Source organism: Mycobacterium sp. NGS68 (genome assembly GCF_059812195.1).
In genome coordinates this window covers 1-48,250 of the sequence record NZ_JCALCE010000040.1, presented here as the reverse complement: position 1 = coordinate 48,250, position 48,250 = coordinate 1, and the positions used below count along the sequence as shown (strand labels likewise).

The window sequence follows — 48,250 nt, the reverse complement described above, 5'->3', positions numbered from 1 at the left end:
GCTCGCCACAATTAGTCGGCCCTCATGTCGATGCCGACCAGCATCGCCGCGCTCATCTTTCGCGGTAGCTCGGTCAGGATCGCGGACGCCGCGATGCGGCGCGGCAGCGTGACGTACTTGCGTTCGCGCTCGATCGCGTCGGCGATCGCGGCGGCGACGACTTCAGGTTCCAGGTCCTCGCGGGGCAGCATGTGCAACCGCTGAGAGCGCTCGATCGCCCGCCGAGCCGGACCGAATTTCCTTATGCCGTCGATCATGTCGGTCTTGACCGCGCCGATCTGCACCAGCGTCGTCCCGACGGGTGTGCCGCGCAGCTCGGCGCGGATGCCCGCGGTGAAATGGCTCAGCCCGGCCTTCGACGTGGCGTAGACGGTGACCCCGGGGCTGACGCTCACCGCACCCATGGACGATACGTTCACGATGTGTCCGCGGCCCCGTCCGACCATCCGGGGCATGAGCTGCCGGCACAGCTCCATCGGCGCTAAGAGGTTGACCTGCAACAGGTCACGCATCTCCTGAGCGGAGACGTCCGGCAGCAGGCGAACGCAGTCCAGACCCGCATTGTTGATGAGCACGTCGACCGGCCCGTCGGCCTCGACCCGGTCGACGAGTGCGCCGACGGCGTCTGGATCGGTGAGGTCGGTCGGGTAAGCCTTGCCGCCGAGTTCCTTGGCCAGCTGTGCCAGGGCCTCGCCGTTGCGGGCGACGAGCGCCACCTCGGCGCCACGCTGGCTGAGGACTTCCGCGATGCTGCGGCCCAGCCCGCGGCTGGCGCCGGTGACCAGTGCGCGGGTGTTGTTCAGCTGCATGGCAATTCCTTCGGGCTCGGGTTGTTCAGTGCTTGTCCAAGGCCTCGCGCAGCACCGCGCACACGTCCGCGTTGGCCTGCTCGGCGGTGGCGACATCGTCGGGTAGGTTGAAGAATCCGTGAAACATGCCGTCGTAACGGCGGACCGTGGTGGCCACACCCGCGTCCCGCAGCAGGCGCGCGTACTCCTCGTTCTCGTCGCACAGCGGATCGACCTCGCCGCTGACGATGTGCGCCGGCGGCAGTCCGGCCAGGTCCGCAAGTATCGGTGAGGCAAGCACATTGAGCCGGTCGCCGTCGGGCCCAAGATACTGCTCGGTGAACCACCGCATGTGGTCGATCGTCAGCACGCCGGGCGCGGACCGGGCGTGTGACGCGGAAGGTTTGCGGCGCTGGTCCACCACGGGATAGATCAGCACCTGGAACGCGATAGGCGGCCCGCCGCGGTCACGCGCGAGCAGGCACACGCCCGCCGCCAGATTTCCGCCGGCGCTGTCCCCGGCCAGCACGAGACGGTCTGCGTCCCCGCCGAGTTCGGCCGCGTGTGCCGATGCCCACTGGGTCGCCGTCCATGCGTCGTCGAGCGCCGCGGGGAAACGGTGCTCCGGGGCCAAGCGATAGGCGACCGAAACCACAATCGCGCCAACACCGTTCGCCAGCCGACGGCAGCACGCGTCGTGCGAATCGAGATCACACAACACGAAGCCGCCACCGTGTAGGTACACGAGCAGCGGAGCCCCCGCCGCCGAGGCGTCCGGTTCCAGCGGGTGATAGATGCGCACCGGTAGCTCGCTGCGGCCGTCGGGACCGGGGATGGTGCGGTTGTGCACCTTGGCGACCGGAACGTGCCTGCTCGGCTTGCGGCTCGCGCGCAGGCTTTCCCGCACCGTCGCGGCGTCGGCCTTGCCGTCGCGCATCGACGCGAACGCCGCCGCCATCCGCCGCGCGACCGCATGCTTGGTGTTCTCGACGGCGGTATCGGTCATGTGAAGGCACCTTGCTCCAGCCGACCGCGGACCAGTTTGCCGGTGGCGTTGCGGGGCAGTTCGACACGGAATTCGACGTCGCGGGGCACCTTGTAGCGAGCGAGATTGGCGCGCACGTATTCCTTGATCTCCTCGGCGCTCGTCGAAGCGCCTTCGCGCAGCACGACATAGCCCTTGAGCCGTTGCCCGAAGTCCGCATCCGGCACCCCGACCACGGCCGCCTCGACCACGTCGGGATGACCGCCGATCACGTTCTCCACCTCCAGCGGATAGACGTTCTCGCCGCCGCTGATGATCATGTCATCGTCGCGGCCGTCGACGTAGAGCCGGCCGGTGGTGTCGAAGTGGCCGACGTCTCCGCTGCTGAGCAGCCCGTCGATGACTTCTTTGGTCCGGCCGTCGGTATAGGCTGTGAACGTCAGCACGTTGCCGGCGAAGATGCGGCCGACCGTCCCTGGCGTGGTGACGGGCTGCCCTACGTCGTCGTAGAGCGCCACGTGGCACCCGACCGGCGGCCGCCCGGCCGTCGCGGGATCGTGTGCGAGGTCTGTTGGCGTCGCGACGGTCATCACCGCCAGCTCGGTCGAGCCGTAGAGGTTGTACAGGACTGGGCCGAACCGGTCCAGCGCGCGTATCACCAGATCCGGCGCCATTGCGGACCCGGACGCGAAAATGATTCGCAGCGAGAAGGTGTCGTAGCGGGCCAGCACGTCATCCGGCAGCGCCATGATGCGCTGCAGCATCGTGGGAACAACCACGAGCACCTGGCAGCGGCAATCCTGCACGGCCCGAAGCGTCTCCTCGGGATCGAACTTGCGGCGCAACACCAACCGATTGCCCAGCGCCAAGGACAACACCGCCTGGCCGAGCCCGGTGCCGTGGAAGACCGGTGCCGCCACGTAACACGTCTCGCCACGCCGCCGCGGCACGCGGTCGAGCAGCTGCGCGGAGAACAGTGGGGACGCCTTCTCGCGCGGCGCGCCCTTGGGGGTGCCGGAGGTCCCGCTGGTCAGCAGGGTGAGCCCGCCGGGCCGTGCGGGTGCCGGCACCGCAGCGCCTGAAGTCGAGGCGATCAGCCGTTCCAGGGTGTCGGTGTTTTTGTCGGTGGCCTCGTCCGGGATCCGGCACGGATCGGCCAGCAATCTGTCGACGGACGGGTCGACGGCGTCCAGCAGCGCCGCGAATTCGTGGTCGTGCACCAGCAGCGAAATACCCTCGCGCCGAACGAGATCGGCCAGTTGCGGCCTGGCGAACCCGGTGTTCATCAGCACCAGGCGCGCGCCCGCCTTGTTCGCCGCGGCAATGACCGCGATGAGGTTGCGGTGGTCGCGGCACAACGCCGCAACCGTGGTCCCCGTGCCTACGCCGGTGGCGGACCACGCCCGGGCCAGGGCGTTCACCCGATGATTGAGCTGCGCGAAGGTCACGTCGCCGGCGTCGTCGGAAATCGCCACCGCGGTGGGGCTGCGGCGGGCGGCGCTTTCGACGACCCCGGCGAACGCCCCGTACCGCTTTGCGGACAGGAAGGATCGCAGCCCTTCGCGCGGACCGCCCGACAGGCCGGACTCGCGCAGGACCCGAAGGCTTCGCACCGTCACCGCGAGGGTTCGGGGCGGTCGCCTGGTCGATCTGTTCACGTCAGCGACGGTATGGGCGCAGCCGCGTCGCGTGAGTAGGCTTTCCCATTCATCGGGACTGTATACCGCCGCGGCCCGCCTGAACTGGTTGTCTGTCACTGAGCGAATTGGAGGTGATCGGATGCGCCGTCTCACCGGTGTCGACAACATGTTTCTCAAGCAGGAGAGCAGCACCCAACCCCAGCACACCATCAAGGCCGTCGTGCTGGACCCGGCCGCGGCCCACCAGTCGCTCACCTTCGACGCCGTCCGCGCGGCGGTTCCCGCGCTGGTCGAGCGGATCGAGCCGCTGCGCTGGCAGCTGTTGAAGACGCAACTGGGCCGGCCGTGGTGGATCGAGCGTCCACGAATCGACCTCGACCACCACGTCAAGCGGGCGTCGGTGGCGGCGCCCGGCGGCGATCGGGAACTGTCAGCGCAGATCAACGACATCAACATGGGTGCCCTCGATCGCGGGCGTCCGCCGTGGCAATTCTGGTACGTCGACGGGCTCGTCGGCGGGCGAATTGCGCTGGTGCTCAAGGTGCATCACGCGCTCGCCGACGGCATGGCGTCGCTGCGGCTGCTGGAAACCATCTTCAGCTCCGATCCCGCCGAAGCGCTGCCGACGGCGGCGGGTTCGCTGGCGGACGAGAAACGCCCCGGCACCGCGGCGTGGTACCGCACGGTGTTGCGGCATCAGGGCACGGCGGCGGGCCGGTTTCCCGGGGTGCTGGCGCGTTCGGCGCGGACGATCCAGACGGTTCAGGCCCGCCGTCGGGCAGGGCAACCGGGTTTCGCCGCCGCCTTCGGCGCACCGTCCGCTCGATTCAACGCGCCCTTTACCGCACGACGCGAGTTCGCCTACCTCACTTGCGATCTCAACACGATCAAGGAGATCAAGGCCACCTTCGGGGTAACGGTCAACGACGTGTATCTCGCGGCCTGCGCCGGCGCCGTCCGGTCCTATCTCGACCGGCACGGTGAGTTGTCCGCCGAGCCGCTGTCCGCCGTCGTCCCGGTCGCGATTCGGCCGCCCGGCGCCGAGGTGGACTGGGGTAACCAGGTGACCACCTGGTACACGTCGCTGGCCACCGATGTCGCCGATCCCGTCGAACGGCTACAACGCATTTCGGCCAATACCAAGGCCGCCAGGGCGGTGCACGACGAGCGCGACCTGTGGCTCTTCGGCGACTGGATGGAGTACTGGCCGCTGTTCTGGTTCTACGGCCGTGCCCTACCGATCGTCGGGGCCGCGACCAAGAAGCGTCCCACCTACAGCCTGATCGCGTCCAATGTCCCGGGACCTAAGACGCGGCTGTACTTTGCCGGAGCGCCGGTCGAGAAGCTGATCTCCGTGGGTCCGATCGTCTATCCGTATGGCCTGAACTTCACCGGCTGGAGCTACGGCGACGACATGACAATCGGCATGCAGGCATGCAGCGACCACGTGCCCGACATCTGGGAACTCGCCGACGGGGTAGGGCGCGCGCTGGACGAGCTGGCGGCGCGGGCGCAGCAACCTCGGCGAGCAGACACAAAAGCACCCGTTTCGGGCTGAATTTGGGGGCTTTTGCGTCTGCTCGGCGTTACTTCCCCGCCATGTCTTTTGCCGCCAGGTGGCTGAACAACATGCTGGTTCCGATCGGGGTACCGCCGGCCGGGTAGGCGGTCCCACTCGGTGCGGCCATCGTGTTACCCGCCGCGTACAGGCCCGGGATGCGATCACCGGAGGTGTCCAGGACGCGGCCGGTGGCATCGGTGCGCAGCCCGCCCTTGGTGCCGAGGTCGGAAATGCCGAAGGCGGCCGCGTGGAACGGCCCCATGTCGATGGCGACGAGCGGCGGTGCCCCACCGGAGAACGCGCGATCGTACGCCTCGTCGCCGCGGTGGAAATCTTCGTCGACACCGCCGGCGACGAACTCGTTGAAGCGGGCCACCGTCGCGGCCAGGTTCTGCGGCGGAACCCCGATTTTGCGGGCGAGCTCGTCCAGGGTGTCCGCCGTGTGCCACAGTCCGGCGGCGACGTACTTCTCCGGTTCGACCATCGACACGTTCGGCGCCTTGACGGGCGGCACCGGCCCCTCCTTGTCGTCGTAGATCATCCAGTACGGCAAGGTGATTGACCCGTTCTCCAACTGCGATACGACGGCACGGCCGATCCTGTCGTAGGCGGCGGATTCGTTGACGAAACGTCTGCCGTCCTGGTTGACGAAAATCCCCCCGGTGAACCACAACGCGAACGCAGAGCGACCGTCGGGATGCGTCAGACCCGGCGACCACCAGGCCTGGTCCAGAAGATCGGTGTCCGCACCGATCGCGATCGCCGCTTGAAGCGCTCGGCCACGGTTTCCCGACGGTCCCATCGTGTCCCGCGCCTGACCGGGCACACCGTACTTGCGGCGCAGCTCGTCGTTGCCTTCGAAGCCACCCGCAGCAAGCAGCACCCCCCGCCGGGTGCGTATCGCGCGGCGCTGCCCGGCGGTCTCGACGATCGCGCCGACCACCGAGTCGCTCTCCGCACCGACCAATAGCCCGACCAGCTCGGTGTTCAATCGCCTTGCCGCGTTCGGGTATTGGTCCGTCGCCTTGAGGAACCGGGCGATCAGCGCGCGGCCGCCGATGAAGTATTCCTCGGGTACCGGCGCCCCGAGCCGATCCGTGTCCAGCGGGCCACGCACCACGTCGCGCAGTTCGGGAGCCTTCGAGACCCGCAGCGGCCGCACCGCGATGTGTCGCCGGCCGTCCAACCGGGCCTTCGGCACCTTACCGAAATAGTCCGGCCAGGGCAGCATGTCGAACTTGAGCAGGTCGTCGGCTTCGAGGTACTCGATCAGGGGCGCGCCGCCGCGCACGTAGGTTTCCTGCAACGCGTAGGGCGTACGGTCCCCGACCACCGCGTGGTAGTACTCCAGCGCGTCGTCGATCGTGTCGTCGACACCGGCGCGCACGAGCACCGGGTTGCACGGGAACCACACCCCGCCGCCGCCGGAATAGGCGGTGGTGCCGCCGAATTTGTCCGTCGCCTCCGCCAAAAGCACGTTAAGGCCCTCGCGGGCCGCGGTGTATGCGCCGGTGACTCCGCCGGCGCCGGAGCCCGCCACCAGCACGTCGCACTCTTCTTCGAAGCGGATCATCTCGATACTCCTACGTGTAGCGCTGCTGCCCGTGTCGCGCGAATTCGGCGTCGAGTGACAGCTTTTCGTCCGGGCTCATCGCGTGGTAGACCGGCGCCGCCTCCCGCCCGGCCCAGCGGTACACCGGTTCGTCGGTGTGCCAGCGCTGCTGTTGCAGTTCGCGCTTGAGCACCTTGTTCGACCCGGTGACCGGCAGGCTCGCGGAGACCCGCAGGAAACGTGGAAATCCCTTGCGGCCCAGATCTTGCTGCCGAGCGAGGTAGGCCGCCAGCTCGCCGCTGTCGAACTCGTCGGGGTCGGCGACCTCGATGGCGGCCATCACCTGGTCCCCCGAACGCGGGTCCGGCACGGCGTAAACCCCGGCGGTGACCACGCGCGGGTGGCGGCGCAGGACGTGTTCGATGGTCAGCGCGGAGATGTTTTCACCGTCCACCCGGATCCAATCGCCGCGCCGCCCGGCGAAGTACATGAAGCCCGCCTCATCGAGGTAGCCGAGGTCCCCGGTCCAGTACCAGCCGTTGCGGATTCGTTCGGCGTCGGCGGCGTCGTTGCGCCAGTAGCCCTCGAAGCTGCGGGTGCCGAATTTGTCGACGATCTCGCCGACGGCCTCGTCGGGGTTGAGGACCCGCCCGTGATCGTCGAGAACCGCTGGCACACAGTCGGCTAACGTGACGGGGTCGACGACGGCCACGCCGGCGTGTGCGGGCCGGCCGAGCGCGCCCGCAGGTGCGGCCGGATCGCGGGCCACGACCGCCCCGCCCTCGCTGGACCCATAGCCCTCGAACAGCTCGGCGGCGAAGCGCCGACGGAATTCGTTCTGATCGTCCGGCGAGGCCTCGGTGCCGAAGCCGCGCGTCAAGGGGTTGTCGGAGTCGTCGGCCTGTTCCGGAGTGGCCATCAGGTAGGCCAGCGCCTTGCCGACGTAGGTGAAGAACGTCGCGCCGAAGTACCGGACATCGGGCAGGAACTGCGACGCCGAGAACGTCGGCGTCAGGCAGACGGTGGCACCGTTCGCCAGCGCGGGTGCCCACAGCGCCATGATCGCGTTGCCGTGAAACAGCGGCATGCAACAGTATTCGACGTCCTGGCGATGGTGGCCGAACTTGTCGGTGGCGGCGTAGGCGATCCGGGCCAGCCGGCCCTGGCTGCACTTGACCGCCTTCGACGCGCCCGTCGTCCCCGAGGTGAACAACAGCAGGAACAACGAACCCTGCTCTACGGCAGCGGAAATGACGGGTTCGACGCGGTGCGCGTCGAGAAGCCGGGCATAGTCGGGGTCGTCGATCACCAGGAACCGATCGGGGTCGAGATCGAGATCCAGGCGGCGCAGCCGTTGCATCCCCGCCGCGTCGGTGACGATCAGCTGACAGTCCGCGTGGCGAATCTCCGCGGCCAGGCCTTCGGCACCCCGGGTGGGGTTGATGCCGACGATCGTTGCGCCGGCCAACGCCGCACCACCGAGCCAGAACACGAAGTCGGGGACATTCTCCAGCAGCACCCCGACGTGGAACGGCCCGGGACGTCGCATCGACTGTGCCAGGGCGCCGCGGGCGGCCGATTCGCGCAGCACCGCATCCCACGTCCAGTCGCGGTCCCGGGTGCGGAGCCCAAGGTGCTCATCGCCGAGACGGTCCAGCAGCATGGTCGCGATGTCGTCGCGCATGTCAGGTCGCCGGGTACACGAGCTCGAGGTATTCCCTGGGTAGATCGTCGCGGGACAATTTCGTCATGCTGACCACACCCGGATTGTAAGAGTCTTCCCCTTCGATCAATCCGTTGTCGTCGACCGGCCAGAGCAGCAGCTGGCGGAACACGATCAGGTAGTCGCCGTCGACGTCGTCGACGGGAATGCCGATACGCGCCGCCTCGGCGCCCGGATAGATCTGCTTGAGCAGTCCCTCGGTCACCACACAATGGTCATCGACAACGAGCCGTTGAATCTCGAATTCGAGGACGTTGGTCCGCGTGGCCAGGAAGTCGGTGTAGTACGTCCGCACGCCATCGGTGGTTTTAGGGCCGACATCGCCGGCGGCGCGCCAGAAGTGGTAGTCGGGGTTACCGCACAGCGTGGCCATGAGGCGCTGCAGGTCCGGCGCGGCTTCGGCCTTCATATGTTCGATGACGGCCGCGAGCACCACGCGGTGGCGTTCGTTGGTGGAGTCGGCCAGCCGCTTCTCCAGCGGTTCCCAGGTCCGGGTGGGGTCGATTACGGCCATGGGCTGCTCCTTCTGCCGTGCTTCATCCATCTGCCGACGCGAACGTACTTGCCGCGGTGACGCGGCGGCCGGCGCTTTCCCGATGGATGAGACGCTGTTCAGCGGCTCAGGAATTTGAGCAACAGGTTGTTGACGGTGTCCGGCTGCTCGATCTGCGGGCAGTGCCCGGCTCCGTCGACCACGGTCGAGAGCGCACCGTCGATCTGCCCCGCGAGCTGGGCGGCCCAACCCGCGGGCAGGAGCTTGTCGTTCTTTCCTTCGACGACGAGTGTCGGCACTTTGATGCGCTCATAGGGCCTGGCCGCCGACGGCGCCGACGGCGCAGGAGCGCCCGGACGCCGAAAACGGGCCGCGGCCACCGCCTCCCACGCTCCGGGTGCGGTGCTCGACTCGTAGCGGCGCCGGACATACTTCTCGTCGGCCGGATAGCTGGCGTCGTAGAACAACGCCTCGACGATGCGGCGCATGGCGCCCACGGTCGCGTCGTACTGCTGAAGCGCCTCAAAGTGCTTGTTCTGCTGGATTTCTCCGCCGCCGCAGATGATCACCAGGCTGCGCACCGGCAGCAGCGGCGCATCTGAGGTGGCATCGGCGAGCAGGTTGATCGCGCCCATGGAGTTGCCGACGAAGTGCGCCGAGGCGATGCCGAGCTGCTCGCAGAAGCGCGCGACGTGCCGTATGCGCATCCCACGGCCGTCGACGAAGTCGATGACCTTCGCCGATTCGCCGAACCCGAGTTGGTCGGGCGCCAGCACCCGGTAATGCCGGGCGAGCGCGGCGATGTTACGTTCCCAGCCGAGCGCGGCGCTGGCCCCGAACTCGCCGCCATGCAGCAGCACCACGGGGTCACCCTCGCCGCCCTCCAGATAGCTGGTGGCGAGGCCGTCGACCGTCGTGGTCCTGCGATAGACGGCGATCACTTGATTGCGATCGGGTTGACCGGCGAGCCAACGGCGCCAACGACTCTCAACGGCGGTGCGACGAGCTGGAACTCGTAGACGCCGTCGGCCGCACAGTCCTCCGCCAGCGGGCCGAGGTCCCAGTACTCACCGAATAACAGCCCCATGTCACGCAGGCACAGAAGATGCAGGGGCAGAAAGATTCCGTCGACTCCGGACACCAGGTCCTCGACCTGAAGATTGTCGGCGGCGACCGCCGCCACTTCGTGGTCATGCAGCCACGAGGCGCAGCGCCAGTCCAGTCCGGAGTAGCCCTCCATCTTGTTGCCCGTCATGGCAAACCTGGTCCACCAACCGGTTCGGATCAGCACGATGTCGCCGCGACCGATGGTAACCCCCTGCGCGCGAACGACGTCATCGAGCTCTTCGGGCGTGATCGGGTTGCCAGGTTTGAGAAAGACGTCCGCACCGCGATGGCGAACCAGGTCCAACAGCACGCCGCGGGAGGTGATGCCCTTGCCGTCCACCTTGTCGATCCCGCAGTGGTAGGCGCCCATGCTGGTCACCGAAGCCGCCGGAAAGCCGTTGTACAGCTGGTCGTCGTAGTAGACGTGGGACAGCGCATCCCATTGGCTGGCCGCCTGCAACGGCATGATGATCATGTCGTCGTTGAAGCGGAACGGATTGTCCGCCATGTACTGGCTCAGCTGTTGCGCCACCGGATTAGCCGCCCATCCGGGCCCGTACTGGGCCAGCGTGTTGACGTCGCCACCGTCGATCGTCATGACATGCACCGGGTTGTGCCGAAATTCGAAGGCGCCCTGCGGGCCCGACGCGCCGAAGTCGACACCGAGCGCGAACACCTTCCCGTGCCGGACCAGGCTCGCGGCCTGAACGACCTTGTCGGCGGTGATGAAGTTCAGCGTGCCGAGTTCGTCGTCGTCGCCCCAGCGCCCCCAGTTGGAAACCTCGCGAGCGACCCGTCGGAAGTCGGTCAAGCCGGCCACGGCGCCTACCCTTCCTCTAGTTCCCGGGTGATCGCGGCGGCGATGTTTCCACCGTCGACCCACAACACCTGCCCCGAAATATAGCTGGCCGCAGGGCTGTTCAGGAACGTCAGTACCGCGGCCTGTTCCGCGGGTTGTGAAACGCGGCCCAGCGGCTTGGGGATGTCGTCGAGAAACCCCTGCCCGTAGGCCGTCCTAAGCTGGTCGAGTATCGGGGTTTCGGTGACCCCCGGCCCGGTGCAGTTGATCCTGATGCCGCGCGCGCCGAGGCGCGCGACGCTGCGCATGCTGTAAAGGATGAGCGCCTCTTTGGCGAATTGGTAGCCGCCACCGGTCAGGTCATCGGGATGGCATTGACACCAGTCGATACCCTCTCGCATCGTCGCGGTATTCAGCAGCGGGGCCACCGCCCGCAGATGCTCCCGGTATCCGGACGCGGCGAGCGAGGACACGCTGACGATCGACGATCCGGGACGCATGCTCGGGATCAGCGCCTCCGTGAAATGCCTAGTGCCGAGGAAGTTGATGGTAACGACGAGCAGCGGATCGCCGATCCCTGAGGACACCCCGGCGACGTTGAACAACGCGTCGACGGGCCCACCGACGGCGGCGGCCGCACGCTCGATCGAGCCTTCGTCGGCGAGGTCGATTTGGTGAAAGTCGCTGGCATCAAAGGAGGGTCGGTGCTTGTCCAGCCCGATGACGTCCGCGCCGAGCTCGGTGAGCTGCCGCACCACGTGTTCACCGATGCCCGACGAGCACCCGGTGACCACCGCGCGGCGGCCGTCGTAGCGCCACAGCTCTTCGATCGCGCTCACTTGCGCTGCTGCTCCTCCTTGGCGCGCTGCGCCGCCTGAACGCGGCCCTCGTTGATTTCCGCCATGGCTTCGGGGATCTCGCTGGCGGTGAACTTGCCACCACGACCGGTTGGCAGGCCACCGAACGAGTAGCTTTCGTCGAACTGCGGTGCTGTCGATTCCGGCCGCCGGGCCTCGACCTTCTCGATGACGGGCGCTAGCCGGGCGGCCTTGTCGGCCACTGCTTTTGCGTCGCGTTCGATGAACTCGGGCAGCACCTCCTTGCCCATCAGCTCGATGGATTCCATCGTGCCCTCGTGGCTGCGCGGGTTGAGCAGCAGGATGATCTCGTCGACCCCGCTCTCCTCATAGCCGCGCAGGAACTCGCGCACGGTGGCGGGAGAGCCGATCGCGCCGCGCCCGGGACCGTAGGCCAGCGTCGGGTCCTTGTCCACCTCTTCGAGATAGCGTTGCCACACGCCGGTCCGCCCCGGGGTGTGCACGCCGGTCATGTAGTAGTGCATGATCCCGAACGAGAAAAATCCGCCACCCTGCCCGAGGCGCTCGAGTGCCTGTTCGTCGGTCTTGGCGACCATCATCGACAGGTCACCGCCGATGGCAAGGATGTTCGGGTTGATCGCGGGGGTGACCGGGACGCCGTTCTCTTCGAACTCCTTGTAGTAACCGTTGACCCGTTCGGTCAGCGGCCCTGGGCCGGTGTAGGCGAAACTCAAGGCGCCGATGGCCTTTTGGGCCGCCATCTGCACGCTTGCCGGGCGGGTGCAGGCAACCCAGACCGGCGGGTGCGGCTTCTGCAGCGGTTTGGGAATCACGTTGCGGGCCGGCATCTGGACGTGCTCGCCCTTGAAGCCGGTGAAGGGCTCCTCGATCATGCAGCGGATCGCGACCTCGAGCGCCTCTTCCCACTGCGCGCGCTTGTCGGCGGGATCGATATTGAATCCGCCCAATTCACCAACGGACGACGATTCGCCGGTACCGAACTCGACGCGGCCGTTGGAGATCAGGTCCAGGGTGGCGATGCGTTCGGCGACGCGCGCGGGGTGATTCACCGCGGGCGGCAGGTGCATGATCCCGAAGCCCAGCCGGATGTTCTTGGTGCGTTGGCTCGCCGCGGCCAGGAACATCTCGGGCGCGGTGGAATGACAGTACTCCTCGAGGAAGTGGTGTTCGGTCAGCCAGACGGTGGAAAAGCCCGCCTTGTCGGCCGCCTCGACCTCGTCCAGGCAGTCCTGCAGCATGAGGTGTTCGTCGTCCGGCGCCCACGGCCGGGGCAGGGCGAACTCGTAGAACAGCGAAATCTTCATCAATACCTCCCATGGGAATCAAGGGTCTGGTCGTGCACCTGTGCGGCCTGCTCGGAAATGTGTGTGGCCGCGACGAAGCCGAACGTCATGGCCGGGCCGATGGTCGCTCCGGCGCCGGCGTAACTGCGGCCCATCACCGGCGCCGACGTGTTGCCCACCGCGTACAGACCCGTGACGACGGTGTTGTCGGGGCGCAGCACCCGGGCGTACTCGTCGGTCAACAGACCACCCGATGTCCCCAGATCGCCGAGGACGACGCGGAACGCGTAATACGGCGGATCCCCGAGCGGATACAGGTTGGGGTTGGGCAGCGTCGGGTCACCGTAGTAGTTGTCGTAGACGCTGTCGCCGCGGTTGAAATCGTCGTCGTGCCCGCTGCGGGCCAGGTCGTTGAAACGGCGCGCGGTTTCGGAAAGCTGCTGCGCCGGTACGCCGATCTTGGCTGCCATCTCGTCCCAGCTCGCTGCCGCCTTGACGACGCCGGACTCCAGCCAGGCGCGCGGGACCTTGCGGCCGGTGGGCACCGGCGCACCGGGGATCTTGGGGATTGGCAGGTGGCCGCCGATGACGTAGCGGTTCCAGGACCGGTGATCGGTGATCAGCCAGCAGGGGATGTGGGTGACCCCGGACCTCTGGCCGTCGATCATCGCGTGCCCGAAGTCCATGTAGGGCGCCGCCTCGTTGATGAAGCGCTTGCCGTCGCCGTTGACGATGAACTGGGCCGGCATCATCCGTTCGTTGAGCATGAATTGCATTCGCCCGTCCGGCCATTGGATCGCCGGGAACCACCACGCCTCGTCGAGCAGGTCGGTCGCGGCGCCGACTTTTTGGCCCGCGCGGATGCCGTCTCCGGTGGACGCCGGGTTGCCGAAGCTCCAGTCCTGCTCGACAACCGGCAGCTGCTCCTTGCGCCACGCGAGGTCGTGGTCGAAGCCCCCGGAGGCGAGAACGACGCCGAGGCGTGCGCCGATCCGCCGCTCCACACCATCGCGCTCGACCACGGCGCCGATCACCGATCCGTCGTCGGCGGTGAGCAATTCGGTCATCGGTGTGTTCAGCCAGAGCGGGATGCCGCGTTCCCGTAGCGCCAGGCTCAGTCGCGCCACCAGCGATTGCCCGATCGCCGCCATCCGCTCGTTGAACGCCCTCGCCCTGACCATCCGCGCGATCAGCTTCAGCAGGACACCCTTGCCGGCCCACGATTGCCTGATGCGGTAGAAGGAACGAAGCTCTTTGGGCCCCAGCCATATTCCCCGCGGCGCCAGGGCCAACGGCTTCAGCAGGTTTCGTTCGTCGGGACCCAGTTTGCGCAGGTCGATCGGCGGCACGTTGATGGTGCTGCCGAGTTCGGATCCACCCGGTAGCTCCGGGTAATAGTCGGCATAGCCCGGCTTCCAGACGAACTCGAGCCAGCCGGAGAGCCCCTCCAGGAATTCCAGCATCTTGGGGGCCGATTCGACGTACTGGCGGAGTCGGGCGTCGCTGACCAGACCGTCGGTGATCTGGCGCAGGTATTCGACCACGCCGTCGGGGGACGGGACGTATCCCTCCCTGCGCTGCGCCGGCGCCCCGGGCACCCAGATGCCGCCGCCCGAGAGCGCGGTGGAACCGCCGAATTGGGCGGACTTTTCGACCACCAGCGCCTCGAGGCCGGAGGCATCGGCCGTTAGCGCGGCCGTCATGCCGCCGCCGCCCGAGCCGACGACCAGGACATCGACGACGTGATCGAAACCTTCGGCGATCATTGCGGCACGGCCGTTCTGATGGCGAAGCCGGCGATCAGCTCGGCGGCCGGCTTGTAGTAGCGCTGAGTTGTCTGATACGGCCCGGCGGCGGCCAGAGCGGCGAAAGCGGCCACCCACGTCCTGATTTCGTGCGCCGAGGTGCCGCCCTCGTGGAGCACGAAAGAGTTCGACCACTGGTCGAACTCGTCGAGCCGGCCGGCGTCGACGATCTCCAGGAAGTGGTGGTCCCACATCGGGTTGAGGGCCTGAAGCGTGCTCTCCCCCGCGGCAAAGCTTTTGGCCGCGTTGATCACGGCGGTCTGCCTGGCCTGGCGTTGCTCGGTCGTCATGGGTTCGCCGTGCACGATCCGCTGCCGGACCGCGGGACCGGCCGTATCCAGCGTCGGCACCGGTGGACTGTGCGACAGCCCGCCGGATCCGATCACCAACACCCGCTTGTCCAGGCTCGCAAGGTAGTTGCCTGCCGCCGTTCCCAACGCCCGGCAGCGGCTCAGTGGGCCCAGTGGCGCCGCGATCGCGTTGACGAAGATCGGGATTACCGGGCGAGACGTGGCGTCGCCGAACAGCTTCTCCAACGGCTGCACGGTGCCGTGGTCGACGTCCATGCCCGCCGATACGGCGATGTCGACGCCGGCGCCGAGGATGGCCTTCGCGCAGTCGGTCGCGGCGTCCTCCGGGACGTCCAGCGGGCCGAGGTGGGTGCCGTAGTCGCTAATTCCGCTGGCGTGCATGCCAATACAGAACGGCGGCATGACCTTGTAGAAGAAGCCGTTGTAGTGGTCCGGGGCGAAGATGACCACGAGCTCGGGGTCGTAGTCACCGACGAATTCGCGCGCCTGCGCGATCGCGGCTTCGACGTCGTCAAGCAGGTCCCGCGACGGCCCCGGTAGATTCAGCAGCGGGCTGTGGGACATACAGCACAGAGCCAGTGGCACTTGGCAAATCACCCCCCTCCGGCGTGAGGGTGAGGGTGTCGATCAGTGACGCGCTCAGCTCGGGGGCGAGCTGGGCGATGCAGGCGCCCGCGATGCAGCGATCCGGGCGTAGGAACAGCACCGATTCTCGGTGACCGTCGAACCAGCCCTTCAGGCCGCCGGAGCGATCCCCCACGATCACCACGTCGGGGTCTTCGGGCGTCTCGTGACCGGTCCAGTGCAGCTGGGTCAGCGGGCGCAGCGCGACAAAGCGCGCCCCCAGCGCCTTCCACTTCGCGAATGCCGTCTCGCCAAGGATCTTGCGGGGGTTGTTGTTCCAGCACAGCACCGCGAACCAGTCGCCCAGCACCTCGTCGAGGAGCACATCGCGCTGCGTCCGAGTGTCGACGCGCGGCTGCACGAACAAGGTGCCCACCGGTGAGCCCTCGCGGCGCGGCTCGTCGTGCACGACGGCCCCGTGCTCGTAGCGCGGCATCGGCTTGAACCGCATCTCCAGCACATACCGCTTGAGCGACGGGACAATCGACGCGGATCGGATCAGCACGTCCCGTGCCCCGGCCACCCGGCGGTTGGTCGGCGAGATGACGCGGCCGACCATCGTGGACAGGTCTATCATCGCCCTGGCGTGCTTGCGCCGCTCCATGTCGTAGGTGTCGAGCAATTGGGCGTCCGCGCGACCGGTCACCACCGCCGCCAGCTTCCAGCCCAGGTTGGCCGCGTCCCGAATGCCACTGTTGTAGCCCTGCCCCTGCCAGACCGGCATCAGGTGCGCCGCATCACCGGCGAGCAACAGCCGGCCGTTGCGGAACGCGCCGGCGATCCGCGAATGGTGGGTATAGACGCGGCGGCGGATCACGTCGACCCGGTCGGGATGCGGCACCATACGCGCCAGCATCCGGGTCAGGAAGGCGGGATCCTCGGCCTGCTCGTCGGTCTCGTCGGCGTGAATCATGAACTCGAAGCGCCGAATACCGTGCGCGATCGAAATCGACGCATACGGGCGCTCGGGGTCCGCGCCCACCTCGCTGTTGGGGTGGCCCAGCGGATCGTTGGCGATGTCGACGACCAACCAGCGCGTCGACGACGTCGTGCCGTCGAAGGAGACGCCCATCATCCGGCGGGTCATGCTGCGACCGCCGTCGCAGCCGACGACGTAGCGCGCGCACACGCGGGCGGGGTCGCCGGCGCCACCGAGCTGCACGGTCACCTCGTCAGCGCCCTGCTCGCACGACGTCATCGGACGGTCCCACCAGACCGTGACATGTTCGAATCTGTCGAGGCCGCGGAGTAGTTCGGCGTCGACGAGTGGCTGCACGAACCCGTTGCGCTTGGGCCAGCCGAAACGCGCGTCGGGCGGCGCCATTTCGGCGAGGATTCGCCGCTGGGCGTCGTAGAAGCGCAGGATCTGGTTGGGCACGGTGTGCGGCAGTACGCGGTCGACCAGACCGATCGACTGGAAGGTACGCAACGCCTCGTCGTCCAGCCCGACCCCGCGCGGATAGTCGATCAGCGTCGACCGTTCGTCGACGACGAGCGTCGTTACCCCCTGCAGGCCAAGAATATTGGCCAAGGTGAGTCCGACCGGACCCGCGCCGACCACGAGAACGTCGACGTCAGGGATGTCCGGCCCGCTCCGTCCCATCAACGCCCTAGCAGGAAGTCGAGGTGCAGGCGGTTGAAGGTCTTTGCGTCCTCGTATTGCGGCCAGTGGCCACAACCCGGCATCACCTCGAACCGCGCGCCGGGAATCATCGAAGCCATGCGGCGGCCCTCGGCCACGTCGGCGGTCGGGTCGTCACTGGTCCACAGCACCAGCGTGGGCGCGGTGATCGACCCATACTCGGTCGGGCCGAGGATGTTTCGCGCCCGGATCTCGGGATCCTGCAACGCCATGATGTCGCTCATGGCGGCGACGAATCCGGGCTGCCGGTAGATCCGCTGGCGGCTGGCCACCAGGTCGTCGTAATCCTTGGACTTGTCCGCCATCAACCACTTGATCCGCGCCGCAACCGTTTCCCAGGTCGGGTTCTCGGCGGCCGCCATCGACAGCGTGATGATCCGTTGCATCACCGCGGGGTCGGCCTGCGAGCCCCCGGCGGTGTTGAGGACGAGCCGGTCGACCACGTCGGGGTGGTCGATGGCGGCGCGGGCGGCCACCCAGCCGCCGAGCGATTCACCGCTGATGCTGGCGCGGTCGGCGCCGATGGTGCGCAGGAAGGTCATCAGATGCTCGACGTAGTGGCCGATTTCGAGTGGATGCCCCGGCTTGTCGGTATACCCGTGACCTAGCATGTCGATCGACCAGGTCCAGAAATACTCGGCGTGCGCCGCCAGATTGCGGACGTAGGCCTCGGCGTGGCCGCCGGACCCGTGCAGCAGCATCAGCACCGGGTTCGCGGGATCCCCTGCGCGCAGGTAGCGGGTCCGGACTCCCCCCGCGGTCAGGTAGCCCTGCGAAAACGCGACGCCTTGCAGGTCGCTCCAGATGCTCTCGAACTCCGGCACGGTTCCTCTCTGGGTGCTCGCCTGCTGAAATTCAGGTCTCGTTTCCGGCCCTGATTGTGTGCTAATATCGCACGCTAATGTGCGTTATATATAGAGCTTCGCCCGCAAGTCGGGGTCTGTCAAGACCGTGACGGAGAGTGTTGCGGGTTCGCAGACCCTGGCCCGGGGACTGACGGCACTGCAGATCGTCGCGGCTTCGGCAACCGGGATGACCGTGCAGGAGCTCGCCGACCAGGTCGGCGTGCACCGGACCATCGCCTACCGGTTGCTGACGACTTTGGCGCAGTTCCGTCTGGTCGCCAAGGGAGAGGATGGCCGCTACCGGCCGGCCTCCGGGCTCGCGGTGCTGGGTGCGTCGTTCGACCACAACGTGCGCCAACTGAGCCTGCCCACGCTGCGCGCGCTGGCCGACGAACTCGGCACCACCGTCTCGCTGCTGGTCGCCGAGGGCGATCAACAGGTGGCTATCGCGGTGATCGTGCCAACCCATGTGGCGTACCAACTTTCGTTCCACGAGGGCAGCCGGTATCCGCTGGACCGCGGCGCCGCCGGGATCGCGCTACTGGCGAGCATGCCGTCGCGACCGGGGGAACGCGAACTCGTGGCGCGGGCGCGCGAACGCGGCTGGGTGATGACACACGGTGAGATCGAACCCAATACGTACGGCCTGGCTGTGCCGGTACACCGCCGGGCGCCGTCACCGCCAACCTGCATCAACCTCATTTCCCACCGCGAAGACGTCGTGCTGCGCGGAAAGGACGCGGTGGTCAAAGCCGCGAAACAGTTGTCCGCGCTGCTCAGCTGAAGGGATGGCAATCCATGTCTTGGGACCACGAGGTCGACGTCGTCGTACTCGGCAGCGGTGGCGCCGCGCTCACCGCCGCGCTGACGGCGGCCGTTGCCGGCGCGTCGGTCGCGGTGTTCGAGAAGGCCCCGACCGTCGGCGGAACCACCGCGGTATCGGGCGGAATAGCCTGGATCCCCGCCCATAACCGTTGTGCCGAGCGCGAATTGACGATCGACGACGCGCTGCGGTACCTGCGTGCCCAGTCGTACGACTCGATGGACGACGCGCTGGTCGAAACCTTCGTCCACACCGGCCCGGCAATGCTCGACTTCGTGGAGAAGCACAGCGGTCTGCGGTTCGAGATCGCCCCCGGCTTTCCGGACTACCAGCCCGAGCTGCCGGGCGGACAACCGAGCGGCGGCCGGTCGCTCAGCGCAGTTCCCTTCGACCTCAGTCAACTTGGCGAATGGGCCGGGCGCATCACGTCGTTCCCGCCGGACTGGTCCAACGTGGGCTTCGACGCCGAAACCCGTGCGCGACTGCATGCCGACGTCGACGAGCAGGCGGGCGATCTCTGCGTGGCCGGCACCGCGCTGATCGCCGGGTTACTGAAGGGCCTGCTGGATCTCGGGGTGACACCGCGCACGAACGTGCGCGCCGAGGAGCTGATCGTGAAGGACGTGGAGGTCGTCGGCGTGCGGGTCGACGGTCCGTCCGGACGGGTGCGTGCGCGCCGCGGCGTCATCCTGGGCACCGGCGGCTTCGAGTGGGATCCGGTTCTGGTGCAGGCGTTTCTGCGCGGCCCGATGCACGGCGCGGTGTCGCCGCCGAACAACACCGGCGACGGCCTGCGCATGGCGATGGCCCAAGGTGCCGACCTGGCGAACATGGGCGAAGCGTGGTGGGTGCCGATCGTGCAGATCCCGGGCGACACGATCGGGGGCAAGCAGCGCAGCCGCAGTGTGCGGCTGGAACGAACGCGTCCGCGAAGCATCATGGTCAACCGGGCGGGACGCCGGTTCGTCAACGAGGCCTGCGACTACAACTCGATGGCCGGCGCCTTTCACTACCTGGACCCGCGGGGCGGATACGTCAATGACGCCGGTTGGATCGTGTTCGATTCGGTGCACCTGCAACGTTATGGATTTTTGGGTATCGCCCCGGGCGAACCCGTCCCGGACTGGTTCTGCGAATCCGCCGACCTTGCCGAGCTCGGCGCCAAGACCGGCATCGACGCCGACGGTTTGGCGCGCACAATCGAGGCCTGGAATCGTCATGTCGCGGCCGGTTCGGATCCCGAGTTCGGCCGGGGCGCAAGCGCATACGACGGATACTGGGGCGACGACCAGGCGACCACCCTGGTCGGCAGGACGCTCGGCCCGATCGATACCGCGCCGTACTATGCGGTCCCGGTGCGCGTCGGCGCAATGGGGACCAAGGGCGGCCCGCGCACCGACCGGGACGGCCGCGTGCTCCATGTCAGCGGTGAGCCGATAACGGGTCTGTTCGCCGCGGGTAACGCGATGGGCGGCGTGACGGGCCGGGCCTACGGCGGCGCCGGTGGAACCATCGGCCCGGCAATGGTTTTCGGTTTCCGTGCGGGCCATGCCGCCGCGACCGGGAAGTCCGTCGAGGACTAGGTTGCGCGAGCAGACGCAAAAGCCCCCGACACGCCCGGCGTGCGGGGGCTTTTACGTCTGCTCGCCACCGGAAATCAGGCGTTCGGCGGCGGTGTAGGGATCGTCGCTGCCGTCGACCACCGCCTCGGCGAGCCCGTCGAGGCTGGGGCTGGTGCGCAGCCGGGTCTGCGCCAGGGACAGGATCTGTGCGCGGGCGCGGGCGATCCGGCGGGCGCGGCTGTCGGCACGGTGATGGTCGTCGATCGCGGTCATCAGATCCGCGACGCCCTCCCCGCGGGCGGCGATCAGGCTGACGATCGGGGCTTTGGTCTCCGCCCGCAGATCCCGCACGGTCTGTTCGGCGCCGTCCCGGTCGGCCTTGTTGACGACCACGATGTCGGCCACTTCGAGCACGCCGGCCTTGGCGGCCTGAACCGCGTCTCCCGCACCGGGATTGAGGATCACCACCGTCGGATCCGCGACGGCGGCGATCTCGATCTCCGACTGCCCCACCCCCACGGTCTCCAACAGGATCACGTCGTAACCGATCGCACCCAGCAGCCGGATCGCGGCCGGGACCGCCGCGGCCAGGCCGCCGATATGGCCACGGCTCGCCACCGAACGAATGAGGACGTCGGAGTCGTTGATATGAGCGGCCATTCGGATCCGGTCGCCCAGCAGCGCGCCCCCACTGAACGGCGACGACGGGTCGACGGCAAGCACGGCCACCCGGCAGCCGCGCTCCCGGTGCGCGCCGACGAGGGCCGCGATTGTCGTCGACTTGCCCGCGCCCGGCGGACCGGTGATGCCGATGACGCGGACCGCACGCGCGCCGGTTTCCGGCTGGGCGCCGATGCTCGTCAGCACCTCGGCGCGCCGGTCACCCTCGACCAGGCTGAGCAGCCGACCCGCGGCGCGCGGAGATCCGTTGCGCGCGCCCGCAATCAGATCGGCTATGTCCATTGGCGTCCCATTCGCGCCCAGGTCGCGACTAAGGCGCCGGGACCTCGATGACGGTCGCAGAGCCCATGCCACCACCCGCGCACATCGCCGCGACCCCGATGCCGCCGCCGCGGCGCCGCAATTCGTACACCAGGGTGACCAGCATCCGGGCGCCGGTCGCCGCGACCGGGTGCCCCAGCGAGCAGCCGCTGCCGCTGACGTTGACCTTGTCCGGATCCAGCTCGAGCAACTTCACGGTGGCCACGCACATCGCCGCGAACGCCTCGTTGATCTCGAACAGGTCCACGTCAGAGACCGACAGCCCGCCCCGGGCAAGGGCTTTCGGGATCGCGCTGACTGGTGCCAGGCCGGTCGACGCCGGGTCCACCCCCACCGACGCCCACGACACCACCCGCGCCAGCGCGGGCAGGCCCAGCTCGTCACTCGCGATAGTCAGCACGGCGGCACCGTCGTTCGCACCGCAGGCGTTGCCGGCGGTGATGGAAAAGCCTTCGATCTCCGGATGCAGCGGCTTGAGGGCGGCCAACCTCTCCATGCTGGTGTCCCGCCGCGGGTGCTCGTCGACCGAGAACATGCCGTGCGGCGTCGCGATGGGGACGATCTCGTCGACGAAGCGGCCCTCGTCGATCGCTGCGATCGCATTGCGGTGCGATCGCAGCGCCCACGCATCCATCTCCTCGCGGCTCACGCCGGCGGCGACGGCCGCGTTCCAGCCCACGGTGATCGACATGTCCATGTTGGGCGCGTCGGGCCGGTCGGGATGCGTCGGCGGAAACCAGTCGACCCATTCACCGTCCACCTGAATCCGCGACCGCGGCGAAGTGGAGGCCGAGTTCACCCCGCCCGCGATGATGAGCTGATCCATCCCGGCGCGCACACTTGCCGCCGCGCTCTGCACCGCCGCCTGGCCGGCCGCGCAGTGCCGGTTGTTGGCCAGCCCGGGCACCGTGGGCAGGCCCGCGGTCAGAGCCGCATGCCGGGCGACGACCCCGCCGCCATACAGGCCTTCGCCCAGGATCACGTCGTCGACCAGCGCCGGATCCAGATCCATCGCGGCCTCGGTGACCACGTGATTGGCGAGGTCGAACGCGGTGGTGTCGCGCAGCGTTCCCTTGCGGGCGGTTCCGATCGGCGTACGCAGCGCGGACACGATGACGGCTTCAGGCACAGGTCTTCTCCACTTCAGCGAGCACTTCGACAAGCATAGGCGGGGCTAGAAAGCCGACCGCACATTCATGAGAACAGTATTCTCTCATTCTGAGAGTACGAGTTGCAAGGAGGGTCGGCGGGCGCCTTGACCCGCGAGCAGACGCAGAATCGCACACAACGGCGCCGAGTCGTGCGATTCTGCGTCTGCTCGCGGAGAGAATCGGGAGGCACTGGGTTGGAGGGAACGATCGCGGTCCCAGGCGGGAACGTGTGGTTCACACGGGTCGGCGGCGGTGCGGGCCGGCCACTGCTCACGGTTCACGGCGGTCCGGGTCTGCCGCATGACTACATCGCCTCCCTCGCACGCCTGGCCGACGAGCGGGAAGTCATCTTCTGGGACCAATTGGGCTGCGGGAAATCCGAACGGCCGTCCGATGCGACACTGTGGACGATGGATCGTTCGGTGGCCGAAATGGATTCGGTGGTAAGGACACTCGACCTGCAGGGCTGTCACGTCTTCGGCAATTCGTGGGGCGGGATGCTGGCTATGCAGTACGCCCTGGACACCGCGCCGACGGCGGCGACCCTCGTCCTCTCGAACACGATCGCCTCCATACCGCAGTTCTCGGACATGGTGGCGCGCTTGAAGTCCGGGCTCGAGGCGTCGACCCAGGCCGCGATCGACCGCCACGAGACCGCCGGCACGACCGCGGCAGCCGAATACCAGGCCGCGATCCGCACCTGGAACGAGACGTACCTGTGCCGCCTCTCCCCCTGGCCCGACGAGCTCGAGGACGCCTTCCGGCAGATGGGAGCCGAGATCTTCGAGACCATGTTCGGGCCGAGCGACTTTCACATCGTCGGAACGGTGCGGAACTGGGACGTATTCGACCGACTGGCCGAGATTGCGCTGCCGACGTTGGTTATCGCGGGCAGGTTCGACCAATGCGTGCCCGAGCACGCGAGGGCGATCCACCAGCGCATCGCCGGCTCCGAATTCGCGCTGTTCGAGTCGAGTTCGCACATGCCGTTCCTGGAGGAGCCGGAACGATTCGATCACGTGATGCGAGATTTCCTGCGGCGGAACGACTGAGTGCACCGACGGCTCAGCGCGGCGGCGGCCCCGATTCGATACCGCGCACGACGAGTCCGATCGCCCATTCGATCGCCTTGGTGGCGTCCGACGGACTCGCGCCCCACTGCGCCACCAGCCGTTCGTAGGCTGGAGGGTTCCACAACACATCCAGCACACCGGCGGCCAGGGTTTGCTGCCGCGCCGTCCAGTGCGGCGCGGCCGTCGCGACGGCGCCGCGCAGCGCCTCGCCCCGGGCACGATCCATCGCGGTGAACGTCGGGTCCTCCGAACCGATGGCCCAGGACGAGACGGCGAACGAGGACAGCGCCCCAAAGACCCGGCGGGCCACCGCGGCGATATCCCCCAGGCCGACATCGTTATAACTCACACCGGCGCGTTCCTGAAACCGCTGCATGACGGCGTCGTGCAACTCGCGTTCAGTTGAGAAGTGCCGGAATACCGTTCGCTTGCTTACGCCCGCGCCTTCCGCGACCGCCTGAAACGTCATGGCACTCCAGTCCAGCGCGGGCAGGCCTTCGACAATCGCCACACCGGCACGCACGATCCGGTCCCGCGTCGCCGCAGCCTTCTGGTCACGCACCCGGCTGCGATAGGGGCGGGGCGCGCGCCTTGCCGCGGGCGAATCCGCTATTGACACCCCATCGTCATTCACGTCATCATGGTGTCACCAATTAGCTGAGCAGTAAAGCCGGTGAGACGCCATGGACTCGGTCGACGACTTGCTGGGCGCGGCACGCCAGGACACGGGTCTGCACGACTTCGGCGCCGATTCATTCCGCGCGGGACTGGCGGTCCTGGTCGAATCCCTGCGTACCGAGGCGGATCTGAATCCCCTGGGCCAGTTCATCGTTCGCGACCTGATCCTGAGGTCGCTGAAGAATCGGCTGCACATCGAGGACTGGTATCGCCGCCACCCCGAGATAGCGGACGAGGTGATCGAGCGCCCGCTGATCGGGCTCGGTCTACCGCGCACCGGTTCGACGGCGCTGTCGTTTCTGCTCGCCGAGGATCCCCACGCGCGTTCGCTGCGCCGGTGGGAGGCCGGGGAGCCTTGCCCACCGCCGTCCACCGTTGCGGGGCCAGACCCGCGGATCGCCGCCGCGGCGGCACAGCAGGACATGTTGGACAGCGCCGCGCCCCGCCTGGCCGCGCTGGTCCCGTCGACGGCGACGGGACCCGAGGAATGTCAGGACCTGATGGCCCTGGACTTCAAAAGCCAGTATTTCCAAGCGTTCGCACATATTCCGACGTACTCCCGGTGGCTGGTCGATGCCGACCTCACACCCACCTACGCCTACGAGCGGCGTGCGCTGAAGTTGTTGCAGTGGGGGCAGCCTCGCCGGCCATGGCGGTTGAAGTGCCCCACCCATCTGCTGTTCCTCCCGCATTTGGACGCGGCATTCCCCGACGCCCGCTACGTGTGGACGCACCGCGACCCCACCGAGGTGATCCTGTCGGTCGCGGATCTCTACGCCGAGTTCCGGCAGATGACGTCGAACACGGTGGACCGAAACTACCTGGGGCAGCTCAACGTCGAGCACTGGTCGCTCGGGATGCGGCGCGCGCTGGCGTTCCGCGACGCCGGCCACGACGACCGTTTCTTCGACCTGGATTTTGCTGCCGTGCAAAGTGATCCGATCAACGAGGTCAAACGCCTGTACGCGTGGCTGGACGAGCCGGTGACCCCGGAGTTCGAAGCCGGAATGCGAACGTGGTGGGAGTCCGCCTCCGCCTCGCGCTTGCCGAACACCCATCCCGACGCGGCCGCGTTCGGTTTGAACATGGACTCCGTGCGGCCGCTGTTCGCCGACTACATCCAGCGCATGACGGCGGGAAGGGTGGCACAGGCATGACGACCGACCTGACCGGCGGGCTGCGCGAGGATTGGGAGTACGTCTGGGCCGAACAACCGGACGACCCGGAGGCCCGAGAGTCGGTGAACGCCTGGATTTGGGACGACAGCGGCACTTTCGGGATGCCGCGCGTCGGCGTCGAGGCGGTGGCAGACCAATGGGACACCCACGACGTCCAGGTGAACATCGCGTTCGCCGACGGCCGGGTGTTCAACGTCTTCGGTAACGGGCCCGTGCACGATCCGCTGGGCGCCGACGGCAAGCCGCGGATCCTGGGCGCCGGGCCACTGTCCTTCGAGGTCGTCGAACCCTACCGGCACCTTCGTCTCACGCTCGACGGCCACGCCGTCGCCACCACGGCCGACGCGCAAATGGCCGGATGGATGCCCTGGTCGGCCGCGGGCGAACGCGTTGCGGTCAACGCGCAGATCGACATTCGGCCGATCCTGCCCCCATGGGAGAACGGCTCGACCAGCGCGGAGGCCCGCCACGTCCTGTCCACGCAGGAGGAGGGCTACCTGATCGGCTACCCGTGGCGTTTCGAACAGCTGTGCAGCGCCAGCGGTGCCATCACCGTCGGAACCGAGACGCACCAACTCCGTGGCGGCGCCAACCGGATCCGCCGACAGGGTGTCCGGCGCCTGGCCCCGCTGCGGGGCCACGTGTGGCAGGCGGCCGCGTTCCCGAGCGGTTTCGGCTTCGGCTTCCAGGTCTATCCGCCCCGCGCCGACGGCAAACCGACCTACAACGAGGGCTACATCGTTCAGGACGGCAAGATCGTGCCCGCCCGCGTGAAGGAGGCGCCCTTCCTGAACCGGTTGCAGGCGGACGACGAGGACGTCTCGGTGGTGCTCGAAGCCGCCGACCGGGTCATCGACATCGAAGGCCGCACCGCGATGTCCACGTTCATGATCATGCCGCCGGAAGTCGGTGGCGGGCTGCAGTTGCAGCAGGCGCTCGCGCGCTACACCTACCGGGGAGAGACCGTAGTGGGCATGATCGAACGATCGACCGCCCGGGATCACATCGGATCCTGATCGCATCGCCTGCGCACGCGGTCTGTTCGACGCCAGCGAATGCGGGTATTGCCGTCCTGTGATTGGGTTCAACGATGAACTTGCGACGCAGGCACAAGGGGGGCGCAGCCATGAAGCGTGAAGTTGGAGCCAACCTGCGGGTCACCGTGACCGATCCAACCGCGTTGGAGTTCCAGATCGCGGTCACCTCGCTGCCGGGACTGGACATCAGCGAGTCGCTGACCGCGACCCTTGACGGTCAGCCGATATCGCTACGCGAGATCGCCGGCGACCACGGCAGCCGGATCCACACCGCGCAGGTCGGCGCGGGGGACCTGCAGGTCAAATACGAGGCGACGGTCACCGGCAAGGCCGAGCCACCGCCGGTCAGCGACCTCGACACGTCGACCTACCTGCGGCCCAGTCGTTACGCCGAGGCCGACAAGTTCTTCGGGTTCGCGGCCACCGAGTTCGGCAACTACACCAATTCGGTCACATTGCTCGAGAAAGTGTCGTCGTGGGTGGGCACGCGGCTGAATTACGTACCGGGATCCAGCGATCCGATCGACGGTGCCACCGACACATTGCTGGCCGGTGCCGGGGTATGCCGCGATTACGCACACCTGGTGATCGCGCTGCTGCGTGCCGTCAACGTGCCCGCGCGGCTGGTCGCCGTGTACGCCCCAGGCTGCGACCCGATGGACTTCCACGCTGTCGCTGAGGCCCTGGTCGACGGGCAGTGGCGGGTGGTTGACGCAACCTGCCTGGCACCCCGGCAGACGATGCTGCGCATCTCCACCGGACGCGACGCCGCCGACACCGCCTTTCTGGACAACCACGGCGGCGCTATCAACCTGAACGAATCGGTGATCACCGCGTACACCGAAGGCCCCCTACCTCGCGATTCGGTCGCGGACTTGGTGACGCTGGGCTGACGGCGCGCCGGGACTGGAGTGACGGTCGCCATAGTTAGGTTCCCCCGGCGCTCCCACTGGGTACGCGAGACAGGACCGCTTGCAGACGAAAGGAGCGCAATTATGGCCGACAGTGGACCTGTGGCAGGCATCAAGGGCGTCATCGAGGACGTTATCGGTAAGGCCAAGGAAATCGTTGGGATTGTTATCAACAACGACAGCCTTCGCAACGAGGGCCGCGCCCAGCAGGACAAGGCCCAGGCGCAGCGCGACGTGGCCAAGAAAGAGGCGCAGGCCGAGGCCGCGCGAGGCGCCGCCAGCGCCGCCGAGGCCCGTCAGAAGGCTCGGTCTTCCAGCTAGGTCTTTCGCCTGAGGTGGGGCCGCTTCCCAAGGAGGCGGCCCCATTTCAGTTGTCTGAGCAGCGCCTACTTGCCGGCGTTCAGCTTGGCGACGATGGTCCGGAAGTCCTCGGTCACGAACGACTGGTGTTCGGCCGACAGCGCATAGTCCAGGCTGGCCAGCACCGCGCGTTCCAAATGAATGTTAAGCACCCGCTTGGTGCTTTCCACCGCCTGCTGGGGCAAATCCATGATCTTCTTCGCGCAGGTCACGGCCTCGGCGAACGGATCATCGGCCACGTGGTTAGCCAGGCCAAGTTCGACGGCCCGCTCGGCGCGAATCCTGGTTCCCGTCAACGCATATTCCTTCGCCAGCATCAGGCTGATGTGCAGCGGCCACGTCAACGGCCCGCCGTCGGCGGCCACCAGCCCCACCTGGACGTGCGGGTCCGCGAGGAACGCGTCCCTGGCGATGTAGACGATGTCGCTGAGTGCGACGAGGCTGCAGCCCAGCCCGACCGCCGGCCCATTCACGGCCGCAATCACCGGGATTCGGCAGCGCGCCATGCCGAGCACGATCTCGCGGCCGTCACGAATCGTCTTGGCGCGCAGGTCGGCATCTTCGGCCAGCTCGGCGAGATACGCGAAATCCCCGCCGGCAGAGAAGGCTTTGCCGCTGCCGGTGATCACCGCGGCGCGGGCGGAGGCGTCGTCGGTGAGTCGCTGCCACAACCGCGCGAGTCCGACGTGCAGATTGTCGTTGACGGCGTTGAGGTCGTCCGGTCGGTTCAGGGTGATGATCCGCAGCGCCCCGTCGGCGCGGACGTCGATTTCGCTTGGCATGTCGTACATGTCAGACTCCCAATCCCAAGATGCGCGAGGCGATGATGTTCTTCTGTATCTGCGATGTCCCGCCCATCACGCTCTGGGCGCGGCTGTAGAGATAGGCGCTGAGCAGGTCCGGGTCACGGGTTCCGCCGACGGCCAACGCGGCGTGCCCGACGGACTGCTCCACCCAGGTCATCAACAGCTTGTCCAGTGAGCCCTCCGGGCCGTGGGAGACGCCGTCGAGTTGTTCGGAGAGCCGACGGCGTACGTGGTGCGTCAGCATCTCCGCTTGGACGGCCGCCCAGGCCAGCTCGTCGTCAACGGGACCGTCAGTGCGCGCCACCAACTCCCGGACGAGTTTGTTGTAGCGGGCCGCGTAGCCCAGGGTGGAGGGTTCGCGCTCGTGGCCGACGACGGTCATGGCCACCGCCCACCCGTCCCCCGGGGCGCCGACCATCCGGTCGGCCGGGACCGTGGCGCCGTCGAAGAACACCTGGCCGAATTCGTTGGTGACGCCGTTGATCATCTTGAGCGGACGTTGTTGCACACCAGGCTGTTTCATCGACAGCACGAACGCCGAGAGCCCGCGGTGCCGCTTGGCCCCGGGGTCGGTGCGCGCGAGCAGCAGGCACCAGTCGGCCACGTCGGAGTAGCTGGTCCAGATCTTGTGTCCGTGGATCACGTAGTCATCGCCGTCACGGGTGGCGGTGGTGGTCAGCGACGCCAGATCCGAGCCCGCACCGGGCTCGCTGAACCCCTGGCACCAGCGTTCGGACCCATTGATGATGCCGGGCAGAAAGCGTTGCCGCAGTGCGTCGCTGCCGTGCCGGCCGATGCCGATGACCAGATAGCCCACACTCGGCCGGGGCGGCGCTCCGGCGCGTGCGAGTTCTTCGTCGACGATGACGTCGTACACCGGCGGCAGTTCGAAGCCGCCGTAGTCACGCGGCCACGACAGGCCGAAGAATCCCTCTTCGTAGAGGGCGCGATGCCAGTCCGCCTGCTTGGCCCAGTACTCGTCTCCCGAGCCACCGAACTCCTTGGCGTGCAACGAGACCCAGGACCGCAGCCGGTCGCGGAATTCGGCCTCCGGCGGCGAATCACGAAAGTCCATGGCCGACCTCCTTCAGGGTGACCGGCCACAGCTCGGTCGACGTCAGCGCCCGTCGCAGATACAAGTGGACCAGGCATTCCCAGGTGTTGCCGATGCCGCCGTGCACCTGTACCGCGGTTTCGCATACGGTCCGGGTCGCGCGGGCGCAGTAGACCTTCGCAATCTGGGCGGCCCGGAGCGCTTCGCCCGGATCGAGTTCGTCGACCGCCCACGCCGCATGCCGCAGCACGCTCACCGAACCTTCGATCAGTGCCAGACTTTCGGCCAGCAGGTGGGCGATCGCTTGATACGAGCCGATCGGATGACCATATTGTTCACGGATTTTCGCGTAGTCACAGGCCACGGCGTGCGCACCGCGGGCCGCGCCGACCAGGTCTGCGGCGGTGGCGACCAGCGCGAGGACTCGCCACCGGTCGGCCACGTCGGCCGGCACGTCGCCCAGTGGCTCCGGCGTTCCGACGATGCCCGCACGCGTCCGGGTCAGGTCCGCGCCGGCACCGTCACTGCCGACGTCGGCGGCCAAGACCGTGGTGCCCGACAGCATCAGGGCCCGTCGGTAGCCGCGGGTGTCGACGGCCAGTCCGTCGACCGCGAGCGTCGCGGCGCCGACGTCAGTATCGAGGTGGCGCGCGAGATCGTCCGCCAGTACCGGCCCGAGGAAAGGCGCGTCCACCAGCCGTCGCCCGAATTCCTCGACGACGATGGCCACCTCGACCCCGGACGCCCCGTCCGACCGCAGCGACCGCCACCCGGCCAGCTCAACCTGCTTGTCCAGCCGCGTGATTCGACCCGCGTCGGCCAGGTCCTGCACCGCCGCGGGGCCGAGGTCGTCGGCCAGCTTGGCGGCGGCGTCGCGCAGTTGCTGCTGTTCAGCTGTCAGACGTACATCCATAGCGCTCCTTGAGAACTCGGCGCAGCACCTTACCCGACGGCAGGCGCGGAATATCGTTCACGAACACGACGCGGCTCAGGCGTTTGTAGGACGCGAGTTTCGCGTCCACCCGAGCGACGAGTTCCGCGGCGTCGACCGGACTGTGGGTCGTGACCGCGGCGATCACCGCTTCGCCGTTCGCCCCGTCCGGAACACCGAACACCGCACAGTCTTTGACCGCCGGATGACCGTGCAGCACCGTCTCGATCTCGGCGGGCGCGATCTGGAAGCCGCGCACCTTGATCATCTCCTTGAGGCGGTCGGTGATCCGCAGCCACCCGTCGTCGTCCAGCCAGCCGACGTCCCCGGTTCGATACCAGTCGCCGCACAGCACGTCCGCGGTTGCTTCGGCCGGAAGATAGCCGGCCATCAGGGATTTCGACCGGGCCTGAATTTCGCCTATCTCGCCGCGGCGCAGCGGCACACCGGTTTCCACGGACACTACGCGCAGTTCCACGCCCGGCACCGCTTTGCCGACGGCATCCAGGCGCGGCCCGGTCAGCGGATTGCAGGAGATCACAGGAAGCTCGGTGGTGCCGTAGGCGGGCACCCAGCCGACGCCCGTGCGGCTGGTCACGGTCTCGGCGATGCCGGCGCTGACCGGTGTGGCACCCCACATGATGAACCGCAGCGACGAGAGGTCAAAGGATTCCAGCTCAGGGTGCGCGGCGATGGCCAGCGCGATGGGCGCGACGGCCATTTCGACTGTGATGCGGTCCTTTTCGATACAGCGCAGCATTCGGTCGATGTCGAAGCGTGGGTGCAGCCGCAGCCATGCGCCGCACCGCAGCGCGGTGAGGATGTTGAGCAGGCCCAGGATGTGCGACGGCGGCGTCGCGACCTGGATGCGGTCGCGGGCCGTGAGCCGCAGCGCGTCGCGCCAGTGTCCGACAGCCGCGTCCATCGACGCGTGCGTGTGCCGGACGGCCTTGGGCAGACCGGTGGTGCCGGAACTGAACACCAGCAGAGCGTCGTCGCCCGGCGGCGGCGGTCCGCCCGAAGGTTCGGCGGGGGCGATCGGTTCGTCGAGCTGCAGCATGGGCATCAGGTGCGCCAGCACTGAGTGGTCACCGACGGCATGGGCCGGTTGCGTCAGCGCAAGCGCATGGTCGACCTCGTCGCGCTTCCAGGCGGGGCTGATGAGCACGGCCACCGCGCCCAGCTGCCAGATCGCCAGCACGGCGGCGACGAACTCCGGTCGGTTGGAGGACATCACCGCGACGCGGTCGCCCGCGACAGCGCCGCGTTTGGTCAGCGTCGTGGCCAGTCCCCCGGCCATCGCGACGAGTTCGGGCAGGCTGAAACGCCGCTCCTCGCATACGAGCGCAGTCGGCGCAGTCACGTCCCGTCCTGAGAAGCTTGAGAAGATACTATCGATAAGAGAGAATACTATTCTCTATACTGAAGAACGCAAGTACGGGAGGGGTGGTCACGGTGACGGTCACCCGAATCATCGAGGGGATTCCACGGGTGACGGAACCGTTGAACGGCGGCACTGTAACGATCCATCTCGACCGCAAAAAGGCGACGGTGGCGCTGGTACCCGGCGAAACCCTGTTGGAAAGCGCGCGACGGGCCGGCCTGGACCCGCCGTTCAACTGCGAGGCCGGCAACTGCGGCACCTGCATGGCCAGGCTCAGCGAAGGCCACGCCACGATGCGGATCAACGACGCGCTCGAGGACGACGAGGTGGCCGACGGATACATTCTGACCTGCCAGGGCGTTCCCGATACGCCTTCGATCACGGTGCACTACGAGTAACCGCAGAGAGGCACTACATGGCCAAGGGCATCATCCACGTCGAGACTCGACCGAGTTCGCCCGACCGCGAGCAGGAATACAACACTTGGTATGACGAGGTGCACATACCTGAACTCGTGGCGCTCGACGGAATCGTCGCGGCACGGCGGCTGCGCCCAGTCGACGGCGAGGGTCCATACCTGGCCCTGTACGAACTCGAAGGCGATGACCTGCAGGCGATCCTGGACAATTTGCGTGCCAACTCCAGCCGGCTGCACATGTCCGACGCGCTGCAGCTGGACCCGGCTCCGGTGATGCGGCTGCTCGAAGTGACCAGCGAGTACCACGGCTAAAGCCCACGCCGAACGTGCGGCCAGCCGCACGCTCAGGCGGCGCTCACCCGTCGTTCAGCGTCGGCGGCGGCCGGTAGTCCGGCTGATAGCCGTCGACGTGGATCGGGCTGCCGACGAGGCGGTAATCGCCCGCTGACACAACAACTTCCGGGGTTGCGTCCAGTGCCTCGGGCAACGTCCGGACGGCCGCGGCCGGCACTCCGAGCGGACGCAGCCGCCGCTCCCAGCCGACGGCGGTGTCGGTCGCCAGCATCGCCGTCACGACCGCGAGCACCTCGTCGCGGCGCGTGACACGCTCGGCCATCGTTTCGAAGCCGCCGATACCCGCCTCGGCGGCAAAGGATTTCCAGAAACCGTCGTGGGTGATGAACAGCGCCAGATACCCGTCCGAGGTGGGGAACAGTTGCGCCGGAACGTAGTAGGAGTGGGCGCCATACGGCCGGCGCTGCGGCTCGGTGCCGCTGTTGAGGTAGGCCGAGGCGTGGTAGTTGAGTTGCGACAGCATGACGTCGCGCAGCGACACATCAACCTGACCACCCGTGCCGGAGACGATCTTGGCCAGCAGCCCCAGCGCCGCGGACATTCCGGTCGAGTTGTCGGCCGAGGAGTAGCCGGGCAGGACCGGCGGACCGTCCGGGTCGCCCGTCAGCGCGGCGGTGCCGACGGCCGCCTGAACCACATAGTCGAACGCCGGATCGTCGCCGCCATACAGTCCGAAACCGGTGATGGCCACGCAGACGATCTTGTCGTTCCAGCGTCGCAGCGCCTCGTAGGTGAGCCCCAGCCGCCGGATGGCCGACGGCTTCAGGTTCACCAGCAGCGCGTGCGATTCGGCCACCAGTTCACCCAGGCGTCGTTGCCCCGCATCGGAATTCATGTCCAAACACAGGCTGGACTTGTTGCGGTTCAGGCTGGCGAAATAGGTGTCGCTCACGCTGCGGGAGATCTCGCCGCCGGGCGGCTCGATCTTGACGACGTCGGCGCCGAGGTCGGCCAGCAACATGGTGGCGTACGGCCCGGCCAACATGGTGCCGACCTCCAGGATCCGGATGCCCGACAGCGGCCCATCGGATGTCACCGCAACTCCGTCGCGAGCCCGGCGATCATCTCCCGCGTACGACGTTTGGAGGCGACGAGCTCGTCGCGGTTGTCGCCGATCGGCAGGAGCCGCACCGACAGATCCGTCACGCCGGCGTCGGCGAAGCGACGCATGCGGGCCAGGATCTGTTCCGAGTCGCCGGCGGCGCACAGATCGCCGACGTCGCGTGCGTCGCCGCGATCGAGCAGGCGCTGGTAGTTGGGCGACACCTCGGCCTCACCCAGGATGCGATTGGCCCGCTCCTTGGCCTCATCGACTTGTCCAGCCGCACAGAGGCATACCGGGATACCCGCGACGATCCGCGGCGCGGGGCGCCCCGCGTCGGCGGCGGCCTTGGTGATCTTGGGCGCGATGTGGTCGCCGATCGCGCGCTCGTCGGCCATCCACAACACCGTGCCGTCGGCCAGTTCACCGGCGAGCTGCAGCATCACCGGGCCCAGCGCGGCGACCAGCACCGGCATCGGCGTATCGGCCCCGATTGCCGTCGGGTTGTGCACCGTGAACGAATCATTCTCGACGTCAACGGGTCCCGGGCCGGCGATGGCGGCGTTGAGCACCTCCAAGTAGTCGCGGGTGTACGCAGCCGGCCTCTCGTACGGCAGGCCGAGCATGTCGCGGATGATCCAGTGGTGCGACGGCCCGACGCCCAACGCCAGGCGCCCACCGGCGACCGCGTGTGTCGAGAGTGCCTGTCGGGCAAGGGCGATCGGGTGCTGGGCCTGCAGCGGCACCACCGCGGTGCCCAGCTCGATGCGCGAGCTGTGTGCGGCCATCAACGACACCATGGTCAGGCAGTCGAAATCGTTGGGCACCTGCGGCATCCACGCGGTGTCCAGACCCGCGGACTCGGCCCATTCGATGTCTGAGGCCAGCTTGGCCACCTTGCGGGCCATGTCGCCGCGCTCGGCGCCGATCATCACTCCGACGCGCACGGTTCCTCCAGCGCTGGTTCGGGGGTGCCGGTGAGCGCGCGGATCTCGCGCACCAGGTCGTCAAGCGGGGTTCCGGTGGGGAACACCGCCGCGGCGCCGGCCGCCAGCAGCTTCGGCACGTCGGCGTGCGGAATCGTCCCGCCGACAACGACGGCGATGTCGGCGGCATCTGCGGCCCGCAACGCATCGATCGTGCGGACGGTGAGCGCCAGGTGCGCGCCGGACAGGATGCTCAGGCCGACGACGGCCACGTCTTCCTGTACGGCGATAGACGCGATGTCCTCGATCCGCTGCCGGATTCCGGTGTAGATGACCTCGAACCCCGCGTCGCGCAACGTGCGGGCGACGATCTTGGCGCCGCGATCATGCCCGTCGAGGCCGGGCTTTGCCACCAGCACACGAACGGCCATCAGAACACCACCGGTTGCTGGAATTCGCCCCACACGGCCTTCAGCGTGGACACCATCTCTCCGACCGTGCAATAGGCGTTCGCGCAGTCGACCAGCTTGTGCATGAGATTGTCGGTGCCCTCGGCGCTGCGGGCCAGCGCGGCCAGGGTGGATTGCACTGCGCCACTGTCCCTTTCGGCTTTGACCTTGGCGAGCCGCTTAAGCTGCAGGTCGCGGCCCTCGGCGTCGAGTTCGTAGGTCACGATGTCCGGCTCGGACTCCTGGGAGACAAACCGGTTGACCCCAACCACCGGGCGGATGCCGGCCTCGATCTCTTGGTGCATCGTGAAGGCCTCGTCGGCGATCAGGCCCTGTAGGTAGCCGTCCTCGATCGCGCTGACCATGCCGCCGTGCCGCTCGAGGTCGTCCATGATCTCGATGATCCGCGCCTCGGTGGCGTCGGTCAGCGACTCGACGAAGTAGGACCCACCGAGGGGGTCCGCGACGCGCGCGACACCGGTTTCGTGGGCCAGGATCTGTTGGGTGCGCAGCGCCAGCGTGGTGGATTCCTCGGAGGGCAGCGCAAACGGTTCGTCCCACGCCGCGGTGAACATCGACTGCACGCCGCCCAGTACGGCCGCCATCGCCTCGTACGCCACCCGCACCAGGTTGTTCTGCGCCTGCGGCGCATACAGCGACGCGCCGCCGCAGACACAACCGAAGCGGAACATCGCTGCCTTGTCCGTCTTCGCGCCGTAGCGCTCCCGCACTATCGTCGCCCAACGTCGGCGTCCCGCACGGTATTTGGCGATCTCCTCGAAGAAGTCGCCGTGGGTGTAGAAGAAGAACGAGATCTGCGGCGCGAACTGGTCGATAGTCATGCGGCCCCGTTCCACCACGGTGTCGCAATAGGTGACACCGTCGGCGAGGGTGAACGCCATTTCCTGCACCGCAGTGGCCCCGGCGTCGCGAAAGTGTGCGCCGGCCACCGAGATTGCGTTGAATCTGGGCACCTCGGCGGCGCAGAACTCGATGGTGTCCGCGATCAGCCGCAGCGACGGCTCCGGCGGCCAGATCCAGGTCCCGCGCGACGCATACTCCTTGAGGATGTCGTTCTGGATGGTGCCGGTGAGCTTTGCCCGCGGTATCCCCTTCTTCTCCGCCGCGGCCACATAGAACGCGAGCAGGATCGCCGCCGTGCCGTTGATCGTCATGCTGGTGCTCAGCTTGTCCAACGGTATGCCGTCGAACAGGACCTCGAAGTCGGCCAGTGTGTCCACTGCCACGCCTACGCGCCCTACTTCCTCGCTGACGTCGGGATCGTCGGAGTCGAACCCGCACTGGGTGGGCAGGTCGAGCGCGACCGATAGCCCCGTCCCACCCTGTTCCAGCAGGTAGCGGTAGCGGCGATTGGATTCCTCGGCGGTGCCGAAACCGGAATACTGCCGGAACGTCCACAGCTTGCCGCGGTACCCGGACGCGAAGTTGCCCCGGGTGAAGGGAAACTCCCCGGGCGGCGGTGGCTCCTCGGTGCGATCCTCCGGCCCGTAGACCGGCGCGAGCGGGATGCCCGACGATGTCTGAGCTGCATTATCCATCGTTGAATAACGTACTTGCAAAAAAAGAGAATGCCAATACCGTATCGCTGAGCTGGGCAAACATCACATTACGCTTGCTGTCGACGACGACCGGAGGGTGCGCATGGCGGTTTCTAGGCCCACGCAGGCGGACATCGACGCCGCGGCCGAACATTTTGGTTTCCACCTCGACGCGCAGGCGCGACGGGAATACACGGCGCTCGTCGCGGCCACGTTGACGTCCTACGACGAGGTGGACCGGCTGTATGACGAGGTTGCGCGGCCGGCGGCGCCCGAGCGCGCGTATCGATTCCCGTCGGGCGACGACAATCCGCTCGGCGCCTGGTATGTGACCGCGGACATCTGCTCCGGCGCCGACGGGCCGCTGGCCGGACGGCGGGTGGCGATCAAGGACAACATCGCGGTGGCCGGGCTGCCGATGATGAACGGGTCGCGCGCGGTGGAAGGGTTCGTCCCCGGCCGCGACGCGACCGTCGTCGAACGACTGCTCGACGCGGGCGCGGTCGTTGCCGGCAAGAGCGTGTGCGAGGACCTGTGCGACTCGGGCTCGAGCTTCACCTCCGCCAGCGGGCCGGTGCGCAACCCGTGGGATCCCGCGCGCGAGACGGGCGGGTCGTCCAGCGGCAGCGCCGCGCTCGTCGCGTCCGGTGAGGTCGAGTTGGCCCTGGGCGGCGATCAGGGCGGGTCGGTGCGGATTCCGGCGTCGCTGTGCGGCATCGTCGGGCTGAAGCCGACGCACGGGCTGGTGCCCTACACGGGCGCGTTCCCGATCGAGCGCACGATCGACCACCTCGGCCCGATGACGCGCACCGTCGCCGACGCGGCCCTCGTGCTCACCGTGCTCGCCGGGCCCGACGGCTTGGACCCGCGCCAAGCGGCTGACGTCCCCGTTGCCGACTACCGCAACGCGCTCACCGGCGACGTGGCGGGCCTGCGGGTGGGGGTTCTGGTCGAGGGTTTCGGACAGCCCGGCGCGCTGCCGGCGGCCGAAGAGCTGGTCCGGTCGGCGGCGCGGCGGTTCACTGAGATCGGCTGCGCCGTCAGCGAAGTCAGCGTGCCTTGGCACCGATTCGCGATGCAGGTGTTCAACGTCGTCTTCACCGACGGTGCCACCCATCAGATGATGGACGGCAACGGCTATGGGTTCGGTGTAGAGGGGCTGTATGACCCGGAACTCATGGCACATTTCGCGCGACAGCGGGCCGCCATGGCCGATGCCTTGGCCGTTACCGTCAAGGCCACGGCGCTGGCCGGCCATTACGGCCTGACCAGGCTCGGCGGCGTGTCGTATGCCAAGGCGCGCAATCTGGTTCCCCACGCGCGCGCGGCCTACGACGCGGCGCTGCGCCAGTTCGACGTGCTGGTAATGCCGACCGTGCCCGGGACGGCGGAGACGTTGCCCGAAGGCAGCCCCACGGATCTCGCGCTGCTGGACCGCGCGCTCGGCAAGGCGTTCAACACCGCGCCCACGGACGTCACCGGCCATCCTGCGATCTCGGTGCCCGCGGGCATGCTCGACGGCCTGCCCGTCGGAATGATGATCGTGGGCAAGCGTTTCGACGACGCCGCCGTGCTGAAGTTCGCCGACGCGTTCGAGTCCCTCTGCGGCGGGTTCCCGACTCCTTAGCGCGAGCAGACGCAAAAGCACCCGAAACGGCCCGGTTCTGGGGGCTTTTGCGTCTGCTCGCCATCAAATCCGCTAAGCGCGGCACAAGATTTCGCCGTTGGGTATCGCGAACCAACCATCCGGCGCCGCGGCCCAGTCCAGCCACGCGGCGGAGATCTCCTCCAGCTCGGCCACGCTGGCCATTCCGGAGTCCACCAACTGGCGGGTCAGGTCCGATTGCAGAATCCGGTCCGCCCACATGCCGCCCCACCACGCTCGGGCCTCCGCCGTCGCGTAGCACCACATGCTGCCCGTGGGCGTGACGTCCTCGAAGCCGGCCGCGAGCGCCCACGACAGCAGCCGTCGGCCCGCGTTCGGTTCGCCGCCGTTCGCACGGGCCGCCCGCTGGTAGAGGTCCGCCCAGCGATCCAGCGCCGAAAACTGCGGGAACCAGACGAAACCCGCGTAGTCGGCGTCGCGCGCCGCGACGATTCCGCCCGGCGCGCATACCCGTCGCATCTCTTGCAGGGCCCGCACCGGGTCGGCGACGTGCTGCAGCACCTGATGCGCGTGGACAACGTCGAAGGAATCGTCGGGAAGGTCCAGCGCGTGCACGTCGCAGGTCACGAACGACACGTTCGTCACGTTGCGCGCCTGGGCTTCGGCGCGAGCCAGGTTCAGCGCAGCGTCGGTCTGCTCGACGGCCGTCACCGATCCGGGGGCCACCCGGTCGGCGAGGTCGACGGTGATGGTCCCCGGGCCGCAACCGATGTCGAGCAGCGAGAGCCCCGGACGCAGATGCGGCAACAGGTAGGCGGCGGAGTTCTCCGCGGTGCGTTGCCGGTGACCGCGCAGCACCGATTCGTGATGCCCATGGGTGTAGACGGTCCGGCGTTCGTCGCTCATGACGGCAGCCTACCGCGTCGCAGCCATATATTGAGACAGCAATCTTACTATGTGAGACAGTTAGTCGACCGGCACGTTGAGAATCGGGCGGTCGACGCCGGCGCCGGGACCGTCGAAATGCCACCACTCACCGGAGTAGACCGACAAGCCGCCGTAGGCCATCGCGTCGCGCAACCGCTTGCGGTTGGCCTGCGCCGTCACGCTGACGCCCTGGGTAGCGAAAGCGTTTGCACGCGAGGTGAAGTCGTCGAAATCGGTGCCCATGTCGGCCAGGCACGGCCCGCCCGCCTCTTGCCGCTCGGGCGGGCAGGGCGACTGCGCGAACGCGAAGGTCAGATCCACCGAACGCCCCGCTTCGTGGCTGTGCGCATACTGCCCCGGACGTGCGACCCAGGCGGGGTTCGGGACGACGTTGAACATCTTGACCTGGGCTTCGTGCGGGCGATAGCAGTCCCAGAACACCAGCACCTGCCCCTGCCCGCGCAGGGAGTTCGCGGCGGCGCCGAGACCGGGCGCCATCGACTGGTGCACCAGGCAACGGGCATCGGAAGGATATAGCTGCGTGTGCGTGAAGTTGTTCTTCGTCGCATAGCGCAGGTCGAGGATGGCGTCGGGCACGACGGTGCGGACGTCGACGAAGCCGGCCGCGTGCGCCGCGTCGCTGACCGGGGGTACGGCGGGTCCGGACGGATCACCGACCGCGACCGGCGGCGCGATCAGCCCAGTGCCGACCGCCACCAGAACGACCCGTCGCAAAAGGTTCATTTGGACAGTGTCCGCCAGAGGACGTCGTCGCCGCGGCAGCGCCGCACGTCCGGCCCGTCGAAAATTTCATCTTGCGTTGAAATTAGTTTCAACGTAGCGTGAGACTATGCCTCAAGCGACGCGCACCCTCAATGGCCCCCAGACCACCGGACGGACGTTCCGTAACCTCAGCGAGCCGCAATACGCGATCCGCCGCGAGAACAACGCGGCCATCACCATGCGCGACGGCATCACGCTGCTGGCCGACGTCCATCGCCCCGATTCCCAGGGCCGCTTCCCCGCCCTGCTGGCCGCGTCGCCCTACCCGCGGCAGATGCAGGACCTGGGCGCGCCGGCCGGCTTCATCGAGGCCGGCGCCACGGATTTCTGGGTGCCGCGGGGCTACGTGCACGTGATCGCCAACCTGCGGGGCACCTGCGGCTCCGGCGGCACGTACACGTTCTTCGACGCGCAGGAACGCCGGGACCTCTTCGACCTCGTCGAGTGGGTCGCCGCGCAGCCGTGGTGCGACGGCAACGTCGGGATGATCGGCATCAGCTACTTCGCGATGACCCAGCTCGCCGCGGCCGTCGAGCGTCCGCCGCACCTGAAGGCGATCTTCCCCGTCGCCGCGTCGGCCGATGCGTTCGAGGCCGCCAGCCACCACGGGCTGATGAGTTCGTCGTTCGTCACACCGTTCCTGGCGATGATCGGACTGACCTCCGAACGCAGCGACAAGCTGTGGCGCAGTAAGCCCGTCGGCCTGGCCCGCCGCGTGCTCAATACCCCCCGGCTGCACAAGAAGTTCGCCACCATGAACGGCGAGTCGGCGGTTACCATGCTGCGCCAATTGATCAAGCTGCCGCATGATCCGCACCCGTGGGACGAACTCTGGCTCGACGCCGCCGTCCGGCGGCCGGTCCGCGACGAGTGGTGGGAGGATCGAAACCTGTTGCCGCGGCTCAAGGAAATCGACATACCGGTATACCTGGGTTGCGACTGGGAGAATGTGCCGCTGCATTTGCCGTCGACGTTTGCGATGTGGAAAGGATTGGCGGACAACCCATTCGTGCAGATGGGCATGCTCGGTCAGTACGGCTTGACCTGGCCATGGGAGAGCCTGCACACCGAAGCGCTTGCGTGGTATGACCATTGGCTCAAGGGCCGCGAGACCGGGATTCTCGACGGACCGTCCGTCCGGTACTACCTGCCCGGCGCCGACGAGTGGCGCACCGCGCAGGCGTGGCCACCGTCGGACGCCCCGCACCGCGAATTCGCGCTACGCGCCGACGGCGTCTTGGGCGAAGACGAAGGCGAACCCGGCAGCCGCGAACTCATGGTGCTGGGCGCCGGCCTGGGCCGCGTCAAGCCCAGCGCCATCGATCCTCCGTCGATGCTGGCGTGGACCGGCGCACCGCTGGACACCGACGTCGACGTGGTGGGCGACATCGAATTGCGTCTGGTCGCTTCAGCAACGGCGATCGACACCGCCTGGCTCGTGACGCTGCAGGACGTGGCACCCGACGGCACGACGACCGACGTCACCGCGGGCTGGCTGCGCGCCAGCATGCGCGACGTAGACGAGGCCGCCAGTCGCCCCGGTGCCCCGGTGCTGCCGTGTCGCACTCCACAGGCGGTGCCGTTGGGCGAGGACGTCGTCTACCGAATCCCGTTGGTGCCCAACGCGCGACGGTTCCGCAGCGGCCACCGCATCCGCCTGGTTCTCGCCAGCGACGACCAGGACCCGTCGACCCCGGCGATCATGAACTTCCGGCACGCAAGCGTCGGGACCAGCAGCCTGAACACCGTGCGTTCGGCGTCGCGGCTGCTGGTCCCGGTGCTTGACTAGTGGATCAGTGAGGCAGCCTGGTGCGGCGGCCCGTGACGGCCTCGTAGATCGCGATGAGAACCACGGCGGCGCCCACTCCGATGAAGAACGGAATCCAGGCGATTCCACCGTTGGCATTGTGGTAGCCGAACTGGCTTGCCGCGGCTGACCCGATCAGGCCACCCAGGGCGCCGAGGAGAACCGTCATGATCATGCCGATGCTCTGCTTGCCCGGCATGACGAGACGCGCCACCACGCCGATGACCGCGCCGACGACGAGGGCGAGGACTACTGTGCCGATCATTTTCCGCTCCTGTCCTATCAGCGTCCCGAGTGGACACCAACTTCGAATACGAGTTCCCACGAAGCACCGGGTTGTAACAACCGCTTAGGGTCTTCCGATATACGCCGCAACCGTTGCCGCAGAACCGTTTAGATGTCTCTGGCGGAGGGTAACCGGGGGAAGCATTCGACAACTGTTCATTAGGACGTCCACTAGGAGGGCCGTGCCGTGACCACCTGCGTCTGTCCTGCGTGCGGGTACCCCACGCTGGCCCCTGTGCTGTGCGCCTTCTGCCGTCCCGGCGGGGTGGACAACGTGTTCGGACCGGTATTCACCGCGGCCCCACTGGTTCGCGAGCCCGCTTTCCCCGTCGCGCTGTCGAACTCCTTAGCCAGCTAGCCAACCGGCCCGGGGCCGATGTGACAGGCTGCTCACGTCGGTAAGGGGGTCCCATGGCGTACGTGCGCACGCAGCCACAGGAAATGACGACGGCGGCAGCGCGGGTGGCCGCGATCGGCACGACAATTGGCGACGCCAGCCTGGCCGCGGTGGACAGGACAAGCGGTTTGGTCGCCGCCGCCGCCGACGAGGTCTCCGCGCGGATAGCGACCCTGTTCGACGCGTACGCCGGCGAGTGGCGAACCCTGCTAGGACGGGCGACGGGGACTTACTCGGACTTCGCTCGCACGTTGGCCGCGGCCGGCAGCGAGTATGCCGGCACCGAGGCCGTCGGCGTCGGCGCGTTGGCCGGCCAGTACGTCACGCTCGTGATGGACGGCAGCGGAACGCCGATACCCCCGCAGAGCTTTGTCGACAACATCGTCCGCCGGTACGTCACGCCCAACTTCCCTGCCGGCCTCGCCCGGGGCCTGCCTATGCCGGCGGGCGAATACCCCGATAGCGGCGTCAAGGATCTGCCGCAGGACGTCTCGATTTCCCGGGGCGTTTCGGCTTTGGACCTCGCGATCCAGCAGCAGCTCGCGGCCGGCAACACGGTGAACGTGGTGGGCTACTCGCAGGGCGCCAACATCGCCTCGCTCGAAATGAAGCTGCTGGATCCCGGCGGAACGCCGAGTTCACTGCCGATAAACTTTGTGCTGCTTGGCAACTCGATGAATCCCAATGGCGGCTGGGACGCGCGGTTTCCCGGCCTGAGTCTGCCGACGTTGGGCTTTTCGACGCTCGGCCCGGCGCCCAGCAACGACTTCACGACCAAGGTCTACACGCTGGAATACGACGGCTGGGCCGACTTTCCGCAATACCCGATCAACGTGTTCTCCGACCTCAATGCGGTGGTCGGCATGGCTACGGTGCACACCGGCTATGAAACGCTGACCACGGCGCAGCTCAATTCGGCGATCGCCCTGCCCACGCAGGGGGCCACCACGACGACGTACTACATGATCCCGACGGAGAATCTGCCGCTGCTGGAGCCGGTACGGCTGATTCCGGTGATCGGCAATCCGATCGCGGACGCGCTGCAACCCGTATTGACTCCCTTGGTCAACTGGGGCTACGGCGATCCCGCTTACGGCTGGTCCACCGGACCGGCCAACGTGACCACGCCGTTCGGATTCCTGCCGCCGCTCAGCGACACGGTCGCGCTGGGACCGGCGCTGGTCAGCGGGATTCACCAGGGAATCGGCGCCGTGATCAACGACGTCCACACCGCGGGGTTGGCGTCGTCGCTGCCCGTGGCACCGCCGGCCCTGCCTAGTCTCGCGGATATACAGGCGGCGAGCACACGGATAGCGGACATCGCGGGGAGCACGCTCTCGACGGCCTACTCGACGCTGCTCCCGACGGCGGATATCGCGACCGCGGTGCTGGTCTCGTTGCCGTCGTATGACGTGAACCTGTTCCTGGACGGCGTGCTGCAAATGGTCAACGGCCAGCCGCTCGAGGGCCTGATCAACGCGATCGGGCTGCCGATCGCTGCCGACGTCGGGCTACTCCCCTTCTTGGCCGGTCTGGAGCTGGCGACGCTCGCGGAGGCGGTCGATCCCGGCCTTGCGTAGCATATTGCTACGCTGGTTACAGATTGCTACACGGAGGTCGTCATGGCAGGGACTGCTGATCGCGTCACCCGCTTCGCCCCCGATCTGGTGGAAAGCGCGGCCGTCGAGGGAGCGCGGCAAAGCCGCTCGGCCAAACAGCAGCTCGACCACTGGGCGCGGGTGGGCCGCGCCGTGTCCAGCCAGCACACGGCGGCACGGCGCAGGGTCGAGGCCGCGCTATCCGGTGACTTGGACTTGCGTGAACTCAGCGTCGAGGAGGGCGTGGTGTTCAACGCCGAGATCGCCGCGGCGATCCAGGAGCAGCTCTCAGGCGCGGACTATGGTGCGGTGCTGGCCAGGCGCGGCATCACCACGGTCGCTCTCAACGAGGCCGGCGATATCGTCGAACACCGGCCCGACGCACGCGGGAAGTGACCGCCCCGGTTCGATGAACCGCCTCGATCTCGTCGTCGGGCCCAACGGCGCCGGCAAGTCGACGTTCGTCGAGCTCACGCTGGGTCCTTTGTTACCGCGCAGCGCGTTCGTCAACGCCGACGAGATCGCCAAACAACGCTGGCCCGACGATCCCGCATCGCGTTCCTACGAAGCCGCGCGCGTGGCCGCCGACACCAGGGTTCGCCTGATCGAGCTCGGCCGGTCGTTCATCGCCGAGACGGTATTTTCCCACCCGTCGAAGCTCGAGCTGATCGACGCCGCCCACGCCGCGGGCTACATCGTCGTCCTGCACGTGCTGCTGATCCCGGAGGAATTAGCGGTGCAGCGGGTTGCCCATCGCGTCGCCGCCGGTGGCCACTATGTGCCCGAGGGCAAGATCCGCGGACGCTTCCAACGCCTTTGGCCGCTCGTCACCGCCGCGATCACGCGATCCGACTTGGCAACCGTCTACGACAACAGTGCGTTGCGTGGCCCGCGGATCGTGGCGCAGATGAACGACGGTTTCGTCGTCGGCTCGGCCGCTTGGCCCCCGTGGACGGCGGCGCCGTTGGTGACCCGGTGGCCTGAGCCGGGCTAGCGCGGACCGGGGTGCCCCCGCTGCGTTGCTGGGCGCGCTTCGAATCGCGGACAGGCCTTGGGAGCCCTAGTATTCGGCTAGCGCGGTGCCGTAGCTGCTACGGCCGCAACCAGCGTCGGCAGCGGGCCGCCGCTCAAGAGAACAGGAATCCCCTCATGAAGGCGAGAGTATGGACGGCCGCGGTCGGCGCGGTATCGGCGGCCTTGGCCGCTGGTGTTATGTGGACGGCACCATCGGCCTCGGCCGGCACCCCGTATTGCGATTCGCTTCCCGCCAAGCAGGCCCATGATTGCAACTGCGGTTTCGACTTCAGCCCAGGCAGTCAGGAGTTTCACGACTGCCTGTACGGCAACGCGGCTCCGGCCCCTCCCGCGCAGCCCTAGGGTCGCGCCGCTCGTCGGCCTGTAGCCAGTCCGGCGCACGGCCGCAGTAGTGGCCAGACCAGCTGGACCAAAGCCCTCGGGCGCCGCATGCAGGCGTTGTAGCATCCAGGCACCGTTCGTGCGCTCGGAGGGAGGATCGGTGGGAGCGGACGCGTCCGGCGAGGTCTTCGGGCGCTACCGGCTACTCGAGACGCTCCAATGGGGCGGCACGGGCACGGTCTATCGGGCCTACGACGCGACGATGAGTCGCGAAGTGGCCATTCGGGTGCTTCCTGCAGAGCAGGAGAAACTCCGCGACGACGTCACCCTTGCGGCGCGGCTGAGCAGTCCAAACATCATCCCGATCTATGAGGTCGGCGACGTCGACGGACGGCTTTACCTGGCGATGCCCATGCTCGACGGCATTGACGCCCAAAGCTTGCTCTGTCGCGACGGGCCGATGAATCCAAGGTCGGCTGTGCGGCTGGTCGAACAGGCTGCCGCGGCATTGGAAGCCGCCCATAATTCCGGGCTGGTTCACGGCGATCTGAAGCCGTCGAATCTGTTCGTAGCTTCCGGCGAACTTGTGTACGTGCTCGATTTCGGGCTCGCCGCTCGGAGTTGGCCATACATGGCGCCGGAGCGCTTCGGGCCCGGTCCCGCCGACACCAGCAGCGACATCTACGCGCTGGCGTGCGTGCTCTATGAGTGCCTGACCGGGCAGCAAGCGGTCAAAGGCGACAGCCGCGAACAATTCGTCACCGCGCATTCAGAGGGCGAGGCGCCCAAGCCGACCGCCATTAACCCGGCGATCCCGACTGGATTCGACGAAGTGATTGCGCGTGGCATGGCCAAGAGGCCCGAGGACCGATATCAAACCGCCCGCGAGTTTGCCGTGGCGGCACGAGACGCGCTCGCGTCGCCCGTCGCTGCAGCAGCTAGTCCGGCGGTCGCAGTGGAGTTCGGCCGCTATCGGCTCTTCGAACTGCTCGGTCAGGGCAGCATGGGCTCGGTATATCGCGCCAAGGACACCGCGCTGGACCGCGACGTGGCCGTCAAAGTGCTGCGGCCGGAACTGGCTAGCGAGCCAGGTTATGAGGAGCGGTTTCGCCGCGAAGCCTATGCGGCGGGCCGACTGGCCAGCCCGAACATCGTCCCGATATATGACGCCGGCGAGATAGACGGGCGTCTGTATCTGGTGATGCCGATCATCGACGGCATCGACCTGAACACCGTGCTCCGCCGCGATGGGCAAATGAGCCCGCTCAAGGCGGTCCGGGTTGTCGAACAGGCCGCCGCCGCACTGGATGCAGCTCACAAGGCGGGCCTGGTGCATCGTGATGTGAAGCCGTCGAACCTACTGATTGTCGCCGACGAGTTTGTGTACTTGATTGACTTCGGCCTGGTGCAGGAGGCAGTTGGCACTCGCTTGACCCGCACAAATGTCAACCCGGGGACCCCCGCGTATATGGCTCCGGAGCGCTTCAAGCTCGAGACCGTCGCCGATGCCCGCGGCGACGTGTACTCGCTGGCCTGTGTGCTGTACGAGTGTTTGACCGGGCGCGTACCTTTCGCCGGCGGCGGCGTGGAAGGATTGGCCGCCGCCCATTTGTTCAGCGAGCCGCCCCAACCCTCCAGCGTCGACCCTGCGATACCGGTCGGTTTCGACGAGGTCATCGCGCGTGGAATGGCCAAGGAACTCGACGACCGGTACCAGACCGCGAAAGAACTGGCTGTGGCTGCCCGGGCGGCACTCACCGCCGTCTCGGCTCTGACAAAAACGCCGAAGACCGCGATTGCTTTGCCGGCGGCGCCATCACCGCGTAATCGTCGCCGCGCCTTTGGCATCGCCGCGGCCGTGATCGTCGTCGTCGCCGCTTTCGTCGGGCTCATCAACCTGTTCCCGATCCATTCGAAGGCGCGGGGTCAGATCCTGCTGCCGTTTACCGGTCTGGACGGACCCAGGGGCATTGCGGTCGACGCGCAGGGCGACGTCTACATCGTCGACAGCGGCAACAACCGTGTGCTGAAGCTGGCCGCCGGCTCGACCACCCAGACTGTCGTGCCGTTCGCCGGTCTGGATCATCCCGACGACATGGCGGTCGACCATGCGGGCGACGTGGTGGTCACCGAACCGGGGCGGCACCGGGTGCTGGAGTTGACGGCAGGGTCGACCAGCCCGACCGTCCTGCCGTTCACCGACCTCGGGGAGCCCACGGGCGTAGCGGTCACTTCGAGCGGCCCCCGCGCCGACCGCGCCGTCTTCGTCACCGACGCCGCGCACAACCGGGTGGTGGAACTGCTTACGCATTCGACCGAGCAGACCTACCTGCCGTTCGGCCGATTGGCGGGCCCCTCAGCCGTTGCGGTTGGCGGCGACCGCGCCCTCTTCGTCATCGATCGGGATAACGAGCGGGTGCTGAAACTGCCCCGGACGGCGACGGCCGATACCGTCCTGCCCTACGTGATCGGTCGTCCGGACTGGGTGGCGGTCAACACCGACGGCAACGTGTACGTGACCGACAGCCGCGGCAATCGGGTCCTGAAGCTGGTCAAGGAGTCGAGTACGGCAATCACGTTGCCGTTCAACGGCCTCAACAATCCGCAAGGCGTCGCTGTCGACGCCGCCGGCAATGTCTACGTCGCGGACGCCGGCAATAACCGAGTGCTGAAACTGCCGCCGAGCTGACGCTCTCGGGCGGGATCTCAAATGTCCGCGAAGGCCCTGTGCAGCGCCCGACAATGGCGTCTACCCCTTCAAATTAGCTGTTCGGCGTGCCGCGATTACGCGGACAC

Annotated in this window: 44 protein-coding genes; 16 read left to right on the top strand and 28 right to left on the bottom strand. The window is 67.5% G+C overall.

What is annotated here, in order from left to right:
* Positions 1 to 11: 11 nt before the first annotated feature.
* From AC5Y5V_RS27520 to AC5Y5V_RS27510, 3 genes are read right to left on the bottom strand one after another with little or no spacing between them, the layout of a single operon-like run.
* Positions 12 to 809 (bottom strand): SDR family oxidoreductase, encoded by a 798-nt coding sequence (locus AC5Y5V_RS27520; protein WP_499941505.1) that lies wholly within the window; start codon positions 807 to 809, stop codon positions 12 to 14.
* 25 nt (positions 810 to 834) lie between these two features.
* Positions 835 to 1,794 (bottom strand): alpha/beta hydrolase, encoded by a 960-nt coding sequence (locus AC5Y5V_RS27515; RefSeq protein WP_499941503.1) that lies wholly within the window; start codon positions 1,792 to 1,794, stop codon positions 835 to 837.
* Positions 1,791 to 3,431, bottom strand: coding sequence for an AMP-binding protein (locus AC5Y5V_RS27510; protein WP_499941501.1), 1,641 nt, complete (start codon positions 3,429 to 3,431; stop codon positions 1,791 to 1,793). The genes AC5Y5V_RS27515 and AC5Y5V_RS27510 overlap by 4 nt, the downstream gene beginning before the upstream one ends.
* Positions 3,432 to 3,552: 121 nt before the next feature.
* Here AC5Y5V_RS27510 and AC5Y5V_RS27505 point away from each other — a divergent pair, with 121 nt between their 5' ends.
* On the top strand, positions 3,553 to 4,971 hold the full coding sequence (locus tag AC5Y5V_RS27505) for a wax ester/triacylglycerol synthase family O-acyltransferase (protein WP_499941499.1): 1,419 nt from the start codon (positions 3,553 to 3,555) through the stop codon (positions 4,969 to 4,971).
* Between the two features lie 28 nt (positions 4,972 to 4,999).
* On the opposite strand, the gene AC5Y5V_RS27500 is transcribed toward AC5Y5V_RS27505, so the two are convergent.
* From AC5Y5V_RS27500 to AC5Y5V_RS27450, 11 genes are all read right to left on the bottom strand, one after another.
* Positions 5,000 to 6,547 carry an FAD-binding protein gene (locus AC5Y5V_RS27500; RefSeq protein WP_499941497.1) on the bottom strand — a complete coding sequence of 516 codons (1,548 nt, stop codon included), beginning with the start codon at positions 6,545 to 6,547 and terminating at the stop codon, positions 5,000 to 5,002.
* A 10-nt stretch (positions 6,548 to 6,557) separates the two neighbouring features.
* Complete coding sequence (casI, locus tag AC5Y5V_RS27495) at positions 6,558 to 8,210, bottom strand: steroid-22-oyl-CoA synthetase (protein WP_499941495.1); 1,653 nt, start codon at positions 8,208 to 8,210, stop codon at positions 6,558 to 6,560.
* A gap of 1 nt (position 8,211) precedes the next feature.
* Positions 8,212 to 8,763: a nuclear transport factor 2 family protein gene (locus AC5Y5V_RS27490; protein WP_499941493.1), complete on the bottom strand. Its 552-nt coding sequence runs from the start codon at positions 8,761 to 8,763 to the stop codon at positions 8,212 to 8,214.
* Between the two features lie 98 nt (positions 8,764 to 8,861).
* Positions 8,862 to 9,680, bottom strand: coding sequence for an alpha/beta fold hydrolase (locus AC5Y5V_RS27485; protein ID WP_499941509.1), 819 nt, complete (start codon positions 9,678 to 9,680; stop codon positions 8,862 to 8,864).
* The gene (locus AC5Y5V_RS27480; RefSeq protein WP_499941491.1) at positions 9,680 to 10,669 is read right to left on the bottom strand and encodes a cyclase family protein; all 990 of its coding nucleotides are present in this window, start codon (positions 10,667 to 10,669) and stop codon (positions 9,680 to 9,682) included. Before AC5Y5V_RS27480 ends, AC5Y5V_RS27485 begins: the two co-directional genes overlap by 1 nt.
* Before the next feature lie 5 nt (positions 10,670 to 10,674).
* A complete protein-coding gene (locus AC5Y5V_RS27475) occupies positions 10,675 to 11,487 on the bottom strand; it encodes a coniferyl-alcohol dehydrogenase (RefSeq protein WP_499941487.1) in 813 nt (270 codons plus the stop codon).
* Positions 11,484 to 12,791: an LLM class flavin-dependent oxidoreductase gene (locus AC5Y5V_RS27470; RefSeq protein ID WP_499941485.1), complete on the bottom strand. Its 1,308-nt coding sequence runs from the start codon at positions 12,789 to 12,791 to the stop codon at positions 11,484 to 11,486. The genes AC5Y5V_RS27475 and AC5Y5V_RS27470 overlap by 4 nt, the downstream gene beginning before the upstream one ends.
* Positions 12,791 to 14,536, bottom strand: a complete 1,746-nt coding sequence (locus tag AC5Y5V_RS27465) for an FAD-binding protein (RefSeq protein ID WP_499941482.1) — start codon at positions 14,534 to 14,536, stop codon at positions 12,791 to 12,793. Before AC5Y5V_RS27465 ends, AC5Y5V_RS27470 begins: the two co-directional genes overlap by 1 nt.
* Positions 14,533 to 15,450, bottom strand: coding sequence for a 3-carboxyethylcatechol 2,3-dioxygenase (locus AC5Y5V_RS27460; RefSeq protein ID WP_499941479.1), 918 nt, complete (start codon positions 15,448 to 15,450; stop codon positions 14,533 to 14,535). The genes AC5Y5V_RS27465 and AC5Y5V_RS27460 overlap by 4 nt, the downstream gene beginning before the upstream one ends.
* Entirely contained in the window at positions 15,398 to 17,113 is a 1,716-nt protein-coding gene (locus tag AC5Y5V_RS27455) for a bifunctional 3-(3-hydroxy-phenyl)propionate/3-hydroxycinnamic acid hydroxylase (protein ID WP_499941476.1), read from the bottom strand. Before AC5Y5V_RS27455 ends, AC5Y5V_RS27460 begins: the two co-directional genes overlap by 53 nt.
* Positions 17,113 to 17,976: an alpha/beta fold hydrolase gene (locus tag AC5Y5V_RS27450; protein WP_499941474.1), complete on the bottom strand. Its 864-nt coding sequence runs from the start codon at positions 17,974 to 17,976 to the stop codon at positions 17,113 to 17,115. Before AC5Y5V_RS27450 ends, AC5Y5V_RS27455 begins: the two co-directional genes overlap by 1 nt.
* Positions 17,977 to 18,103: 127 nt before the next feature.
* Here AC5Y5V_RS27450 and AC5Y5V_RS27445 point away from each other — a divergent pair, with 127 nt between their 5' ends.
* Together AC5Y5V_RS27445 and AC5Y5V_RS27440 are read left to right on the top strand one after the other, a co-directional pair.
* Positions 18,104 to 18,781 (top strand): IclR family transcriptional regulator, encoded by a 678-nt coding sequence (locus AC5Y5V_RS27445; RefSeq protein ID WP_499941472.1) that lies wholly within the window; start codon positions 18,104 to 18,106, stop codon positions 18,779 to 18,781.
* Between the two features lie 14 nt (positions 18,782 to 18,795).
* Positions 18,796 to 20,403 carry an FAD-dependent oxidoreductase gene (locus tag AC5Y5V_RS27440; protein ID WP_499941470.1) on the top strand — a complete coding sequence of 536 codons (1,608 nt, stop codon included), beginning with the start codon at positions 18,796 to 18,798 and terminating at the stop codon, positions 20,401 to 20,403.
* A gap of 51 nt (positions 20,404 to 20,454) precedes the next feature.
* Here the strand turns inward: AC5Y5V_RS27440 and meaB are convergent, their stop codons facing one another.
* The gene (gene meaB / locus AC5Y5V_RS27435; RefSeq protein ID WP_499941468.1) at positions 20,455 to 21,345 is read right to left on the bottom strand and encodes a methylmalonyl Co-A mutase-associated GTPase MeaB; all 891 of its coding nucleotides are present in this window, start codon (positions 21,343 to 21,345) and stop codon (positions 20,455 to 20,457) included.
* Between the two features lie 28 nt (positions 21,346 to 21,373).
* Entirely contained in the window at positions 21,374 to 22,513 is a 1,140-nt protein-coding gene (locus tag AC5Y5V_RS27430) for a thiolase family protein (protein ID WP_499941466.1), read from the bottom strand.
* Positions 22,514 to 22,729: 216 nt separating this feature from the next.
* Here AC5Y5V_RS27430 and AC5Y5V_RS27425 point away from each other — a divergent pair, with 216 nt between their 5' ends.
* Positions 22,730 to 23,587 carry a proline iminopeptidase-family hydrolase gene (locus AC5Y5V_RS27425; protein ID WP_499941464.1) on the top strand — a complete coding sequence of 286 codons (858 nt, stop codon included), beginning with the start codon at positions 22,730 to 22,732 and terminating at the stop codon, positions 23,585 to 23,587.
* 13 nt (positions 23,588 to 23,600) lie between these two features.
* Here AC5Y5V_RS27425 and AC5Y5V_RS27420 read toward each other — a convergent pair whose 3' ends face one another.
* Positions 23,601 to 24,242 (bottom strand): TetR/AcrR family transcriptional regulator, encoded by a 642-nt coding sequence (locus tag AC5Y5V_RS27420; RefSeq protein WP_499941462.1) that lies wholly within the window; start codon positions 24,240 to 24,242, stop codon positions 23,601 to 23,603.
* Between the two features lie 49 nt (positions 24,243 to 24,291).
* Between AC5Y5V_RS27420 and AC5Y5V_RS27415 the strand changes: the two genes are divergently transcribed.
* From AC5Y5V_RS27415 to mbp1, 4 genes are all read left to right on the top strand, one after another.
* A complete protein-coding gene (locus AC5Y5V_RS27415; RefSeq protein WP_499941460.1) occupies positions 24,292 to 25,443 on the top strand; it encodes a sulfotransferase family protein in 1,152 nt (383 codons plus the stop codon).
* Positions 25,440 to 26,480 (top strand): DUF7064 domain-containing protein, encoded by a 1,041-nt coding sequence (locus AC5Y5V_RS27410; protein WP_499941458.1) that lies wholly within the window; start codon positions 25,440 to 25,442, stop codon positions 26,478 to 26,480. Before AC5Y5V_RS27415 ends, AC5Y5V_RS27410 begins: the two co-directional genes overlap by 4 nt.
* A gap of 110 nt (positions 26,481 to 26,590) precedes the next feature.
* Positions 26,591 to 27,394 carry a transglutaminase-like domain-containing protein gene (locus tag AC5Y5V_RS27405; protein ID WP_499941454.1) on the top strand — a complete coding sequence of 268 codons (804 nt, stop codon included), beginning with the start codon at positions 26,591 to 26,593 and terminating at the stop codon, positions 27,392 to 27,394.
* 102 nt (positions 27,395 to 27,496) lie between these two features.
* The gene (gene mbp1 / locus AC5Y5V_RS27400; protein ID WP_499941451.1) at positions 27,497 to 27,733 is read left to right on the top strand and encodes a microaggregate-binding protein 1; all 237 of its coding nucleotides are present in this window, start codon (positions 27,497 to 27,499) and stop codon (positions 27,731 to 27,733) included.
* A 65-nt stretch (positions 27,734 to 27,798) separates the two neighbouring features.
* Here the strand turns inward: mbp1 and AC5Y5V_RS27395 are convergent, their stop codons facing one another.
* Genes AC5Y5V_RS27395 through AC5Y5V_RS27380 form a run of 4 tightly spaced genes read right to left on the bottom strand, consistent with a single transcriptional unit; the run spans position 27,799 to position 31,926 of the window.
* Positions 27,799 to 28,563 carry an enoyl-CoA hydratase/isomerase family protein gene (locus tag AC5Y5V_RS27395; RefSeq protein WP_499941449.1) on the bottom strand — a complete coding sequence of 255 codons (765 nt, stop codon included), beginning with the start codon at positions 28,561 to 28,563 and terminating at the stop codon, positions 27,799 to 27,801.
* Between the two features lies 1 nt (position 28,564).
* A complete protein-coding gene (locus AC5Y5V_RS27390; RefSeq protein ID WP_499941445.1) occupies positions 28,565 to 29,653 on the bottom strand; it encodes an acyl-CoA dehydrogenase family protein in 1,089 nt (362 codons plus the stop codon).
* Positions 29,640 to 30,545, bottom strand: a complete 906-nt coding sequence (locus AC5Y5V_RS27385) for an acyl-CoA dehydrogenase family protein (RefSeq protein WP_499941443.1) — start codon at positions 30,543 to 30,545, stop codon at positions 29,640 to 29,642. The genes AC5Y5V_RS27390 and AC5Y5V_RS27385 overlap by 14 nt, the downstream gene beginning before the upstream one ends.
* Positions 30,523 to 31,926, bottom strand: a complete 1,404-nt coding sequence (locus tag AC5Y5V_RS27380; RefSeq protein ID WP_499941441.1) for a class I adenylate-forming enzyme family protein — start codon at positions 31,924 to 31,926, stop codon at positions 30,523 to 30,525. Before AC5Y5V_RS27380 ends, AC5Y5V_RS27385 begins: the two co-directional genes overlap by 23 nt.
* Before the next feature lie 92 nt (positions 31,927 to 32,018).
* Here AC5Y5V_RS27380 and AC5Y5V_RS27375 point away from each other — a divergent pair, with 92 nt between their 5' ends.
* Both AC5Y5V_RS27375 and AC5Y5V_RS27370 read left to right on the top strand, forming a co-directional pair.
* Positions 32,019 to 32,345, top strand: a complete 327-nt coding sequence (locus tag AC5Y5V_RS27375) for a 2Fe-2S iron-sulfur cluster-binding protein (protein ID WP_499941439.1) — start codon at positions 32,019 to 32,021, stop codon at positions 32,343 to 32,345.
* Positions 32,346 to 32,362: 17 nt separating this feature from the next.
* The gene (locus AC5Y5V_RS27370; protein WP_499941436.1) at positions 32,363 to 32,677 is read left to right on the top strand and encodes a hypothetical protein; all 315 of its coding nucleotides are present in this window, start codon (positions 32,363 to 32,365) and stop codon (positions 32,675 to 32,677) included.
* Positions 32,678 to 32,720: 43 nt separating this feature from the next.
* On the opposite strand, the gene AC5Y5V_RS27365 is transcribed toward AC5Y5V_RS27370, so the two are convergent.
* Genes AC5Y5V_RS27365 through AC5Y5V_RS27350 form a run of 4 tightly spaced genes read right to left on the bottom strand, consistent with a single transcriptional unit; the run spans position 32,721 to position 36,695 of the window.
* Positions 32,721 to 33,704 carry a CaiB/BaiF CoA transferase family protein gene (locus tag AC5Y5V_RS27365; protein WP_499941507.1) on the bottom strand — a complete coding sequence of 328 codons (984 nt, stop codon included), beginning with the start codon at positions 33,702 to 33,704 and terminating at the stop codon, positions 32,721 to 32,723.
* 47 nt (positions 33,705 to 33,751) lie between these two features.
* Positions 33,752 to 34,708, bottom strand: coding sequence for an LLM class F420-dependent oxidoreductase (locus tag AC5Y5V_RS27360; RefSeq protein WP_499941433.1), 957 nt, complete (start codon positions 34,706 to 34,708; stop codon positions 33,752 to 33,754).
* Positions 34,693 to 35,118 carry a cobalamin-dependent protein gene (locus tag AC5Y5V_RS27355; protein ID WP_499941432.1) on the bottom strand — a complete coding sequence of 142 codons (426 nt, stop codon included), beginning with the start codon at positions 35,116 to 35,118 and terminating at the stop codon, positions 34,693 to 34,695. The genes AC5Y5V_RS27360 and AC5Y5V_RS27355 overlap by 16 nt, the downstream gene beginning before the upstream one ends.
* Complete coding sequence (locus AC5Y5V_RS27350; protein WP_499941431.1) at positions 35,118 to 36,695, bottom strand: methylmalonyl-CoA mutase family protein; 1,578 nt, start codon at positions 36,693 to 36,695, stop codon at positions 35,118 to 35,120. The genes AC5Y5V_RS27355 and AC5Y5V_RS27350 overlap by 1 nt, the downstream gene beginning before the upstream one ends.
* 103 nt (positions 36,696 to 36,798) lie before the next feature.
* Between AC5Y5V_RS27350 and AC5Y5V_RS27345 the strand changes: the two genes are divergently transcribed.
* Positions 36,799 to 38,322, top strand: coding sequence for an amidase (locus tag AC5Y5V_RS27345; RefSeq protein ID WP_499941430.1), 1,524 nt, complete (start codon positions 36,799 to 36,801; stop codon positions 38,320 to 38,322).
* A 72-nt stretch (positions 38,323 to 38,394) separates the two neighbouring features.
* Here AC5Y5V_RS27345 and AC5Y5V_RS27340 read toward each other — a convergent pair whose 3' ends face one another.
* A complete protein-coding gene (locus AC5Y5V_RS27340) occupies positions 38,395 to 39,207 on the bottom strand; it encodes a class I SAM-dependent methyltransferase (RefSeq protein WP_499941429.1) in 813 nt (270 codons plus the stop codon).
* A 60-nt stretch (positions 39,208 to 39,267) separates the two neighbouring features.
* On the bottom strand, positions 39,268 to 39,972 hold the full coding sequence (locus AC5Y5V_RS27335; RefSeq protein WP_499941428.1) for a M15 family metallopeptidase: 705 nt from the start codon (positions 39,970 to 39,972) through the stop codon (positions 39,268 to 39,270).
* Positions 39,973 to 40,078: 106 nt separating this feature from the next.
* Between AC5Y5V_RS27335 and AC5Y5V_RS27330 the strand changes: the two genes are divergently transcribed.
* A complete protein-coding gene (locus AC5Y5V_RS27330; RefSeq protein WP_499941427.1) occupies positions 40,079 to 41,800 on the top strand; it encodes a CocE/NonD family hydrolase in 1,722 nt (573 codons plus the stop codon).
* A gap of 4 nt (positions 41,801 to 41,804) precedes the next feature.
* Here the strand turns inward: AC5Y5V_RS27330 and AC5Y5V_RS27325 are convergent, their stop codons facing one another.
* Positions 41,805 to 42,083 (bottom strand): GlsB/YeaQ/YmgE family stress response membrane protein, encoded by a 279-nt coding sequence (locus AC5Y5V_RS27325; RefSeq protein ID WP_499941425.1) that lies wholly within the window; start codon positions 42,081 to 42,083, stop codon positions 41,805 to 41,807.
* Positions 42,084 to 42,514: 431 nt separating this feature from the next.
* Here AC5Y5V_RS27325 and AC5Y5V_RS27320 point away from each other — a divergent pair, with 431 nt between their 5' ends.
* The 4 genes from AC5Y5V_RS27320 (at position 42,515) to AC5Y5V_RS27305 (ending at position 48,143) form a co-directional block, all read left to right on the top strand.
* Positions 42,515 to 44,080, top strand: coding sequence for a PE family protein (locus tag AC5Y5V_RS27320; RefSeq protein WP_499941421.1), 1,566 nt, complete (start codon positions 42,515 to 42,517; stop codon positions 44,078 to 44,080).
* Between the two features lie 42 nt (positions 44,081 to 44,122).
* A complete protein-coding gene (locus AC5Y5V_RS27315; RefSeq protein WP_499941419.1) occupies positions 44,123 to 44,494 on the top strand; it encodes a TA system antitoxin ParD family protein in 372 nt (123 codons plus the stop codon).
* A gap of 13 nt (positions 44,495 to 44,507) precedes the next feature.
* Complete coding sequence (locus tag AC5Y5V_RS27310; RefSeq protein WP_499941417.1) at positions 44,508 to 45,092, top strand: ATPase; 585 nt, start codon at positions 44,508 to 44,510, stop codon at positions 45,090 to 45,092.
* A gap of 522 nt (positions 45,093 to 45,614) precedes the next feature.
* Complete coding sequence (locus tag AC5Y5V_RS27305; protein WP_499941415.1) at positions 45,615 to 48,143, top strand: serine/threonine-protein kinase PknD; 2,529 nt, start codon at positions 45,615 to 45,617, stop codon at positions 48,141 to 48,143.
* Positions 48,144 to 48,250 lie beyond the last annotated feature (107 nt).

Excerpts from the sequence above, each read along its gene's own strand:
- AC5Y5V_RS27520 (WP_499941505.1), bottom strand. The coding sequence starts at position 809 with ATGCAGCTGAACAACACCCGCGCACTGGTCACCGGCGCCAGCCGCGGG.
- AC5Y5V_RS27515 (WP_499941503.1), bottom strand. The coding sequence starts at position 1,794 with ATGACCGATACCGCCGTCGAGAACACCAAGCATGCGGTCGCGCGGCGG.
- AC5Y5V_RS27505 (WP_499941499.1), top strand. The coding sequence starts at position 3,553 with ATGCGCCGTCTCACCGGTGTCGACAACATGTTTCTCAAGCAGGAGAGC.
- AC5Y5V_RS27500 (WP_499941497.1), bottom strand. The coding sequence starts at position 6,547 with ATGATCCGCTTCGAAGAAGAGTGCGACGTGCTGGTGGCGGGCTCCGGC.
- casI (WP_499941495.1), bottom strand. The coding sequence starts at position 8,210 with ATGCGCGACGACATCGCGACCATGCTGCTGGACCGTCTCGGCGATGAG.
- AC5Y5V_RS27490 (WP_499941493.1), bottom strand. The coding sequence starts at position 8,763 with ATGGCCGTAATCGACCCCACCCGGACCTGGGAACCGCTGGAGAAGCGG.
- AC5Y5V_RS27470 (WP_499941485.1), bottom strand. The coding sequence starts at position 12,791 with ATGAAGATTTCGCTGTTCTACGAGTTCGCCCTGCCCCGGCCGTGGGCG.
- AC5Y5V_RS27465 (WP_499941482.1), bottom strand. The coding sequence starts at position 14,536 with ATGATCGCCGAAGGTTTCGATCACGTCGTCGATGTCCTGGTCGTCGGC.
- AC5Y5V_RS27460 (WP_499941479.1), bottom strand. The coding sequence starts at position 15,450 with ATGTCCCACAGCCCGCTGCTGAATCTACCGGGGCCGTCGCGGGACCTG.
- AC5Y5V_RS27455 (WP_499941476.1), bottom strand. The coding sequence starts at position 17,113 with ATGGGACGGAGCGGGCCGGACATCCCTGACGTCGACGTTCTCGTGGTC.
- AC5Y5V_RS27440 (WP_499941470.1), top strand. The coding sequence starts at position 18,796 with ATGTCTTGGGACCACGAGGTCGACGTCGTCGTACTCGGCAGCGGTGGC.
- meaB (WP_499941468.1), bottom strand. The coding sequence starts at position 21,345 with ATGGACATAGCCGATCTGATTGCGGGCGCGCGCAACGGATCTCCGCGC.
- AC5Y5V_RS27415 (WP_499941460.1), top strand. The coding sequence starts at position 24,292 with ATGGACTCGGTCGACGACTTGCTGGGCGCGGCACGCCAGGACACGGGT.
- AC5Y5V_RS27410 (WP_499941458.1), top strand. The coding sequence starts at position 25,440 with ATGACGACCGACCTGACCGGCGGGCTGCGCGAGGATTGGGAGTACGTC.
- AC5Y5V_RS27405 (WP_499941454.1), top strand. The coding sequence starts at position 26,591 with ATGAAGCGTGAAGTTGGAGCCAACCTGCGGGTCACCGTGACCGATCCA.
- mbp1 (WP_499941451.1), top strand. The coding sequence starts at position 27,497 with ATGGCCGACAGTGGACCTGTGGCAGGCATCAAGGGCGTCATCGAGGAC.
- AC5Y5V_RS27395 (WP_499941449.1), bottom strand. The coding sequence starts at position 28,563 with ATGTACGACATGCCAAGCGAAATCGACGTCCGCGCCGACGGGGCGCTG.
- AC5Y5V_RS27390 (WP_499941445.1), bottom strand. The coding sequence starts at position 29,653 with ATGGACTTTCGTGATTCGCCGCCGGAGGCCGAATTCCGCGACCGGCTG.
- AC5Y5V_RS27385 (WP_499941443.1), bottom strand. The coding sequence starts at position 30,545 with ATGGATGTACGTCTGACAGCTGAACAGCAGCAACTGCGCGACGCCGCC.
- AC5Y5V_RS27370 (WP_499941436.1), top strand. The coding sequence starts at position 32,363 with ATGGCCAAGGGCATCATCCACGTCGAGACTCGACCGAGTTCGCCCGAC.
- AC5Y5V_RS27365 (WP_499941507.1), bottom strand. The coding sequence starts at position 33,704 with ATGTTGGCCGGGCCGTACGCCACCATGTTGCTGGCCGACCTCGGCGCC.
- AC5Y5V_RS27355 (WP_499941432.1), bottom strand. The coding sequence starts at position 35,118 with ATGGCCGTTCGTGTGCTGGTGGCAAAGCCCGGCCTCGACGGGCATGAT.
- AC5Y5V_RS27350 (WP_499941431.1), bottom strand. The coding sequence starts at position 36,695 with ATGGATAATGCAGCTCAGACATCGTCGGGCATCCCGCTCGCGCCGGTC.
- AC5Y5V_RS27345 (WP_499941430.1), top strand. The coding sequence starts at position 36,799 with ATGGCGGTTTCTAGGCCCACGCAGGCGGACATCGACGCCGCGGCCGAA.
- AC5Y5V_RS27340 (WP_499941429.1), bottom strand. The coding sequence starts at position 39,207 with ATGAGCGACGAACGCCGGACCGTCTACACCCATGGGCATCACGAATCG.
- AC5Y5V_RS27335 (WP_499941428.1), bottom strand. The coding sequence starts at position 39,972 with ATGAACCTTTTGCGACGGGTCGTTCTGGTGGCGGTCGGCACTGGGCTG.
- AC5Y5V_RS27330 (WP_499941427.1), top strand. The coding sequence starts at position 40,079 with ATGCCTCAAGCGACGCGCACCCTCAATGGCCCCCAGACCACCGGACGG.
- AC5Y5V_RS27325 (WP_499941425.1), bottom strand. The coding sequence starts at position 42,083 with ATGATCGGCACAGTAGTCCTCGCCCTCGTCGTCGGCGCGGTCATCGGC.
- AC5Y5V_RS27320 (WP_499941421.1), top strand. The coding sequence starts at position 42,515 with ATGGCGTACGTGCGCACGCAGCCACAGGAAATGACGACGGCGGCAGCG.
- AC5Y5V_RS27315 (WP_499941419.1), top strand. The coding sequence starts at position 44,123 with ATGGCAGGGACTGCTGATCGCGTCACCCGCTTCGCCCCCGATCTGGTG.
- AC5Y5V_RS27310 (WP_499941417.1), top strand. The coding sequence starts at position 44,508 with ATGAACCGCCTCGATCTCGTCGTCGGGCCCAACGGCGCCGGCAAGTCG.